The sequence below is a fragment of the Halorientalis sp. LT38 genome, assembly GCF_037031225.1.
GTDB lineage: Archaea > Halobacteriota > Halobacteria > Halobacteriales > Haloarculaceae > Halorientalis > Halorientalis halophila.
In genome coordinates this window covers 2384528-2439155 of record NZ_JAYEZN010000001.1, presented here as the reverse complement: position 1 = coordinate 2439155, position 54628 = coordinate 2384528, and the positions used below count along the sequence as shown (strand labels likewise).

The following is a 54628-nucleotide window of genomic DNA, read 5'->3' as shown; positions in this document are numbered from 1 at the left end:
TCCGACCACCTCGTCGTCGGCCTCGGCGACGAACAGTCCGGTGTCCGGATCCGCCGCCAGAGTCTCGAGGGCGGTCGCGGAGTACCCGCCCTCGAGCATCGCCTCGGTGACTGCCTCGGCGAGGATCCCCTCGTAGGCACCTTCCCACGATGCCCGGGCGACGCGCTGGATCGCCGGTGCGTCCGCGGCCGCTGCCTCCCTCGTGGTAACGGTGTCTCCCGCCATACCGCGACGGTACGTGCTCCGCAACGATCAGACTGTGGGAACGGCTCGCACAGGGGAGAGGTCTGTCGGCCGAGGGGTGGCGCAAAGCGAAAAGTTATACAGGCGACGGGGCGAAGCCACGCCCATGGGCCTGATGTCGTCGGTAGTACGTTAGCGAGGCCGACAGTCGCACGTATTCTGTACCCGTACGGCCGACCCATCAGCGCAATCTAAATCATGAGTGAGCTACCGGACAACTACGAACCCGACCAGGTCGAGCCGAAGTGGCGCGAGCAGTGGCAGGAGATGGACGTGTACGAGTACGCCGGCGACGCAGATACGGACTACGTCGTCGACACCCCGCCGCCGTACCCGACGGGCAACCTCCACATCGGCAACGCGCTGGGCTGGTGTTACATGGACTTCGCCGCCCGCTATCACCGGCTCGTGGGCGACGACGTGCTCTTCCCGCAGGGCTGGGACTGCCACGGCCTCCCGACGGAAGTGAAGGTCGAGGAGAACGAGGGGATCCACCGGACGGAGGTCCCCCGCGACGAGTTCCGGCAGATGTGCATCGAGCACACCGAGGACCAGATCGACGCGATGAAGGAGACGATGGGGACGCTCGGGTTCTCCCAGGACTGGAACCACGAGTACCGGACCATGGACCCCGAGTACTGGGGCACGACCCAGCGCTCCTTCGTCGAGATGGCCGACGACGACCTCGTCTACCGCGACGAGCACCCCGTCAACTGGTGTCCCCGCTGTGAGACCGCCATCGCAGACGCCGAGGTCGAGACCGAGGAGGGCGTCGACGGGACCCTCTACTACGTCACCTTCGAGGGCGCCGACGAGGACACCGAGGACATCGAGATCGCGACGACCCGCCCCGAGTTGCTGGCGGCCTGCGTCTCGATGGCGGTCCACCCCGACGACGAGCGCTACGCGGACCGCCTCGGCGACCGCTTCGAGGTCCCACTCTTTGGTCACGAGGTCGAACTCATCGCCGACGAGGAGTCCGATCCCGACTTCGGGACCGGCGCGGTGATGATCTGTACCTTCGGGGACAAACAGGACGTCACCTGGTGGGCCGAACACGACCTCGACCTGCGGATGGTCTTCACCGAGGACGGCCACCTGAACGACGAGGCCGACGAGTATTCCGGACTCGGCATCGACGAGGCCAAGGAAGCCATCGCCGACGACCTCGACGACGAGGGCTACCTCACCGACACCGAACCGACCGAGCAGGCGGTCGGGCAGTGCTGGCGGTGTGACACGCCCATCGAGATCCTCTCGAAGGAGCAGTGGTTCGTCGAGGTCGACCAGGACGCCATCCTCGAGACCGCCCGGGAAGTCGACTGGATCCCCGAGCACATGTACGACCGCCTGGAGGACTGGACCGAGGGGATGGAGTGGGACTGGGTCATCTCCCGCCAGCGCGTGTTCGCCACGCCGATCCCCGCCTGGTTCTGCGAGGGCGAGGACTGCGACCACATCCACGTCGCCACGGCAGACGAACTGCCGGCGAATCCGACCGAGGAGGGGCCCGACATCTCGGAGTGCCCGGAGTGTGGGGGCACCGAGTGGACCGGCGAGACCGACGTGATGGACACCTGGATGGACTCCTCGATCACGCCGCTCTACGTCAGAGGGTGGCCCGAGGAGGAGTTCGAGCCGACTTCGCTCCGCGAGCAGGGCCACGACATCATCCGCACGTGGGCGTTCTACACGCTCCTCAGGACCGACGCCATCGCCGACGAGAAGCCGTGGGACGAGGCGCTCATCAACGGCATGGTGTTCGGCGAGGACGGCAACAAGATGTCCAAATCCCGGGGCAACTTCGTCCAGCCCGAGGAGGCCGTCGAGGAGTACTCCGCCGACGCCTTCCGCCAGGCGATGGCCCTCGGCGGCCAGCCCGGCTCCGACATCCAGTTCCAGTGGAAGGAGGTCAAGTCCGCCTCCAAGTTCGGCACGAAGATCTGGAACATCACGAAGTTCGCCGAAGGCCACCTGAGCGAGGACGACCTCGACCGACCGGACCCGGCCTACCGCGACGCCGACAAGTGGATCCTCTCGCGGACCTCCGAGGTCGCCGAATCGGTGGCCGAGCACATGGACGCGTACCGGTTCGACGCCGCGTTGCGCGAGCTCCGCGAGTTCGTCTGGCACGACCTCGCCGACGACTACCTCGAACTCATCAAGGGCCGGCTCTACGAGGGCCGCCCCGGTGAGGCCAACGCCGCGAAGCAGGCGCTCGCGACGGCGCTCTCGGCCTCGCTCCGGATGGTCTCGCCCTTCGCCCCTTTCCTGACCGAGGAGGCCTACCAGGGACTCCCCCACACCGAGGGGAGCGTCCACGCCGCCGACTGGCCCGACGTCGACATGCGCGACGAGGACGCCGAGATCGCCGGCGAACTCATCGCCGACGTGGCCGCCACAGTGAGAAGCTGGAAGTCCGACGCCGGCATGGCGCTGAACGCCGAACTCGGGAAGATCGAGGTCTACCCCGAGGAGACGCCCGAGCGCGCCGTCGACACCTACGACCTGAGCGAGGCGGTCAACGCCCCCGTCCACGTCCGCGAGGGTGTGCCCGCGGTCGAACTCGTCCCGGTCGAGGTCGACCCCGACCACGCGACCATCGGGCCGGAGTTCCGCGATCAGGCCGGCCAGGTCGTCGCAGCGCTGGAGGACGCCGACCCCGAGGACGTGAAGCAACAGAAACAGCTCGACGGTGAGATCGAGGTGGATCTGGGCGGAGAGGTCGCCGTGGTTCCGGGCGACGCCGTCGAGATCCGCGAGGAGCACCGGGCGGAATCCGGTGAGGAGGTCGAGGTCATCGAGAGCGACCTGGCGACGATCCTCGTCTACCCCTAAATTTTTACTTCGGGGGGGTGGCGGCACCGCCGCCACCCCCCTCGCAAAAATTTAGTACAAAAACTTCCTTCACGCTCGGCTCTACGAGCCTCGCGTGAAGTGAACCGCGCGCCTCCGGTGCGCGGATGCTGGTGCTAACCGCCAGCGGGTGGATGGTTCACCCCCCGGTGTCACAGCTACCGGCCGCTTTTCCCGGCACGCTATCGGTTATCACGGGGAACGTGGAACGGACCCGCGCATGGCCACCCCAGACCACGAGTACAAACACGACTACGACCGCGTCCACGAGGCCGTCGACGAGCGGGTCCAGCGACGCGAGGACTGGGCCAGGCGGCGCCGCGAGGGGATCCCGACCGACGAGAACCTGCTGGTGATCGCCTGCATGGACGAGCGCATCCCCGTCGAGGACGCCCTGGGACTCAGCCTGGGCGACGCCCAGATCTACCGCAACGCGGGCGGGAAGGTGACCGACGACGTGATCCGATCGGCGGCGCTGACGACCAACTTCTTCGACACCGATGAGATCATCGTGATCAACCACACCGACTGTGGGATGATGAGCGCGAGCGACGAGGCCGTCGTCTCCGGCCTCCAGACCCAGGCGGGCGACCTCGGCGGCGTCGACCTCGATCCGTCCCTGCCCGAGTTGACCATCGGCGGCGCCGGGATCGAGGAGTGGGTGAAGATGACCGACGATATCGACGAGGCCTGCGCGGCGCAGGTGGAGCACCTCCGGAGCCATCCCCTGATTCCCGACGACGTGACGATCACGGGCTACGTCTACGAGGTCGAAAGCGGCGAGTTGCGCCGCCCCGGCGAGCGCGTCGCGGCGGGGGTCAACACCCGGGTGGAGTAGTCAGCCTGCGACGAACAGGCGGAGCCAGCCGCGGAAACAGTCGTCGCCACAGTAGACGTGGCGCTGTCTCGCGTCGCCGGCCCGGTCGAGGACCGTCGCCACGAGATGCCACTCGTCGTCGAAGACGTGCCCGCCACAGCTGGGACAGTCGCGCACGGTCTCGCTCTCGGTATCCCGGCCGACGGAGACGGCCTCGACGTAGTAGCGGCCGCCGAGGTGGTAGGGGGTTGGCAACTGCATCAGCCCGGGTTGGATCTGCAGCGGTATGAACCCGACGCGGCGATCGGCGACTCCCGGGTCGCCCGACCGAAGGTCGATACCTGTCCGGCCCGTACGGTAGCCATGGACCGCAGGCAGGTCAGGGAGTCCTGGGAGGCACTCTCGAAGAGGTACGCGCAGACGCGACCGACCGACGGCAACGACGTGGCGCTGCTGGTGGAACTCGTCGAACTGCTCCCCGACGACGCGCGGGTGCTGGACGTGGGCTGTGGCGACGGCCGGCGGACGCTGGCGAATCTCGACGGCACCGAGCGCGTCGGCCTGGATTTCGCACGGTCGGGCCTCGATCTGGCCGCGCGTGCGGTGCCAGACGCCCGGCTCGTCCAGGGCGATATGACCCGGCTCCCGCTCCGGGAGGAGACCGTCGACGCGGTCACCGCCTACCACGCCGTCTTCCACGTCCCACAGACTGACCACCCAGAGGTATACCGGGAGTTCGCGCGAGTCCTCCGCCCCGGTGGGTTCGTCCTCACGACCGTCGGTGGTGCGCGCTACGAGACGGTTCGCCGCGGCTGGCTCGGCGGCGACGAGCGGATGTTCTTCAGCACGCCCGGCCGGGACCGCACCCGCGAGCAACTGCAGGCGGCCGGGTTCGAGATCCGCTGGGAGCGCCAGGTCGACGACCCACTCGGCAGTTCCGCGCTCTTTTTCCTCGCAGAACTGCCGGCGTGACGGGACCACCGCCGTTTTGCCCGTGCCGCGCGACCTCCGGGGTATGGACCCACGCGTCGACGACCACGCCGAGACGCTGGTGGACTGGAGCGCACGCATCGAGGCCGGCGACGACGTCGTCCTCCGCGTGGCGGAGGGGGCACACGACCTGGCCGTCGCCGTCGCCGAGAAACTGGGCGCACGCGGCGCGAACCTCGTCTCCGTCTACGGTTCCGACGAGATCTCGCGGGCGTACCTCCAGGGCCACGACGGCGAGTTCGACGAGGACCCCGAGCACGAACTGGCCCTCTACGAGCGCGCGGATAGCGTCCTCTCGCTGGGCGGCGGGCGCAACACGACAGCGCTCGCGGACGTGCCCAGTGACCGTCGACAATCAGCCGCCCGTGCCCACGAGGGAATCCGGGAAGCCCGCCTCGCGACCGACTGGGTGTCCACCGTCCACCCCACCCGGTCGCTCGCCCAGCAGGCCGGAATGGCCTACGAGGAGTACCAGGACTTCGTCTACGACGCCGTCCTCCGGGACTGGGAGGCGCTGGCCGAGGAGATGGCGCAGTTGAAAGACCTGCTCGATTCCGGTACGGAGGTCCGGATCGTCGGCGACGGCACCGACCTGTCGATGTCCATCGCAAACCGCATCGCCGTCAACAGCGCCGCTTCGGTGGCCTACGACTCGCACAATCTCCCCAGCGGCGAGGTGTTCACCGCCCCTGTAGCCGATTCCGTCGAGGGCTCCGTGACCTTCGACGTGCCGATGACCGTCTCGGACCGGCGGGTCCGGGACGTCGAGTTGACCTTCGAGGACGGCGAGGTCGTCGACTTCACAGCCGCGCAGGGCGAGGCCGCCATCGCGGAGACCCTGGAGACCGACGCGGGGGCCCGGCAGCTGGGCGAACTCGGGATCGGGATGAACCGCGGGATCGACCAGCCAACCGATCGGATCCTCTTCGACGAGAAGATGGGCGGGACGGTCCACCTGGCGCTCGGGCGGGCCTACGCGTCGAACTTCCCGGAGGGGTACGAGGACGAGCGCAACGAGTCGGCGGTGCACGTGGACCTGATTCGGTGGATGGACGAGGGGTCGCGGCTGGAGGTGGACGGCGAGGTGGTGCAGGAGGATGGGTTGTTTGCGTGGGAGTAGGGGGCTCGAACGGAGTGAGAGCCCCGGAAAAGCGAACGGCGACCGTCGGGAGCCGTGAGCAGGGAGGACGAGCGCAGCGAGTCCTCCGAACAACGAGCGGGGAACGGAGTGACCCGTGAGCAGCGGGATGCGACCGAAGGGAGCATCCCGGGACTAACGAGCGGTGAGCGGAGCGAACCGCGAGCAGGCGAAACGCCAGAACCCCTTGCTCGTCCGAGAGCTTCTTGCGACCCCCAGGTATCGAATCGAAAAATGCGGGTATGGTACTTTTCACCACGAATCGCCTACTTTCGGGAGATGGTCGCGGAGGCGGTCCTGAAGGGGGCGCTGTTCGTCAGCGGGCTGGGAGCCGTGCTCGGCGTCTACGGGCTCTGGCTGTGGGGCCGGTCCCAGCGGACGAAGGTGTCGCTGGCGGCGACCGCGAGAGCGGCGTGGGACGACTGCGCCCCCGAATCCGCTCGACTGCTCGTCGAGATCGACGACGACCTGGCGGTGTCGGCGGACCCGGAGAAACTCGAGGGCCTGTTCGAGGCGATGTTCGAAAACTCGATCGAGTACGCCGGGCGGGACGTCACGGTTCGACTCTCCCGGACGGCGGACGGCTTCGCCGTGGACGACGACGGGCCGGGCGTCCCCGCGGGCGAACGCGAGCGGATCTTCGACCCCGGTTACAGCACCCGGGCCGACCGCGCGGGGATGGGGCTGGTCCTGGTCCGGACGCTCTGTCAGGCCTACGGCTGGGACGTCGCGGTGACCGACGGCGAGGAGGGTGCCCGCTTCGTCGTCTCGAACGTGCGCTTTTACTCTTCCTGGGAGGGCGGGACCGACGCCGCCGGCGAGCCTGCAGGCGGGGCGAGCGCCTGACGAGTGCTGAAGAATCGGGGCGGGTTAGCGCCACCACTCGCTCCGGCGCTCTTCGTAGGAGGCGTCGCGGAACGGCGGCGCGAGGTCGGACGTCTCGTCGGCCCCGAGCGCGTCGCCCAGCCAGCGGCCGACGTGCCAGCCGACCGCGTCGGGGTCGATGTCGGAGAGGTAGACGTCCGCGCGGGTGTACCGTTCGCTCACGCCGTCGCGGTCCGGGTCGACCCCCGTCAGTTGCCGGCAGGAGGCGCTGGACTCCTCGACCCCGTCGCAGGGGAGCGGATCCGGGAAGGAGACCAGGACGTCGGCCGACTCGCGGTCGTCGACCAGCCGGAGGGTGACGTTTTCGGGCACCATTCCGTCGGCGCCGCGCTCGTAGTAGTCGAGGGCGTGGCCCACCTGGTCGCGCACCTGCTCGCGGTCGGCGGCCGAGACGTTGCGGTCGTCGAGGAAGACGGTCAGCTCCGGATCGGCCCAGGGGACCGGCCGCTCGGTCGCGTCGGGCCGGGGTTCGGTGGCCAGCTGGCTCTCCGCGGCCATGGCCGACGCCGGCGGGTCGTCGTGGCCCTGGCCGAGGATGTGGCCGAACTCGTGGGTGAGGACCTGCCGTATCGACTCGCGGTCGAAGCCGCGCTTGACCCGCACGTCGACGGGTTTCTCCTGCCGGCGGAGGTCGTCGGCCAGCGGCGCACACCCGGCGACGTGTTCCTCCGTCCCGCAGTCCTCGACGTCGGCGACGACGCTGACGACCACGTCCGGATCGCTGGCGTTCGGTTCGACGCGGAAGTGCACGGGGTGACCGAGGTGTTCCTCGGCGGTTCGCTCCCAGAACGCGACCGCCTCGCGCGTGTCGGCGACGAACGCGCCGTGATCGTCCTGCGCGTCGGTGTCGACGGCGACGACGAACTCCGTCTCGTCCCACGGCTCGACGTCCGAACCGAGCACGTCGCTCGGTAGCGTACAGCCGGCGAGGACGACGGCGGCGAACACGGTCAGCAGGGCGACCACGCGACGCTCCATCTACCGGATCCTCACGGTGAAGCGTCTTGTCAATTGCGGCCGGGGAGCGCCGTGGCTCGGGATATCGATCGGCTGAGGGGAGTAAGCCCCCTTCTGTTCGGTCCGGCATTCGGCTACGCACCCGCACCAGGTCCCGTCTCCGGGCTACCTTGACGGCGCGGGCTTGCACCGGTGAGGGTTCGCCGTTCCATCCGTTCTCCGCGATGGCGTGGCGACGGAGTCGCCACGTTAGGGCGAGCGGCTACGCCGCTCGCCTATGGAGGTCAGAGACCTCCCAACGCTCGGCGGGTTAACTCCCCGTCCCTTGCGGTCCGGGTTCGCACGCCTCATCGCTGCCGCGGAGGGGTCTCGTTTCTGTTCCAGAGCCAGCGGTCTCCCGCTCCGGGCTTGCGCCCGGTCACCTGCCCGGACGGTGGGGGGACTTTCCTCATGCCCCTCGCGCGTGTGCGGGCCGGGGCACGGGAGCCGGACTCCCTCTGCCACCGAGAAGTAGACGACCCCCGGGATTAAGGCGTTCGGTCGGGCCGGCCCCCGGTTCGGGCGGAACGATGATGTAGGAATCTTCAAGGAGTTGGTGTCCATAAGAATACCAATGTCAAAGGCAGCGGTCGATCTCTCCCAGACGGACGGCGTGCGCGCGGTGGAACTGGTCCGAAACGCCGTCGAGTCCTTCGTCGAGAACGGCCAGCGCGAACAACTCGGGAGCATGCGGGAGGCCTTCTACAACCGGACCGGCGCGTTCGTCCGGCTCGAGAACACCCACGGCCGAGGCCGCCTGCGCGGTTGCGCCGGCAGCTACGAGTGGGACGACCACCTCGGCGAGGCGCTCGTCGACGCGGCCATCGACGCCGCGAGCGAGAGCTCCTGCGGGTCGGCCGTCGACGCCGCCGAACTCTCCTCGCTCTGTGTCTCCGTCTGCATCGTCGGCAACGTCGTCCTCACCGACGACCCGCTCGCGGACCTCCAACTCGGCCGCCACGGCGTCGCCGTCGAACGCGGCTCCGAGAGCGGCTGGCTCTACCCGACGGTCCCCATGGAGAACGGTTGGAGCGAGGCCGAGTACCTCGACCGCGCCTGCCGCACGAGCGGCCTCGGGGCGACCGCCTGGGAGGACGAGGACACCCTCGTCTCGCTGTTCGAGGGCCGCGTCTTCCGCGAGCGCGAGCCGGAAGGCTCGATCCAGGAACTGCAGTTCTGAGCGCGACGGGCGCCCGTTCCGGTATTTAGAGCGTATTCCCCGACTACTCTTCGCCGAATCCAACGAGCGCCGCGTCCTCGCGGGCGCGTGTCGCCGCCGCGTCTATGTCGAACGACCGCACGATCTCGCCGTCCTCGATGAGCGGTTCCATGAGGGCCTCGCCATCGGCCGGCCCCTCGCGGTCGGCGAGGCCGACGTGGTGGCCGCCGTCCGCGGTCCGGTAGACCTCCTTGGTACCGGAGAGTTTGCCGCGCTTGGCGGCCGGTTCGCCCTCGACCTCGACGATGTCGAGCGCGAAGTCCACCGGATCGGCGTTGCTGACGTAGCTGCCGACGCCGAAGCCGTCGGCCACGTCCCGCAGGTCCCGGATGGCCGCCGGCCCGAGCCCGCCGCTGGCGAAGATGTCGACGTCCGCGTGGCCCCGGGCGTCCAGCTCCCAGCGGACCTCCCTGAGGATGTGGCGGAAGTCGCCCCGCCGCGAACCGGTGGTGTCGATCCGCACGCCGTCGAGGTCCGGAATCGTCTCGGCCGCGCGGATGCTCTCCTGGACCTCGTCCTCGTAGGTGTCACAGAGCGCGATCCGGGGGACGTCGGGCGCGACCGCCTCGTCGAAGGCCCGCCAGGCTTCGGCCTGCTCGCCTCTGCCGAAGGCGATCATCATTGCGTGTGGCATCGTCCCGCCCGCTTCTCGGCCGATCACCTCGCCGCCGGCGACGTTCGAGATGCCGTCCATCCCGCCGATCAGGGCGCTGCGCTCGACCATCGCGGCGATCGAGGGGTGGACGTGTCGGGTGCCGAAGCTGAGTACCTGCGAGTCGGGGGCCGCCAGCTTGGCCTCCAGCGCCTTCGTCGCGACCGCCGAGGCGTGCGAGAGGAATCCGAGGAGGGCCGTCTCGTAGACGGCGAAGTCGAGATAGCGCCCCTCGATCCGGCAGACGGGACCCCCGTCGAACAGCTGGCCTTCCGGGAGGGCGGCGACGTCGACGTCCAGCCCTTCGAGGAGGTGGGCGGCGTCTTTCAGCCCCGCGAGGACCTCGAACTCGCCGGTCGGGAACTGGTCGGCCGTCACCTCGGCGACGACGTGGGGGTTGCGGCCGGCGTGGGAGAGCGACTCGACGGTCCGGTCGAAGTAAGCGTCCGTCGCGCGCCCCTCGGCGATGGCCTCGGGCGAAACGACGTCGAACGCGGTCATACCCATCGCTACCCGCTGGCGAACGAAAAACCTACGCTTCGCCGCCGATCCGGGCGAGCGACCCGACCGTCGGCCCGTTGACGATCCGGACGCCCCGGCCGTCGCGGGTCACCCGGAAGGCGTCGCCGAACGGGTCCGACTCGGGGAGGACGTAGGTGTCCGAACCCCGTCGCTCGCTCGCCCGCGAGGAGAGGATCGCCCGGTAGGCCCGCTCGAACTCGCGGGCGTCGTCGTCCGTGTCCCACCGGGTCGCCCAGACGTAGCCGTCCCGGTCGCCGTTCCTGTAGGGGACGACGCGGTCGCCGGCCCACCCCGCCGAGAACCGGTGGTCGTACTCGTAGACCGCCGGCCCCTGCACGTTTATCGCCCCGTTGGCCCACAGCATCGCGTAGATGGCAACCTCGCCGGCCGTGTCGCCGTCGGGGGTCCGATCGTAGCGCTCCCAGTCGGCGCTCGACCGGTCGGCGACGGTCACCGTCTCGGGCGACTCACCGGGATACGTTTCGGGGTGGATCACCTGCTCGGTGCTCGTCGGAAAGTCGCGGTAGAGGGCGTCGACCGCCCGCCAGCCGCCGCGGTCGCGGACCGTCTCGACGAACTCCGGCCCGACGGCGTAGGGCGCGTAGATGGTCAGGAACAGGCCGACGTTGAAGTCGGGGTCGCTCCCGCCGCCGCTCCCCTGGCGAGGCGGCCGTTCGATACAGGACCAGTCGGCCCCGCAGCGTTCGGCGTACTGCGACTGGAGGTAGTTGGCCTCGCCCTCGACGACGCCCAGTTGCGCGCGGCGGGCGTCCGACGTTTCCGTCCGACCCCCGAGCGAGAGCCGCTGGTCCTGGAGCGCGTGGACGAGTTCGTGGACCAGCGTCACCCGGTCGACGGTCGGCGTGGGCGAGTCGCTGACGAGGACGACCTCGCCGGTTCGCGACGAATAGAATCCCTGGACGGAGGCGTCGAGGGCCTGACCTCTGTCGGCGGCGGTCGACTCGTTCTCGCCGACCAAAAGGAGCGCCTCGGAGACCTGATCGGTGAAGCGATCCGGACCGCCACCGCCCACACTGCCACCGTAACGTTCGCGGTACTCCTCGCGCGAGACGACCGCGACCGATACCGACCGCCGGAACTCCTTGCCCCGGATGTGCTCGAGCCGGGCCATCGCCCGCGCGGTCACGGCCTCGCGCTCGCTCTGGTTCAGGCCGTCCTCGGTGGTGACCGACACCGGATCGTCGTGCCAGTGGCCGTCCTCCCAGCCGATCCGGTCGAAGAGCGGGTCGGGGCGGCCGGCGTCGTCGATAGGGGCGTTACAGCCCGCCAGCGCGACGAGCGCGAGCAGGAGGATGGCGCCGGTCGTGCGCCGGTTCACGGCTGGTGGACCGCGTCCAGGTCTTCGACCGTCGGGGCGTTGACGACCGTCACCGTCTCGCCGTCGGTCCGGACGGCGAAGGCGTCGCCGAAGGACCGGTCGTCCGGGATGCGGAAGACGTTCTCGTTGCCCTCGACCCGGCTGGCCCCGTTGTAGCGCAGGAGCGCCCGGTAGCCGTCGGCGAACTCGGCGGCCTCGGCCGGGGAGTCCCAGGTCAGCCGCCAGACGTAGGCGGTCTCGTCCGCGCCGGCGTCGGCGTTCTCGTAGACGTGGAGCCGGTCACCCTCCCAGCCGCGCGTGACCGAGAGGTCGTACTCGAACTGGACCGACGGGTCAGCGTCCAGCACCGCGCTCCGGGGGAGGACCGACTCCCCCGACCCGTCCAGCGCCGGGTAGGCGAACATGGCGCTCAGCCCCGACTGGCCGACTCGGCCGTAGTCGGCGCGTTCGGTGGCGGCGGAGGTGGCCTCCGGTCGCACCCGCGTCCAGCCGTCCGAGGTATCGTCGGCAATCGTCACCGACTCGACGTCGTCCCGCGGCGGCGTGTACCGGTCGGGGTAGATGACCTGCTCCGCGCTCTCGGGCGGGTCCTCGAACGCGTCGTCGACGGCGCCCCAGTCGCCCTGGTCGCGGAGGGCGGCGACCAGCCCGGGGCCGTCGTCGTAGGGGAAGTAGTTCAACATGTAGATGCCCAGGTGGAGATCCGAGGGCGGCGACCGGGGGGCGCTGACGCAGTCCCACTCGCTGCCACAGCGGTTCCCGTAGGCGGCCCCGACGGTCCGGGCCTCGCCCTCGATCAGGGCGGTCTGGCCGTTGCGCTCGTCGCGCGTCTCGGCGGTGATCGCGGAGAGGTTGTGCGACTGGTCCTGCATCGCGTGGACGAGTTCGTGGCCCAGCGTGCGCTCGCTCGCGAGGGTCGGTTGCCCGCCGTCGGCGACGAGTTTGATCGTGTCGTTGCGGGGGTCGTAGTAGCCGAGGACGTTCTCGCCCCGGTTCGCCCGCTGGACCGCGATGGAGTCGCGGTCCTCGCCGACGAAGAAGAGCGCCTCGAACTTCGCGTTGTCGAAGGTCCGCAGTGACTCGGTGTAGTCCGGGCGGCTCTCGGCGAGGAACTCCTCGCGGGAGATGATCTCGACGGGAACCGACGACTCGAACTCCTGGTCCCGGATGACCTCGACGCGGGCCATCGACCGCGCGACGACGGCCGCCCGTTCGCTCTCGTTCAGCCCGTCGGCGTTCGTCACCGACAGCGACTCGTTGGCCCAGTACCCGTCTTCCCAGCCGATCCTGTCCGTGCCAGGGTCGGCCAGTGCGTTCGTCGATCGGTCAGGACTGCCGTCCGTGTCGTCACCGGTGGTCCGATCCCCAGCGCCGTCGGTCTCGGCGATGGTCGTTCCCGGCGCGTCGGTGCCGGATCCCGGGAGCCCGCTACAGCCCGCCAGCACGACGAGAGCGACGAGTATCAGTCCGTGGACGGCTCGCATGCCCTGAGGCTGGGGCCGGGGCGTCAAAAGTGGTGCGCACCGGTCGCTCGGGAAACGGTTTTTCCGAATCCCGCCGTAGCCACGGCCATGCCATTCGACGCCGACGCGACGGCGCTGGTGGTGGTGGACGTACAGAACGGCTTCTGCCATCCCGACGGGAGCCTGTACGCGCCCGAGAGCGAAGCGGTCGTCGAACCCGTCACGGAACTGGTCGAGCGCGCCCGTGAGGCCGGCGTCCGGATCGTCTACACCCGGGACGTGCACCCGCCCGAGCAGTTCGAGGACGCTCACTACTACGACGAGTTCGAGCGCTGGGGGGAACACGTCGTGGAGGGGTCCTGGGAGGCCGAACTCGTCGCGGAACTGGACGTCCGCCCCGAGGACCACGTCGTCGAGAAACACACCTACGACGCCTTCCACGAGACGGAACTGGACGGCTGGCTCTCCGCGCACGGGATCGACGACCTGCTCTTCTGCGGGACGCTCGCGAACGTCTGCGTCCTCCACACCGCGGGTAGCGCCGGCCTGCGCGACTACCGGCCGGTGCTGATCGAGGACGCCATCGGCTACATCGACGAGGCCCACCACGAGTACGCGCTGGACCACGCGGACTGGCTGTTCGGGGAGGTCGAACCGCGCGAGGAGATCGGGTTCGCCTGATCAGCTCTCGACGCGGAAGATCGCCTGCCCGGTGGCGACGGCCCCAGGCGTGCCGTCGGTGTCGCGGCTCTCCACCGTCACCTCGGCGACCGCGGAGCCACCGCCGCTCTCGACGACGCTGGCGGTCGCCTCGAGGTCGTGGGCGGCGTCGCCGACGAAGTTGACGGTCGTGCTGAGTAGGTCGACCCGGTCGTTGACGGGGTCGGGCATCGTCGTCCGGACCGCCAGTTCCGTGGTCTGTTCGACCAGCGTCGTGACGATGCCGTCGTGGACCGTGGGCGGATCGGCCTCCTCGTCGGTGAATCGCTCGTCGAAAGGGATCGAGAGACTGGCCTCGCCGAACTCGATGTCGTCCATCTGGACGCCCAGCCAGGAGAGATAGCCGTTCTCCCGCTCGACGGACATCCGGAGCATCACCGGTGCGCCTTCCGGAAGGTCGTTGGCCATGTGAGCAAACGGTGTGCACCGGCCATCTTTTACCCACCGGTTCTTTCGGCTGGCGAAGGTGTTAAGTTTCTTACACGGGCTCCACGGCCACTGACACCGCGTCGCCGACAGCGAACGACCGGTCGGGACAGACGAGTTTCACCGCCAGCGCGTCCCGGGCGCAAAACAGCGAGAGCCCCGTGATCGGGTCCCCGTTCGCCCGGACTGTCACGTCGTCCCAGGCGACGGTGCGGCCGTCGCCCCCACCGGTACCGATCCGCCGTCCGAGGAAGGTGACTGGACCCTCGAAGGTGCCGGCCTCCTCGTCCGCGCCGAGGGCGCCGCCGCCGTCGTAGTGGGGAACCCCGCCGTCGAGGACGCGGTCGGTGCCGGCGACGTCGGCAGCGAGGCCGGCGAAGCACTCGCCGGGCGCGGGGTGGGCGGGGCCGTCGAGGACGGCGTAGGTCTCGCCCGTCGCGACGACCCTGCCAGTTCCGTCCCAGGGCACGGGGGCCACGTCGACGCCCGGATCGAGTTCGAGCGACCCCGACGCCCGGTAGTGGTTCGCCCCCTGGTTCCGGAACCCGAGATGAATGTGGTCGTCGACCCAGGGGGCGAAGAAGCCAGAGCGGATCAGTCGCCCCAGCGAGTCGCCGGGTTCGACCCGATCGCCCGCCGAGACGGCGGGGTCGACGTGGAGGACGCGGACGACGTGTGAGCCGGTGTCGATCAGGACGAGGTGGTCGCTGTCGGTGGCGTACGGTTTCGGCGGCGCGTCGACGGTCCGGACGTCGAGCACGTCGCCCGCGACCGGGGACGGGGCCACGCCGCCGCGACCCGGGTCGGGATCGCCGGTCTCGGGATAGAGGTCGACGGCGGCCCCGCGGTCGTGGGCGGCGTAGGGGGAGTTGTACAGGGAGAATCGGGGGTAGCGGTCGAGCAGTGCGGGCCCGAGCGTGACGACCATCGCCCGAACGTCGGGCGGGACGGGCTTTCAACCCGTCGGGCGCGTCGAGCCGTCAGGTCCTTATTCGGCGGTCCCTCTCTCTCACTCATGCGAGTAGTCCGGGGCTGCGGGGACGACGCCGAGGCCGACCGGGCGGTCACCCGGCTACTGATCGACCACGCCGGGACCGCCGGGGAGCCTGCGGTCCGGGTGTGGCGACCCCACCGCCAGGTCGCCTTCGGGCCCCGGGACGCGAACGCCGACGGGTACGAGGCCGCGGTCGAAGCCGCGGGGGAGCACGGGTATCCCGTCACGGAGCGCCGGGTCGGTGGTCGGCCTGTCGCCTACACCGGCGACACCATCGCCTTCGCCAGGATCGAACCCGTCGAGGACGAGCGCGCGAATTTAGAAGAACGCTACGCCGCCGTCCGCGTCGACGTCCGGGACGCGCTCCGGGAGATCGGCGTCGACGCCGAGCGGGGCGAACCCGACGACGCGTTCTGTCCTGGAAATTTCTCCCTGCAGGCCGCGGGCGGCAAACTGGTCGGTATCGCCCAGCGCGTGACAGGCGACGCGGCGCTCGTCGCGGGGATCCTGGTCGTCGACGGCCACGAGGAGATCGGTGCGGTGCTCGACCCCGTCTACGAGGCCCTGGACGTGCCCTTCGACCCCGACACCGTGGGGAGCGTCGAGCGGGCCGGCGGCGAGGTCGATCCGGTCGCGATCATCATGCGGCTAGAAGACGCCCTCGTCGGCGACCACCTCGGCAGCGTCGAGTGGGTGGACGACCTGCCGGCGGTCGAGTGGGCCGGCGAGTGACGGCGCCGGCCACGGTTGCGGCGTGTGCCGTCCGCGAGTTTTAGGACCCACCCGCCCGGAGGGTGGGTATGCTCATCCGGAACGCGACCCTCCCGGACGGTCGACAGCGCGACGTCCTGGTCGAGGGCGAAGAGATAGCGGCCGTCGGCGAGGACCTCCCGATGCCCGAGGACGCCGACGAGCGGTTCGTCGACGCCAGCGGCAAGCGTCTCATGCCCGGGATGATCGACGCGCACGTTCACTTCCGCGAGCCGGGCTTTTCCCACAAGGAGACCTGGGAGACCGGCAGCCGCTCGGCCGCGGCCGGCGGCGTCACCTGCGCCGTCGACCAGCCCAACACCGACCCGCCGACGATCGACGGCGCTTCCTTCGACGAGAAACAGGACAGAGCGAGCGAGGGCTCGCTCGTCGACTTCGGCATCAACGGCGGCGTCACCGAACACTGGGTCCCCAGCGCGCTCTTCCAGCGGCCCATGTTCGCCCTCGGCGAGGTCTTCCTCGCCGACTCGACCGGCGAGATGGGGATCGACGTGGAACTGTTTGCAAGCGCGGTCAAGACCGCGACCCGGCAGGACACCGTCGTCACCGTCCACGCCGAGGACGCCACGGAGTTCGAGCCCGGTGCCCAGGAGCGCGAGGACGCCGACGCCTGGAGCGCCTACCGCACCGCCCGCGCGGAGGCCGCCGCCGTCCGCGCCGCCGCAGAAGTTGGCGACCGGTTCGACGCCGACCTGCACGTCGCGCACGCCTCGACGCCCGAGGGCATCGACGCCGCCGCCGAGCACGGCATGACGACGGAGGTGACGCCCCACCACATGTTCCTCTCGCGGAAGGACAGCCGCGACCTGGAGACCCTGGGCCGGATGAACCCGCCGCTGCGCCGGGAGCGTCTCCGCAGCAAGGTCTGGGAACGGGTCGTCGACGGCACCGTCGACATCGTCGCCACCGACCACGCGCCCCACACCCGCGAGGAGAAAGACGCGAGCATCTGGGACGCCCCGTCGGGCGTGCCCGGCGTCGAGACCGCCCTGCCGCTCCTGCTCGAACGGGCCCGCGAGGGCGACATCTCCTACGAGCGCGTCCGCGACCTCACGGCCAAAAACGTCGCCGACCTGTTCGACCTGCCGACGAAGGGCGAGATCGCCGAGGGGATGGACGCTGACCTCGTCCTCGTCGACCCCGAAGCGAGCCGGGAGATCCGCGGCGAGGACCTCCACTCGAAGTGCGGGTGGACCCCGTTCGAGGGGAAACGGGGGGTGTTCCCCGAACTCACGCTGGTCCGCGGCGAGGTCGTCTACGAGCGATTCGGCCCGGACTCTGCCATCGAGGCCGCAGAGTCAGGGGAGGGCGAGGCGCGAAGCGCCTCGGAACAAGCGAGCGGGCGAAGCCCGCGAGCAGAGAACGAGCGCTTCGGCGATCCGGTGGGCGTCAACGTCCGCACCATCGACCGATCGTCGCCGGCGACGGCCACGGGGGAAGACGCCGAGCCGGGGAGCGAGACGGACACCGCTGGCGAATCGGGTGCCGATCCGGCAGACCCGGATCCCTCCGACGAGTAGCGCCGACCCTCCCGACCGCGGGATCGCGCCTATGGACGGCTTACCGCGCCGGGACCGGGACGGGGCGCTCCATAACTAACCCTCGCGAGTCGCGATTCCGGAGAGATGGTGCGACACCTCCCGGAAACGCTCTGGTGTAGCGCGAAACACTACGCCATCATGCAGCGCGACGAGCCGACGGGGCCCGTCGACGAGGCCGTCTTCGAGGAGATCCTGGACGGCTACGACGAGAGCGAGGTCTTCGTCCACGTCGGTCTCAGCGACGTGAACGCCGCCTTCGAGGGCGACCCCTACGAGTTCGTCACCGACGCGCTGGCCGACCACTTCGACTCGATCCTCACCCCCGCGTTCACCAAGTCCTTCCGCGAGACCGGGACCTTCCACCGGGCGGACTCCGAGCCGGAACTGGGTGCGTTCGCGGGCCTCTTCTTCGAGGACGCCGACCACCGGACCGCCGACCCGCTCCACTCGGTCCAGGTGCAGGGCGACTACCGCTTCGACGGCTGCGACCTCCGGGACACCTTCTCACCGGACGGCTGTTACGCCCAGCTGGAAGAGGACGACGTGCGGATCCTCAACGTCGGGACTGAGTGGCTCGTCAGCACGCAACTGCACTACGTCGAGCGCGTGACCGACGTGCCCTACAGCGAGACGACCGAGGTCGAGGGCACCGTCCGGTACGCCGACGGGAGCGAGGAGGCGGTCACCCAGAAGAACTACGACAAGAACAACTACGTTTACTTCTGGGACCGGCTGGGTCTCCAGCGCGATCTGGTGGCCGAGGGCGTCATGGACCACCACGGCCTCAACGGGCTGAACGTCATCTCGGTGAACGCCAGGGACCTCAGGGAGGCCCTCGAACCGCGCATCGAGGAGGACCCGTACTATCTGGTGCGGTAGCGGGCCAGCATCCGCGCGCCGGAGGCGCGCGGTTCACCGGAAGACGGTTCTGCTCGCACCTGCGGTGCTGCGCGGACTGCGACTTCCGAGTGCTCACGAGACCGCCGCTCTCGTGGCATCCCGAAAATCTCCGATTTTCGAGGACTCCCGTTCGTTCCCTGCGGTCACTCACGGGAACCCTCCGAGCGAGCGCATGCGCTCGCTCGGAGCAGTTTTTCCCCAAGTTTTTGCTTCGGGGGGTGCGCTCCGCGCACCCCCCGACGTAAAAAGTGGGGGTCTAGTCGTCGGCTTCCGCCGTCGTGTTACTCCCGTCGTGCTCGCCGCCGTCGAGGTCGCCGCCGCAGTGGGGGCACTCGTCGTGGCGCAGCGCGGCGGAGTGCTCGCGCACGTCGCGCATGACCTCGGAGATGCGGTCTTCGGCCTCCAGTTCCTCCTCGACGGAGAGTTCGACGCCCTCGACCTCCAGCAGGAACTTCGCGACCTCGGTGGCCTCGTACATCACGTCGTCCAGTTCCTCGGCGGTGAAGAAGTCACACATCGCGCCGTAGAGGAAGGTCGCGCCGGCTTTCCGGACCTTCTCCTCGAAGGAGTGGCGGGCCTGGTTGACCGCCTGGGGCGTGTAGGTGTCGGTCATGAAGGGGACCAGTTCGGGCAGGTTCTCGCCGATCTTGGTCATCTCGACGCCGGTTTCGGTCCGGAAGTCGGCGCAGAGGCGGGCGATGGCCCACTCGCGGGCGGTGACGTAGGTCCGGTCGCGGAGGAACTCGTTGGCCCGGTCGTAGGTCCCGCCCTCGATCTTCTTGAACCGGTCGTACTTCTGGACGTCGGCGGGCACGTCGGGGTCGGACTGGGGGCCCTCGGGGCCGACGCCGTCCGTCGGTGCGGCCGGTTCGGCCGGTTCGGCGGGGACGTCGGCACCGTCACCCGACGGGTCGGCGGGCGGGTCGACGAATTCCGGCAGCACGGCGTCGTCGGCGTCAGCGGCGGGAGAATCGGGCATACCGGTTCTGGGGCCCCCGGGTGAAAAAGCGTATCGGCGCCGTCGGCCGCGCGTCAGACGGCCTGCGCGCCGCAGTGCGCCCTGCCACTGCTCTGTCACCCCCGTCGGACTGGGCCGAACGGAGTTGAGGGTTTTTGACCCGTGAGTGCGAGGACACCTGCATGAAGGTACTGCTGGGCGTGGGCGGAAGCGACGGATCCTTCGCCGCGCTCGCCGACACCGTCGACCGGGCCGCGGAGGCCGGCGACGAGGTGACGGTGGCCGTCGTCGACCGCGAAGACATCGCCCTGACCCCCGAGGACGTCGAGACCGAAGTTCGCGAGCGACTGGCCGACGCCGGGCTGGACCCGGAGATCCGGCGGCTCTCCGGCCATCCCGGGAGCAAACTGGTCGAACTCGCCGAGCGCGAGGGATTCGACCGGCTCGTCCTGGCCGGCGGCGAACGCAGCCCGCTCGGGAAGATCCAGTTCGACGAGACCCTGGAGTTCGTCCTCCTCAACTCCGAAACGACGGTGACCCTCGTCAGATGACCCGGAAGTACCCCGAGGGATCCGCCGACGAGTTCCCACGCCCGCCGGCGACCGTCACCGACGCCGACGACCGGTCGATCGACCTCCGGTCCGGTGACGCCGCCGACACCGAAGCCCTGGTCGAGATGTATCTCGACTTCGATCCGGAGGACCGCGCGCAGGGCATCCCCCCGGTCCGGGAGGGCCAGATCCGCGACTGGCTCGACGTCCTGCTCGGCGAGGACTGCCTCAACGTCGTCGCCGTCCACGAGGATCCGGTCGGGCACGCGACGCTCGTCCCCGACGAGGACGGGAGCTACGAACTGGCGATCTTCGTCCTCCGGGAGTACCAGGGGGCCGGCATCGGCACTCACCTGCTCGAACACCTGCTCGGGGTGGCCCAGGAGGCGGGCATCGAGCGCGTGTGGCTCACCGTCGAGCGCTGGAACGACCCCGCGGTCTCGCTCTACGAGAAGGTCGGGTTCACGATGACCAGCTCCGAGAGCTTCGAGCTGGAGATGACGATCCGCCTAGAATAGGTCCACGTCGTCGGCCGACGGTTCGTCCTCGTCGTCCTCGTCGAGCCAGTGCGGGGTCCCGTCGAGATCGGTCGCCGAGGTCGGTTCGGTGTGGTTCTCGTCCAGGCCGGGGTCGAACGGATCGGCCGCCGGTTCGGTCCCGATGCTCGCGTCCCCGTCCGGGTTCCGGGCGTCGCCGTCGGACGCCGCGGTCGACCCGGACCGCGCAGCGCCCGCGTCACCCGTCGACTCGGCGTCGGCGGACGGCCCGGCGTCGGGCTCCACGGGTTCCGGTTCCGGCGGTTCGAGCGTGAACGCCGCGTCGGTGTCCTGGCCCTTGCCGTCCGTGACCGGTTCGGCGTCTGCGGGTTTCGAGTCGACCAGCGGGACGCTCGGGTCGACCGTGATCTCGCCGTCGACGATGATGCCGTCCTCGACCGCGCCCCAGTGGCGCTGGACGTACTCGCGGAAGTCCCCGTGTTCCCGCGGCGTGTAGTTGTACACCAGGTCCTCGAACGGCGACGCCTCGACGTAGGTCGGGAACCAGCCCTCGTAGTCCTCGAAGTAGGTCAGCGACTCCGAGTAGCCGTGTCCGGCCTTCCCGGGCGTCGCCTCCTCGCGGATCCAGTCGATCTGCTGGCGATTGAGGCCGAACTGGGCCAGCGTGTCGGGATCGACCCGGGGCGTCCGGAAGAACTGGATCGTCGAACACTGGTCGACGATGGTGCGGCGCTCGTTCTCCTGGCCCACGTCCCGGTCGGCGGACTGCTGGATGAACTCCCGGGGCGACTGGCTGATGAACCACAGCGCCGCGTCGTAGCGCGCCCACTCCCGGGCGGCCTTCTGGAGCCAGCTGGTCATCTCCTCGGAGTGGAAGAGGACGTGGGCCTCGTCGATCATGAAGACGAGCTTCCCTCGTGTGCGTTTGGCCTTCTGGGCCACCTGCCCGAGCATGAGCTGGAGCATGATCGACTTCTCGGCGTCGCTTGCGTCCCGGAGCTGCTGGAGGTCGAGGTAGGCCATGTCCACGTCGGGGTTCATGATCCCCGCGCCGGTCTCCAGGTGGTGGTACTTCCCGCCCTCCTTGAACCCGGAGAGCTTGTCCAGCAGGTCACTGACACGCTCGACCTTCTGTTCGATCTCCGCGGCGTGTTCGGTGTGGGTGTACGTGTTCGGGTTCTCCAGCATGTCCCCGAGGGTGTCGATGAAGTCCTCGATGGTCGGGCTCTCGCGAGCGTGACTGTCCAGGTCGTCCTGGTAGATGCCCGCGCGGTTGTACGTGCCCTCGAGGCCCTCCTCGATGGTGGCGACGTAGTTGCCGGGGTCGATCCCCTGCGAGCGGAGGATGCCGGCGAAGAACTGCGTCGCCTCCTCGATCTTCATGCGGTAGGGGTCGACCCGACCGCCCGAAGACTCCCGGATGTGGTCGGGGAGGGGCTGGATGTCCAGCGGGTTGATCGTCTGGGTGCCGTCGACGACGATGTGCTCGCCGCCCAGCAGCTTCGTGATGCCGTCGAAGCCGCTCTGGGTGTCACAGAGGATCAGCGTGTGGTCGTCGCTCTGGAGGTACCAGCGCGCGGCGGCCTTCGTCGAGGCGTAGGTCTTCCCGCTGCGTGACTTCCCGATGGTCAGGAGGTGCGGTGCGCTCTCGCGCTCGAAGGGGTCGGCCTTGAGCATCGCCCCGTTCTGCTTGTTGCGCCCCCAGTCCATCCCCGTCGGTTCGCGCACGTCGGTCGCGCAGAACGGGAAGGTCGCGCCGATGGCCCCGCCCGGCACCGACGTGGTCTTCTCGATCGTCGACGTCTCGGTGAACTCGTCGTGGCCGGTCGGCGCACAGGACTTGAACGCCTCCAGCTGGCGGCTCGCCGGGACGACCGTGTAACAGTCCGCCGGCGAGGACTCGAGGGTGTTCCGGACCAGTTCGGCGTCGTCGTCCAGCACCGACCGCTTCGCGTACTCGACGTGGTCGAACTCCTCGATGGCGCTCTCGGCGCGCCGGAGCGCCGCCTCCGTGTCGGCGCGGACGGTGACGTAGCCCGCGAGGTCCCACGGCTGGGTCCGCGTCGTCCGCAGCAGTTCCCGGTAGGTCAGGTACGCGTCCACGTCCCGATCGATGTCGGCCGCCGACACGTCCGAGTGTTCGCGGCGCTCGTGGCCCTCGGACTCGATGTCGGCGATGATCCGCTCCAGTTCCGCGGTCTTGGCCCGCTTGTCGGCGGCGCCGACGTGGAAGCAGACGTCGACCTCCACACCCCGGAGGGTGAACAGGTCCCGGAGGAACAGCGACTGCGGTTCGACCGGCCACTCGGCGATCCAGAAGGTCCGGCAGAACTCGTCGCCCACTTCGACGTGGTCGCGGGTGGCGTCGAGTTCCGCCGGCGCGAACAGTTCGTCCATGCGCGCCTGCTGGGCCTCGGAGAGTTCCTCCTCCTCGATGGCCCGGATCAGGTTCTCGCTCGGGACGGCGTCCTCGCCGGTCCAGTACTCGCTCAACAGTTCGATGTGCTCGCGCACGCCGATCCGGCTCGCCTGGAGGCCGGTGATCCCGTCGATCGCGCCCTCGACCGTCGCGAGGCGGTCCAAAAGGGTCGCGAACTGGCGCTTGTCGGCCGCCTCCGGGTCCGCACTCGCGAGCGGGTTGAGGATGTCCCAGACGCTCACGTCGGCCGGCGACTGGACGTCACCCGGCGCGACCTCCACGACGACGTAGTAGCGCCAGTCGTTGGCCGCCCACTGGGGGACGTCGGTCTCGCGGTACCAGTCGGCCACGTCCTCGAGCAGTTCCCGCTTGTACATCGCCGCCTGGAAGTCGTCGTCCAGGCCGTCGGCGCCCGCGGCACGGCGCTCGTACTGGCCGACGATCTCGTCGGCGTCGAAGTCGCCGGTCGTCGCGAACAGCTTGAAGTCGAAGTCCTTGATCTGCTCGTCGACCACGGTACTCAGCTGGGCGGCCAGACCGTCGATATCCCGGTCCGAGCCCAGCGCGGCGTTGGTGGGATCCACGCGGACCACGCCGACGTAGCGTCCGTCGTCCATCTTGGCGGTCCCCTCCGGCTGGAACCCGCGGACGCCCGGAATCGACCGGCCGACGGCCTCCTCGTGGTCCCAGGGGAGCGTCCGCGACCGCCACAGGTACGCGAACCATCCCTTGATCCGGCCCCGGGGCGAGGCGTACCAGTCGGTCGTGATCTTGGCCGCCGTCGCGACGAACACGAGGACGCCCGCCGCCAGTAGCGCCGGGAAGAACACACCGAAGGAACCCCCCATCAGCGCGAACAGGGCCACGAGCGCCACCAGGCCGGCCGGCACGTAGAGCAGCAGGTCCGACGTCGTCAGTGGTCCGAGCACCTCGATCGAGGTGTCGATGTACGGCGGGATCAGCTGACTGGGATCCCGCGTCCGGCGCTGTTCGCGTCTGTCGTCGGTCGTCCGTGGTAGGTCGTTCGACATCCGTGCTCACCTCGTGTTCGGTCCGTCGCCGTCAGGTCCCTCGGCCGGCTGCCCGCGCGGGAGGCCCCGCCCGCCGTCCGAGCGCGCGGAGTTCAGCTCCCGCGGCTGTCCGCTCGGCAGTCCTTTCGAGCCCCGGTTCGCCGGCCCGACCTGATCCACTCCCCCGTCCGGACCGCGTCGGAGCGACTGGTTGAACTTCCGGCGGACGTTGCCTATCCGCTGCTGGTAGCGCCGGTCCTCGTGGCCCTTCTCGCGCAGTTCGTGCAGCCCGAAGATGAGCAGCGTCCGCGGCATCATCTTCGCCAGGACCGTGTACGGTAACAGCATGAAGGCGAGGGTAATCCCGACAGTGTACGCGGTCTCTCTCACCACCGGTGATTCGAACTCGAAGGCGACGAGGAAGTGGAAGATCGTCGCCTGCAAGAGCTTGATGACGATCAGCGCGCCCATGAAGGTCAGCGCGATCTTCCCGGCCGAGCGGGCGATCGTCGATCGGTAGGCCATCAGCACCCACATCACCGGCCAGATCGCTGCGCAGACGAACGCGAGGACGTACTGAATGTACAGCACGCCCAGCGCCGTGGTCAGTAACATCCCCTTCGCGCCGCCGATGACCGCACCGAGGTGGCCCTCTAGGTTCGCCGCCTGCAACACGTCAACGTATCCGCGAACACCTTGTTCCGTTCCCGCCGGTGGCGCGACGATCTGCGTGACCGCGTCCGCCAGGTGGTAACACAGCGCGATGACAATCCAGCCGAGGAGGATCATCACGAACCCGCGGACGAACCGTTTGGCCGTCCCTCTGTCGGGTTTGCGATTGCCTTTGCCCATCGCAAGCATCAACGCCGGCAGGAGGCCGGCGAACCCGAGGAAGCCGAACACCCAGTGGTACGTGAAGGTGCCTTGCCACCGCTCGCCCTCGGTCGTGCCGCTCCACGCGTCCGGGTTCACCCACGACGGCGGGTCGCCGGGGTCGCCCGGGGCCGGGAAGTCGAAAACGACCCCGCTTTCGTCGAATTCTCTCGCTACTTCTTCCGAGTCCTCGGCGATGCCGTTCAGGAAGCCGATCATCGCCTGCTCGATGGCGTTCGCCGCGAGGCCCGTGAAGAAGCCGCCGTCTCCGCCGTCTTCGCTGTCTCCGCCGAACCCGAAGAAATCCCGGATAACTTCGGCGTCCTCTTCATCGAACTCCTCACCGTCGGTTTCGTTCTGGGTCTCGTTCTGGGTCTCGTTGGTGTCCTGGATCGCGAAATCGGCGCTACCGACGACCGCCGTTCCCGCGTCAGCGGTGACGGGAGCTCCCGCGTGGGAACTGGTCGTCGCTGACGCAGGGGCTGCGAACGCCGTGGCCAGCACCAGCACCAGCAACAGGTTGTGATATTGCATGTGAAACTACGCTCCTGATTTCGCGATCGGTGATGTGTCTGTTCGACAGTCGGAGGCGGATCCCCCGGACGCAAGACGCCGGCTCGTCGGGGAGCGTCGCAGGTCCCCGATCGGGGCGGTGATCACGCTGCTGCCGTCCTCAGAACGGCAGGGTCGCGACCACTGCGAAGATGTTTCCGTCCTGAAGGCCTGCGAAGATGCAGTTCTGGAGTTGGAGCCCCAGCACGCTGTTCAGGATCGCGACGAACACTGGCGGTACGATTGCACCGGCAGCGGTCTTGCCTGCGCCAGCAAGTGCCTGTTTCCCCTCGAACTGTTGCTGTGCCCGTGAGGAGCCGAGTTTGTTGAACGCGACCGTCCCCTGGATCACGGCCTTGGCCAAGAGGAAAATTGACAGTGCAGCCACGGCGAAGGCGATTAGCTCACCAATCGGTGGCGTGTCCGGGCCACACAGGACGCTCGAAACGTCAGAGGCACCACTTCCGCTTTGCGCGACCGCCGGCATCACGAACAACGCCGACGCCGCCCTGAGCATCAGCAGGCCGAGCAGCGCCGACGCCGCCATGACGAGTACCGCGAGCAGTCGGCTGGCTCGCGGCGAGAGCGCGAACAGCTCGCGGTCGAAGCGCATCCAGAGGTTCGCCACCGGTTCACCGAGCCGGGTCCGAACCTGTTCGAGTGACATCTCAGACACCCCCCACGGTGGCCGAGTGCGATTGTCGATCCGTACTACTGACTAACGTCTGTGCTATGTGTTGCGTTGCTTTCTTCCCCATATGCTAAACCCCCCTTAGCATACCCGGATACCACTCCGGTATGTATCACTTACTTACCGAGGGTTCCCAATAAACATTTGGGTTGTTTGCGACACGTTCACGTACTGAGGCGTCGGGACCGGGGGATAGGGGGTCGCTACCCGGTCACCTCGCCGACGTGTTACACCGAGAGAACTGGCTGGCCGGCGTACTGGAGGACGTACTCGGCGGCCTTCCCGAGGACCTCGTCGGGGTTGCTGGAGAGGGGTTCCCGGGGGACGACGAGGAAGTCCGCCCCGATCGCCTCGGCGGTGTCCAGGATGACGCTCCCGGGGTGGTGGGTGAGTTGCGTGGGGACGAACGCCCGCGCGGTCGAGTGGCCCATGGAGACGACGCGGTCGGCCGCGAGTCGTTCGACGGCGTCCATGAACTCCGTGGTGTCCTCGGCGACGGCGTCGCCCGGGAGGTCGCCGGACTCCATGCTCCGGACGACGGACTCCTCGAGCAGGTAGAGGGCGTGGACGGCGGCCCCGTACTGCTCGGCGATAGCGACGGCGTACTCGGCGGCGTCCAGTGACTCTTCGCTCCCGTCGAGGGGCACGAGGACCTGGTCGAACGCGACGGCTACCATACCCAACTCTGCACCCGGCAGCGGCAAAAAGCCACCGAGGGGCCACCCCCACGCCCCGTCGTTTTATCAGGGCGCGGCCGGTACCGACCGGTAATGTTCGAGACCGTGGTGATCGCGACGGACGGCTCCGAGAGCGTCGAGCGAGCCGTCGCCGTGGCGCTGGACCTGGCCGCCCGGTTCGACGCCACGGTCCACGCGCTCTACGTGATCGACGGCAGCGACGTCGAGGGGTCACCCGAGCAGGTCCGGGACGACCTCAGGGACGCGCTCGAAACCGCCGGCGAGGAGGCGCTCGAGGCCGTCGTCGAGCACGCCGATCGCGACGTGGCCACCGCAGTCCGCGAGGGGAAGCCGGCGACCGAGATCTGCGAGTTCGTCGACGACGTCGACGCCGACGTAGTCGCGATGGGGACGCGCGGCCGCCACGGCGAACACTCCTTCCTGCTCGGGAGCGTCGCCGAGGCGGTCGTCCGCCGCTGTCCCACGCCCGTGCTGACCGTCCGCCAGCTCGAAGCCGACGAGGAACCGCCGACGGGACGCCCCTGAGCCCGTCGGACCGTGCCCTTCTTCACTCGCGGCGCGCTCTGAGCGGTATGGACGACTGGCTCATCGACGACGACCGGCTCTCTATCGGCCGGAAATCGCTGTTGCCCGGCGAAGGCTTCTTCCACCCGGACTCGTTCGAGGAGGCCGAACAGGAGCGGGAAGCGCGTGAGGCCCTCGACGGGGAATCGACCGTGGTCGTGGCCGACCCGGACGCCGACGGCCTGGCCTGTACGGCGCTGATACGGGAGGTCGTCGGCCCGGCCGCCCTGATTCCGGCCGGCCCGCGCGACCTCGCGACCGCCCTCGAGTACGTCGCCGAGTTCGGCGAACCCGACGTGACCGTCTTCGTCTGCGACCTCTGTCCCGACGGCGAGACCGACCTCGAACACCTCGACGCAGTGGCCGATCGGGCCGCCGACGTGTACTGGTACGACCACCACCAGTGGGACGCTGACGTCGGCGCCCGCGTCGACGAGGTCGTCACCGAGCGCGTCGTCGGCGAGTCCGAGGAGGAGTGTTCGGCCGACGTGGTCGCCCGCTCGCTCGCCGGGACGGTCCCCGAGTACCTCGAGGAACTGGCGCTGGTGACCCGCGATCACGACCTCTGGCTCCGGGAGGACCCCCGCAGCGACGACCTCGCCGATTACGCCTACTGGGCCGACCCCGAGGAGTACATCGAGGTCGTCCGCGAACACGGCGCGGACCTGCCCCCCGAGGTCGAGGAGTTCCTCGCCGAGCAGCGCGTCGAGAAGGAGGCGCTGATCGAGAAGGCGGTCGACCGCGCGGAGATCTACGAGATCGGCGACTGGACCGTCGGCGTGACCTACGGCCGCTGTTCGCAAAACGAGGTGGCAGAAGCGCTCCGCGAGCAGGGCACCGACGCCGCGGTGATCGTCAAACCCGCCGGCAGCGCCTCGATCCGCGGGACCGACGGGTTCGAGCGCGCCCACGAGGTCGCCGCGAAGGTCAACGGCGGCGGCCACCCGAAGGCCGCCGGCTGCAAGCCCGACATCTACGACGACATGCTCGACTACGCGAACCACTGGACGACCCGCGGCGCGGTCGCCCGGCAGGTCATCGTCGAGGCCTTCCACGACGTGAAGCGGGAGGCCGAAGCCGAAGACGACGAAGGCGTCGAGACCGAGCGGTAAATCATCAGTCACTTTCCGGTTATTTGCCACTCTCTATACGCTTCCCCTCCTGCGGTTTCGGTCCCGAAACTGACTTTACCACCAGGCCGACAGGGTAGGCATGGCTTTCCCCTCAATGACGCGCGTGCTGTCGAAGAACCCCAAGCTGTTCCTCGCGCTGATCGGCGTCGTGGCCCTCTCTAGCGCCGGGATCATCGCGTTGCAGGAGGCGGTGCCGGACAGCGGGTCAGCGCAGGCGGCGCTCGTGGTCGCGATGTTCCTGGTCTCGGCGGTCTACGTCGGGTCGACCCACGAGGACCTCGGCGGAGAAGACGCGGAGAACTAGACCTCGGCGACCCACTTTTCCGAGTACGTCGTCCCGCACTCGCACTGCGCGTAGGCGTGTACGACGTCGCCCTCGGCGTAGAGGCCGCCGACGTCCTCGTTCTCGGCCTCGGCGAAGGCGAAGACGAAGCGGGCGTAGTGGTCGCCGCCTTCCGCAGCGTCCGGGCAGTTACCACCGGTACACCCGTCGGTGATTTCGCCCTCGTTGCCCATCGCGGACTGGGCGAGGGTCATCGGGTCGACGCCGGTGGCGCGCTGGAAAGCGGTTCGCCCTTCCTCGCCGTCGAGGACCAGCACGACGCCGTCGTCTGTGCTCTCGCCGACCTTCGCGAGGCGGTCCATCCCGTCGACGGCGCGCTCGTCGAAGTACAGCAAGACGTCGTCGGGGCGCTCGCCCGCGAGGAACTGCTCGCGTGTCTCGTCCATGCCCGCTTTCGCGCACGTGGACACAAAAGGAGCGCGAAGGACGAGCGAGGGCGAGGCCCGAGCGAATCGGCTGGGGAGGCCGTAGTCGGCGGTAGCGGTGCGGTTGCGGCGCGGTGCGGGAGCCACGAGCATCCGCGAGCGAAGCGAGCGGTTCACCGGACGCGAGCCAGCGGCTCGCGTCCGGGACGTTTTTATACTAAATTTTTGCGAGTCGAGCGGGACCAGAGGTCCCGCTGACCGTGCGAACGGGCGCTACGCGCCCGTGAGCAGATGGGGATGCGCCTGCGGCGCACCCCCCGAAGTAAAAATTTAGATGGTCAGGAACGAGCTCACCATCCGCTTCGTGAAGATGGCGATGAGCGAGCCCAGCCAGGTGAGGACCACGAAGTGCAGGTAGGCGTTGAGCTTGTGGCCGCCGTCGGTCTCGCGGATCATCAGCGAGGACAGGAGGGCGTTGAAGACGATGATGACGATCAGCAGGAACTCGATGAGGGGGATGTTGTAGACGCCGGTGTTGATGAGCGAGCCGACGTTGAACTGCGCGGAGGAGGTCAGGTCGAGGCTCATGTTCGCGAGGATGTTGACGACCTGCAGGCCGATGAAGAAGGCGAAGGTCGCGGCCGCCGAAATACCGTAGAGCAGGCCGATCAGCGTGGTCGCGGCCTGCGAGCGGCGCTGGCGCAACTGGAGGACGACGTTCATGTTCTCGGAGATGAGCTCACCCAGTTGCTTTGGCGAGCCACCCATCTCCCGGCCGATCAGGTACATCTCGGAGAACTTCTGGATCAGGTAGGAGCGACAGTCGGCGGTGAAGTACCGCCAGGCCGAGGTGGGCTCGATGCGCATGTTCAGTCGCTTGTAGAGGTCGTCGATGTTCCCGGTGAGCGCCCCGAAGTCCTTCTTCCGGAGCGAGGAGAGCACCATGGAGGTGGTCGACTGCTTGGCGCCCTCCGCGGCGCCGAGCGCGCGGATGAAGGATGGGTACTCGTCGTCGCGGGCGGCGATGTCCTTCTCGACGCGGCGGACGTACAGCCCGGGGATCAGCAGGGGCGTGGCGGGGATGGCCACGTACATGGGCAGCGGGACGGGGTCCATCGGGAGCAGGGCCGCGATCGGGAGGGGACTGGCACCGAACAGGCCGCCGAGGGTGAGGAAGGCGAGGACGACCGTCAGCGAGACGCCGGTGGCGAAGACGGCGATCATCTTGGTGTCCAGGTCGGTCGTGATCTCCTCGGGGTTGTACCAGAGCGGGTCGTGGGGCGCCATCGTGCGGATGGTGAGGTAAAAGCCCGACTGGACGAAGATGAAAAGCAAGATGACGGCGCTGACGGTCATCGTCGGATTCGTGCCGGTCAGGATGGGGAGGACGACCGCAAAGACCAGCGCGAAGGTCATCGAGAGGATCATCGACATGTAGAGGTCTTTCATGACCTCCAGGTTCTCCAGCGCGCCGGTGTAGACGGTCTCGTAGTTCTGCATCACCTGCTCCTGTTCCGAGAGGAGGAAGTCCTCGAGGGGCTGGCCGGCGCCCAGGGTGTAGGCGAGCCGGTCGAAGAAGTCGGAGAGGGCGTCGCTGGGGACCTGTTTCGCGCGCCGACGCAGCGCGTCGTCGAGGCTCTGGTTCCAGGTGTCGACGAGCTGGACGACCCGCCGCATCTCCATGGCGAGCGCGCCGTACTCGTCTTCTTCCGCCAGGGCGCGGAACACCTCCATGCGGTCGATCCGGGTCGTCGACAGCACGGTCATGTGCGTGATCAGCAGGTGCAGGCGGTTGTTGAGGGCCTTCTTCTCCTGGGAGAGCTGGATCTTCGGGAACAAGAGGGCGGCGCCGAACAGCAGGAGGCCGAGCATGGGGATCGGGCCCCGGATGAAAAGCGGCGCGTCGATCAGGAGGGCGCCGACGAGGGTCACCAGCAGGAACCCGGTCGCCGGCAGGAGGATGACCAGGGCGTACCGGCGCATCGGGAAGGGCATCCGCTGGTAGGACTCGAGCAGGTCGTCGACGAAACTGGCGAGCGAGAGTTTGAGTTCCTGGGCGGTACTCGTCGGTTCTTTCGAGGCCATCGTCAGGTCTCGCGGTGGATGTCGAACGGGAGGCCCTCGACGCCGTCGCGCTGATAGTCGGCGATCAGTTCGTTGACCTCGTGGTAGCCCAGGATGTCCTCCTGGATGGCGCGCTCGATGATGCTGGCACGGAAGTCGAGGTCGTTGTAGATCTCGCGGGTGTCCTCGTAGCCAAGCAGGGTCGCGATCTGCTCTTCGAGGACGTAGGAGTTGTTCATCCCCTGGAAGACGATCTCGTCGTCGACGGGGTCCCAGTAGAACGCCTGCCGGGTGACGACACCGTCCATCTCCTTCGAGTAGCCCTCGATCTCCTGGACGGAGGTCACGCGACGGAGGACCTCGTCACCCTGCTTGACGCGGTTCTGGAACAGTGCGACGTCGGCGACGTCCATGAACGTCTCGGGGACGTTGATCGGGTCGCTGGTGAACCGCTGGATCATCGAGACGATGTCGGAGGCGTGGAACGTCAGCATGACCGGGTGGCCCGTCTGGGCGGCCTGGAACGCCATCCGACCCTCGGCACCACGGACCTCGCCGAGGATGATGTAGTCGGGTCGGGAACGCAGCGCGGCGGCGACCAGGTCGAACATGTCGACGCCGGTTCCTTCCTCTTCGCCCTCGCGGGTGAGCAGTTGCTGCCAGGTATCGTGTGGCGGGATGACCTCGGCGGTGTCCTCCGCGGTGTAGATCTTCGCGTCCCGGGGGATGAAGGCGAAGGCCGCGTTCAGCGTCGTGGTCTTCCCGGACGCGGTCTCCCCGACGACGAACACCGTCTGTTCGTTCTCCAGACAGAGCCAGAGATACGCCGCCAGGCGCGGGGAGAGGGTACCCCACTTGGTGATCTGGAACATCGACAGGGGGATCTCCTGGCCCTGCCGGATCGTCAGCGAGGGACCCTTGAGGCTCACGTCGTCGGAGTAGATCAGGTTGAGACGGGACCCGTCGGGCAGGGTGGAGTCGACGATCGGGTCGGAGTCGGAGACGGGGTCACCGATCCGCTCGCCCATGTTCCGGAGCCACTGGTCGAACTCCTCGGGTTCGCCGAAGTCGACCGTGGTCTCCAGCATGCCGTAGACCTCGTGGTCGACGTAACACTCGTGGGGCCCGATGACGTGGATGTCCTCGTTGGCCGGGTCCCGCATGATCGGTTCCAGGGGGCCCAGACCGACGATGTCGCGGTTGAGGATGTAGCGGATGTCCTCGTAGGTCTCCTTGGAGACGTTGACCTTGCCCAGGTCGACCACGGAGGAGAGCCTGTTCATCACGCCGGTGTCCTCGTCGTCCGTGATCCGACAGCTCTCCTGGAGTAGCTGTTCGATCTGGTCGTCGTACTCGGACTCGTTCGAGGGCGCGGGTTTCGATACCGACTTCTGGAGGAGTTTGTCGCGGACCCGCTGGTAGACGCCCGCCTCGGTGTCGTCCAGTTCCGGCTCGATGGCGTAGTACTTCATGTCCTGGCCCACGTCGCCGTAGATGTGGACGAAGATGGGGCCGCCGACGGGGTAGAGGACGTTCGGGCGGTCGGTCTCGTACTCGCCGCTGGCCTCGTCGATGAACATCGGGAACTCGCCGGTGATCTGCTTGAACTTCTTGAGGTGGTCCTGCAGGTGCCGGCGCCTGGCCGCGTGCTGTCTGAGTTCGTCCGACGGCTGTGCGGTTCCGTGTTCGGTCATTGTCAGGCCACGCTCCGGCTCTCGATCACGATGCCCGTCCCCGAGCGGACGGAGTACCCGATCGAGTCACCGACCTGTTCGCCCATCCCGGCGAAGCGTTTCACCGAGATCTGCCGGCGCACGTCGTTGCCGACCTCGACCATCTCCAGTTCGAGGAAGACGTCGGCGATCGACCGGAAGGGACCGATGGCCTCTTCCTCGAGGGTCGAGGGGTCGACGGTCAGCACGATCACCTTCCCCCGGGAGATGACGTCCCGGAAGAAGCCGATGATCTCGAGGGCGGCCTGGCGCTCCTCGTTCTGGCGGACCAGCGCCTCGAACTTGGGGTCGTTGCGGAGGATGGAGTCGAACGTGTCGATGATTATCACGTCGGTGCCCCACATCACTTCGGCCTCCATCAGACGTTTGAGGAGTTCCTTGCGGTCGCCCTCCTCGCCGCCGCCGGTCAGCGTGTTCGTGTCGCCGATGTCGGCGTGGAGGAACAGGCAGTTCTCCTGCAGGAGGTGATCGACCATGTCGTAGGACAGCGAGTGCATCTGGTCGAGGAAGCTCCCGACCGTCAGCTCCGTCGAGAGCATCGTCACGGTGTGGCCCTCCTCGCAGAGGCCGTAGGTGAGCCGCTGGCTCATGGCGCTTTTCCCGGCCCCGTAGTCGCCCTCGACGAGGACGATGCTGCCGGGCGGGATGCCGCCGCCGAGTTCCTTGTTGAGTCGGTCGTGATCCGTCAGGCCGAGCGAATAGAGATCTCGTGTTGCGATACTCATATGCGGAATCTGAACACCTCCTCGTCCTCGTTGACGATGACCTTCACGCGGTGGTCACCGGTCCCGAGACCGGAGCCGTCGTTGGGCGAGATGTCGAGCCGCACGACCTCGCCCGGACCCCAGCTCTCGGCGCCGTCGAGCAGCGTCACCGTCACGTCGGTCTCGTACCGCCCGTCGACCAGTACGTCGATGAATCTGGCCTCGGCTACTAACCGCTGGGAGCCCGTGTTCTTGACGTGGATCGTGACGTTGTTCGTCGTCTCGTCGTAGACGGCGTCCGACCCGCTGTCGCTGATCACCTCGATGTCCGTGCGGACGTTCTCACTGACCGAGAGCCCGCGGTCGTCGATGGCCTGGCTCACCTGGCTGATGCTGTCGGTGAACACGCCCGCGACGCTCGCGGCGATCACGATCGAGGCGATAAAGAGGATCATGTGGGAGACGGAGACGCTCGCCATCAGGCACGCACCTCCCTCAGCATGTGAGACCCTCCGTTACCGGTCCGGTGGCCGCGACACCGGTGCCAGAGACGACCTTCACGCGGCCGGGCGTCTGGTCCACGGTGACGTTCAGCGTCAGCCGCTCCGCGGGGAGCCACACGTCCGTGTCCTCGTCCCCGTCGACGCTGGTGTCGTTGTCCCAGTCCGTCGCGTACTCGCCGTCGACGAGCACGTCCGTCTCCGCGACCGACAGCCGCGATTCGCCGCGGTTGGTGACGTTGACCTGGAGGATGCAGTCCGGTACCGTGGCGACGATCGACGCGTGGGTGACGTCGATCGACGTCCCCTGCACCCGGTCGAAGCGCTCGTTCTGGGCGCCGGTCGCGTCGGAGACGCGCTCGAAGGAGTTGGTGGCCGCGGTGGTGAACACGCCGAACGCGATGAACCCGCCGATGAGCACGACCGCCAGCGACGTCGAGACGCTCACGCCCATCTCAGTTCACCTCCCTCGATTCGGTGACGCCGTTGCCCGTGACGACGGTCACCCGCGCGGGCACGTCCGACGTGTAGACGGTGACGTTCAGTTGTTCGCCCGGGAGCCAGAGTTCGGTCTCGGCGTCGCCGTCGACCGTCGCGGGCCCGCGCCAGCCCGTCTGGTACTCGTTTTCGATCAGGAAGTCCGTCGCGTTGAGCCCGATCGGCGCCGCGCCGGTGTTGTCGACCAGCACCGTGAGGCGGTCGCCGCTGTACTCGGCTGACGTGACGTTGATGTCGGTGTTCCGGGTGTCGAGGACGTCTTCGGATCGCCCGTCCTGGGCGTCGGAGACGCGCTCGAACCCGTTCGCGGCGGCGCCGTAGAGGATGCCGAAGCCGATGAACATCCCCGCGAAGACGATGGCCGCCGCCCCGCTAACGCTGAAGCCCATCACCACCACCTCCGCTGGCCAACAGTCGCTGTGCCGCGCCGTCCGCGGCGCCCCCGTCGAGTCGACTGATGTACCGAAGACTCCGGGTGTGATGATCGATCGTCAGCGATGCACCCGACCCGCCGCCGTCGAAGCCCGACAGGTACGATCGCAGGTCCGCGGCGGCCGCGTCGCCGAGCCAGTCGATCCGCTCGTAGTAGTCGATGGCCGCCGCCGTCTCGCGCGCGTCCGACTCCTCGACGAGGAACTCGAGCCACTCCATGACGAGCAACTCGGCCGCGTACCCGTCCGGCAGCGTCCGCAGGTAGGGCTTGCCCGGGCCGTCGTCGGCCCCGGCCGTCCCGTCGGCGTCCGTGTCGGCGGTCGTTGCCGTCTCGGCGGTCGTCGCCGTCTCGGCGGTCCCCGCGGCCGTCGCGGTCTCGGTGTCGGTCTCCTGTGCGACCGTCTCCGCGTCCGCGTCAGAGTCGCCATCGCCGGCCACCTCGTCGGCCGTCTCCTCGCCCGCCGAGGGGAGGACGTCGTCGACGTCCGTCGACTCGACCACGTCCTCGTCGGCGAAATCGTCGCCCTCGTCCCCGAGTTCGTCCTCGTCCGCGAAGTCGTCGGCCCCGTCCTCGAGTTCGTCCAGTTCGTCGAGGCCGTCGTCGGTCTCGGCGTCCGCAGCCGGTTCCGACAGGTCGTCCTCCGGGGACTCCGCATCGTCCGGGTCGTCCTCGCCCAGGAGGTCCTCCGCCTCGTCCTCGGCCGGGGGTTCCTCGCCCTCGGCCCAGTCGGCGTCGCCGGACTCGTACTCCTGTTTGAGCTCCTGGAAGGACTTCCCGTCGGCGTCGTCGCCGCCGTCGTCCCCGCCGGAGTCGTCGAGGCCGTCATCGGCCGGCCCGTCGTCGAACTCATCGAAGTCTTCGTCGAACTCGCCGCCGTCGTCGTCGAGCGGGTCGCCGAGCGCGTCGTCGTCCTCGAGCGGGTCGCCGCCGCCGAGGTCGTCGACGTCTTCCTCCTCGTCCTCGACGAGATCCTCGTCGAAGAAGCCCTCTGCGTCGGCGCTGGCGATCTCGTCGTCGATCTCCTCTTCTTCCTCCTCGTCGTCGCCGTCGTCGAAGAGGCCGAAGCTCCCCTCGTCGAGGCCGCCGCCTCCGCCGCCGGCCCCCATGTCGTCGGCGAAGGGGTTGACGCCGCGAGTGACCATCTCGTAGATGTCGAGCAGCTTCCGGATGTTCTCGTCCAGGTCCTGGACCTGCTCGCCGATCTGTTCGTTCTCGTTGCGAACGGTGTTGACCGTCGACTGGAGGCCCCCGACCTCGTTTTCGAGTTCGTCCAGCCGGTTCTCGAGTTCGCCGGTCCCCGCGCCGCCACCGCCGCCGCCGTCGTCCATGTCGCCGAACCCGTCCTCGCCGTCGTCGAAGCCGCCGAGATCGTCGTCGCCGCCGAGCCCGCCGAGGTCGTCGAGTTCGTCGTCGTCCCCGTCTTCCGCCATCAGTCCGCCGTCGCTCCCGAGGTCGTCGTCGGCGATGTCCCCCTCGCTTTCCTCGTCCGAGAGGATCGAATCGAAGACGTTCTTGATACTCATCCCGACGACGCCGCTCGCCGCGAGCGCGACCAGCGGCGCTACCCCTTCGGGCAGCCCACCGGCAGCCAGGGCGAGTCCGACCGGGCCCGCGGCGAAACTACTCATCACTGTCAGTATTCACACCTTACGACCTTCAACCTGTCGGCAATAGTATCACGGCTGATACTCGTCAGACGCTTCGACTGGAGATTTCGGCAGGTACGGCGGATTCGTCGTTCTCGTGGGCGCAGATCGAGCTCGGTTCGCGACCGCGGTCGGACGGGTCGTTATCACTGGTAGAAACAGCCGGATCGCGGCCCGTAATCCAGCGGTCAGATCGTCTCGCTGCCCTTGTTCGCGCTCTTGACGAGCAGGTCGCCCGAGGAGCCCTCGAGGCGGAGGGACCGGCCGTGGTCACCGCCGACGTCCTCGCTGACGATCGGGATCCCGAACGCGTCGAGGGTAGCCTCTACCTGTTCCATGTTGCGGACGCCGATGCCCGAGCCGTTCTCCGAGAAGTCGAGCATGTCGCTGCCGCCGGCGACCTTCGCGCGGACGCGGTCGCGCGCCGCGCCCGCCCGCTCCATCTCCACGAGTAACGTCTCGATCCCCGTGTCGGCGTACTTGGCGGCGGTGGGGTTCTCGACGCCCTCGGCCGACGGCAACATGACGTGGACGAGGCCGGCGACGCCGGCGGCCTCGTCGTACAGCGCGACGCCGAGACAGGAGCCGAGGCCGCTCGTCGTCAGCGTCGCTTCGGCGGTCGTCACCTCGTACTCGGCGATGCCGACCTTCACCCGCTCGCGTTCGGGCTCGTCCTGCCGACCCGGCTCGCTGTCGTATACCTTCATTTGAAGATCCGTTCCGCGTCGGGTTCGGTCTCGTCTTTCCTGGCGACGTCCAGATCCTCGAGGGCCCGACGGAGATCCGCCTCGTCCGGGAGGGCGAGGATCTCACACTCGAACTCCAGGTCGGCGGTCCGCATCCGGGACTCGATGACGAACGCGTGTTGCTGGTGCTGGCCGACCCGGGCCGCCAGCGGGTCGACGATCGCCCGCCCCATGTCGTGGACGACGCGGGGCGGCGAGTGATCGACCGAGGTCTGGAGCACGTTCGCCCAGCCGTCGATGAACCCGCTTGTCATCACGTTCCCGAGCTCCTCGATCGCGCTCTCGTGTGCGTCGGTCAGGCCCTCGCCGCCGGGATCGGTCGGCAACAGTGCCTCCGCGACGGTCATCGCCGACGCCTCGTCGAACAGGATCGCGAGGGTGCCGCTCGGCGTCCCCGTGAACTCGACGACGGTGCCCACGGTGGGCTCGCACCCGACCTGTTTCGGCACGTCCTCGATCTTTGCGAAGCTGATCTGGGTCACCTCCGCCTCGGTCTCGATGCCGGTCATCGCCGTGACGTGCTCGGCGGCCGTCGCCGTCCCGGCGCGAGTCATCTCGTCGAAGACCGACAGCTTGTCGACCGGGATGGCGTCCCCGCCCTCCGCGCCGTCGGCCATCAGCTCGATCAGCCGCTCGGAACCCGGCAGCATGTAGATGTAAAAGCCCAGGTCCGCGCCCGGCCAGTCGATCCGGCTCTTGAACACGAAGACAGGCTGGTCGTCGTCCGTCGGCTCCGGGAGCACGTCCGGACCGGTCGCCTCCAGATACCGCGGCGGCGAGTGTTCGATCGTCGTCCCGAGGTGGTCGGCCCAGCCGTCGATGAAACCGCTCATCATGATGTTGCCGATCTCCGCCACGCTCTCCTCGACCATCCCCTCGCCGTCCCCGGCGCCGGGGAGCGCCTCGACGATCGATCCGGTACAGGCCTCGTCGAACACCAGCGTCGTGTCGCCCACGAGGCCACCCTCGAAGTCGAACGCGACGCCGACGAACGGTCGATCGCCGAGTTCCTCGCCCAGGTCGGCCCGGTCCAAAAGTGTGATCTTCGTCACCTCCACGTCGGCCTCGATGCCAGTCATCTGGGCCAGCATCGCCGTCGCCCGCGTCGCTCCCTCGTCGGCCAGTCGGTTGAACGTCGACAGCGACTGGATGTCGACCTCCATCGCCTACGCCCCGACAGCGTCCTCGATCGCCTCGATGACGCTCGGCTTCTGGAAGGGCTTGGTGATGTAGCCGTCCGCACCGGCCTTGACCGCCTCCTTCATCTTCTCCTCCTGGCCGACGCTGGTGCACATGATCACCGTCGCCTCCGGGTCGCCGTTCTTGATCTCGTCGGTCGCCTCGATCCCGTCCCGGATCGGCATGACGATGTCCATCATCACCAGATCCGGCCGCTCCTCCTTGTACACCTCCACCGCCTCGACGCCGTTCTCGACCTCCCCGACGATCTGATGGTCCTCCTCCAGAATCTCGCGCAGCAGGTTCCGCATGAACTCCGAATCGTCCGCGATCAGTACCTCTGACATTGTTACCGATTCGTACCGCGAATATCCAGATAAACCCTTCCACCAGATTATCGTGAATGATAGGGTCCGCGTGGGTGAGGGAGAGACCACCACCCGAGAGCCGATTTGGAGAGAGTTTTCGTGAAAACCAGTTATCAATTATTTCTGGAGTGGGTCGCCCTCATCGGTGCACCGGGACGGAGGCGTTCTCCCGATATATCCTGCGGGTCGCCTCGAAGCTCTGGACGCTGATCGTGATCGTCGCCCGGTAGCTGTCGTTCCGGATCCGTTCCCGCGGGAAGGCCCGCGGGTCCATCCGCAGGGTCACTCGCTCGTCGTCGCCACTGACAGTGTGGGTCACCGAGCGCTCGAAGCCGAGCCCGGGGACGGCGACGTGATACAGGAGGCGGGATCGGCCCTCGACGGCCGCCAGGTCGACGGTCGCCGGCGGGATCCGGAGGTAGGAGACGTTCGTCCCGAACCGGCCCTCGTCGATCACCAGGTCGGCGCCAGGGTCGCCCGCGACGGTGGCGTTCGCCGTCCCGTCACCGAGCGCGGCCGCGCCGCGGGTCTCCGGCGTGAGGTCGACGACGCCCACGAGCGGGCCCGAAAAGACGAGCACTGCCAGCATCACGGCGACGGTGGCCCACTGGGTTCGCCGGACTCGGTCCATGCGGTCAGTCCTGGGCGGGCCCGACACCTAAAGGACCGCTTCGGCTCACAACTGGACTCCCTCCTTCTCCCGGACGGCCTCGAGCAGGTCGGCGATCGAGTCCTCCGGCGAGAGGGCGGTCGACTCCACTGCCCGAACCACCGCCTCCGGCGGGTACTTCACCGGAGCGTTGGCCTCCATCAGGAGGATGCCCAGCACCTCCTCGACGGGCGTGTTGCGGTCGATCTGCTGGGCGTACCACATCACGAGGCTCTCGAAGATGGTGACGACGTCGTTCGAGACCATCCGCTGCTGTGAGATGCCGCCGTCGAAGGCCGCGGTGATGTCGAACCCGTACCGGGAATCGGAGGCCGACAGGTCCTCGCTGAGCCACTCGTGGACCGTTTCGGCTGTGAGTTCGGGCTCCGGGTCCGGTTCGGGGTCGGCATCGGCCGCCGGCTCCGGCTCTGGGGGAGCCGGTGCGCTCGTCGATTCGGTCTCCCCGTCGAGTTCGGGCGTGGTATCGTCGTCGGCCGTGCCGCCCTCGATCTGCCCGGCCGGCTCGGACCCCGTGTCGGCGATGGGTTCCGACGAAGAGACCACGTAGCGCCCGTCCTCGAGTTCCCTGACGTGTTCGTCGTCGGCGATGTCGAGCTCCTCGGGCGAGAGGACCGGTCCCTCCTCGGGCTCGCCGCCGGTCGCTTCCTCGTCTGGACCCGCCATGGTGTGGGACTCTGTGGCGAACCGATATAAATCGTTGGTCGTCACTACCCGGTCGGTCGCGTGTCGAAGAAAAAGGAAAGTGCGCTCGGTTACAGGTTGGCCGCGGACTTGCCACTGAGCGACGACGGGACCTGGATGCGGACCGTCGACGTGGCACCGGACGAGGTGGTAATGCGGATCGTCGCGGTCTCGCTCTCGGCGAGGCCCTGGTTCCGGAAGGTGTGCTCGCCGTCGGGGCTCTCGTCGAAGAACTCGTTCAGCGAGTTGTCGCCAGCATCGCCAGTTCCGTCGTCGGCGTTACCCAGGTCGAACACCAGGCGTGCGCGATCGTCGGGGCTATTGACGACGGGCGCTGCGCCGCCGGACGGGCTCAGCGAGCCGTCCTCGTCCTTCACCGACGTGTGGTCGAACGACCCGTCCTGGTTGTCGAGGACGTTGTCGTGGACGATGTCGTAAGTCCCGGAGTTGTCGACCCACTGGATGGAAATACCCTCGAGGTCGATGTCCTCGGCACCGGGGGCCTTGGTGGCGATCATCTCGATCGCACCGATTCGGTTGCTGCCGTCTCCGGAGGTCACCAGCCCGGAGCTCGTCTGGATCTGCAGCCTGTTGGTCACCTGTTGACTGCTCTGTTCACCGGTCTCTTCTGACTGACTCTGCAGGAAGCCGGCCGTGTTGATCAGGACGCCCGCCGCGATCGCCGCGACGAGAACCATCGCGATGAACACGATGAGGGTCCCGATACCGACCTGACCCCGGTCTTCGTCTGCTTTGAATGTCTCGAACATGGTCTTGTACCTGTGCCCGAGCGACCGTCACGGCCGACCCGGACTCTACCCGAACCAAATCAAGTCTTGGTAATAAACCTGACCTGCCAATTATCTCATCTGAAAACCGCTGCGTAGGTGGCTATTACAAGGATTTGAAACGGTGGTTTCCGAAAATAGGATTCGATAACGGAGAAACAGTGTAGATTTCGGCGATGATAACGGCCCGATTTCGGGCGGTTTCAGCGGCTCGGCCGACGTCACTCGTAGGTGACGAGACTGTACATCACGAACAGGTACCCGAAGGTGGTGAGCCCGCTGTTGACGAGCAGGAGCCACCGGGTCCCCTCGAAGTCGTTGATGAACGCGCTGATCATCGTCGCGGCGGCGCCGGCGACGGCCAGGGAAAAGCCCAGCGAGAGGTGCAACATCGCCTGTCGGGAGGTTTGTACGTACGCGCGGATGGCCATGCCGACCATGGTCAGCCCGGCCACGACGAAGACCAGGGTGGAGGCGGCATAGAGGATTTCTACGGTCATCACGATAACTCTACGCGCAACTATCGGAACCACCCCCTTAAATCCACGCTCGAAAATATCTCCGTTGATAACTCCCCATTACAGCCCGCCGAGACCGCCTGAGGGCACCGGATTCGGCACCCGCTCGAAACTCGCGTGCAGAAATCAGCTCTCCGAAAGCGTCCGCCAGGCTTCGTCGAGTTTGTTGGTGACCTCCGAGCGCTCCTCGATGCTGACCGACAGCTCTCCCGAGAAGTCGACGGTGATCTCGTCGACGTTGCGGCGGTAGACCTTGATCCGCCGCCGGTCGTCGGAGAGGATGTTGTCGTGGAGTTCGAGCAGGTCGTGCTCCGTCAGCTCGTCGATCCGTCGGTAGCAGGTCGCGATCGGGATGTCGAGTTCCTCGCTCAAGCCCTGTGCCGACTGGGGCTCGTCGGTGGCCTCCAGGATCTCCGCGCTATACTTGTTTCCAAGCGTTCGTAGAACCTCGGCAGGTGGCATTGATTATCAGATAATGAATTTACCCCAGTATAAAATTGACGGGTCAAACGAACGATTGATCCGGGACGGCCCCGGTCACGAAACCGCTCGTTTCAGTACGTCGTAACCGAGTTGGCAGGCCGTTGCACCCGTTATCGGTGCGAATAACGGCCGTTAGGAGGTCTCAAATCGGTGAATCGTCTTCGCTCATCATCGAGAACGCGCTGGCGTTCTCGTGAACCGTGATGCCGCCGTGTTCGATCTCCATCGGGAAGATGTCGGTCTCGATGTTCTGCTTGCGCATCTTCGCGACCCAGACGTAGCGGTTGACGCCCGACTCGGTCGGCGTCTGGATCAGGTAGATGTTCCCGTCGGTGAGGTAGTTCTCCAGACCGATGTCCGTGTCCGGGAACACCGCCCCCTGTTCGTTGGTCATCAGGGTCGTCAGTTCGTTCTGCCGGAGGATGTCGGTGAACTTCAGCAGGTAGGTACGTTTCTCCTGTTCGTTCTCGAAGAACAGCTGGAACATCGTCAGCGAGTCGAGGACCAGTCGCTGGTAGTCCTCGCCCTGGATGTCGTCGAGCAACAGGTCCAGCGAGGAGGTGAAGTCGTTCTCCCGGAGCAGGACCTGCTTGTCGTACACCTTGATGTCGCCGCTGTCGACGAACGCCTGCCAGTCGTCGAAACCGATCGATTCGGCGGCCTCGCGGATGTCCTGTTCGTTCTCCTCGAAGGAGAGGTAGATGCCCTTCTCGTCGAACATTTTGACGCCGTTGTAGACGTACTGCAGGCCCAGAATGCTCTTGCCGGCCCCCGGATTCCCGCTGACCAGCGTCGTCGAGTTCGTGACGATCCCACCGTTGAGGATCTGATCCAGTCCGTCGATCCCCGTCTTCGTTAGCTCGATCATTTGCTGTTGCGGTGACGTTCTCGCCGCGAATTAAAAAAGGGTCCGTCGTGCGAGTAGAAAAATCTTGTTCTCCAACTGTTCGGGATCGAGTGCCCACCGGCGACTCGCCCCGGTTCGTGTCGGCCGGCCCGACGCGTCACTTGTGGACGGCCTGGGGGTCCACCCAGATCACGAACCCGTCCTCGTCGTCGTGTTTGATCACGCCGCGAACCGCCTCCCGGCCGCTGTCGGGTGCGCTTTCGACGGTCTCGGGGTCGAGTTTCACGACCTGGCGCACCTCGTCGACGAGCCACCCGGCTGCCTTCCGGTCGCCGATGATCGCCGGGTCGAACACGACGATCCGTCTGACGTCGACGTCGGCACCGTCGACGTCGAAGATGGCCTTCGGGTCGACGATCGCCGTCGTGCGCCCGCGGAGATCCATCACGCCCTCGACGTAGTCCGGGGCGTTTGGCAGCCCCGTTAGCTTCCCCACGTCGACGATCTCCGTGACGTAGTCGATGTCGACGCAGTAGGTTTCGGTGCCGAGTTCGAATTCCAATACCTGGTCGGTCGCCTCGGCCGCGTCCGTCGGTGTCGCCTGTGACATGGGTTCGGTCGACCTTCTGCGGTGGTCTCGATCGTAACTGCGCGCCGAATCGGCCTTAAGATTGCCCCCTGGGCTATCACATTTGATTACGGGGGCGGTGTCTTTATTGGCGGCTCGCGGCTAGGCCCGCAACAGAACTCACGGATGCCGGAACGCCCGCGGCGGACGGATCGTCGAACGCACCCAGCGCGAACCGGCGGCGACGCGACCGGCTGTCGCTGCCGGCCGTCACACCTGGACAGGGTGGCGTGATGGCGGGGGCGACGCGGGCCGTCGTCACCGACGACTCCCACTTCATGCGCAGCGTCATCTCCGACATGCTCGAAGCGGGCGGCGTCGACGTCGTCGCGGAGGCCCGCGACGGTCGCGAGGCGGTCGCCGCCGTCAGCGAGCACGAACCGGACGTCGTGACGATGGACGTCGAGATGCCCGAGATGAACGGGATCGAGGCCGTCGAGCGGATCATGGCCCGGTCACCGACGCCCGTCCTCATGCTGTCGGCCCACACCGACGAGAACGCCGACGTCACCTTCCAGGCCATCGAGAAGGGGGCCGTCGACTTCTTCACGAAACCCGGCGGCGAGGTCTCGATGGAGATGTCCCGGCTCGAAGACCAGCTCGTTGACATGGTCCTGTCGGTCGCCGAGGTCGACGTCTCGGACCGGGCCGAGCGCCCCAGGGCGTCGACGGCAGCGGCCACCACCGAGGCCGCAGAGACCGCCGACCCGGCGACGACCGAGTCCGCCGGCGGTGCCGATTCGAGCGGCGTCGTCGAACCCGAAGGGAGCTACGTCGAGAACCCGACGCTGTTGCTCGGGTCCTCGACCGGCGGGCCGACCGTCGTCGAGCGGATCATGGCGGAGTTGCCGCTCGACGCCGATCTGCGCGTGCTGATCGTCCAGCACATGCCCGATGGTTTCACCAGTCGGTTCGCCACGCGCCTGGACGACCGCAGCGACTACGACGTCCGGGAAGCCACCGACGGCGCGCGCATCGGCGGCGGCGAAGCGCTCGTGGCCGCCGGCGGCAAGCACATGGAAGTCACCAATTACGCGCGCGGGCGACTCCGCGTCGCGCTCACGGAGACGCCGCCGGAGAACAGCGTGCGCCCGGCCGTCGACGTGACGATGCGGACCGCCGCCGACCGCATCGCGGACCCGCTCGTGGCCGTCATCCTGACCGGCATGGGGACGGACGGCGCGGCGGGCGTCCGCGCGGTGGCGAACGCGGGCGGACACGTCGTCGCCCAGGACGAGGCGAGTTCTGCGGTCTACGGCATGCCCAAGCGAGCCGTCGAGACGGGCGTCGTCGACGACGTGCTCGCGCTGGAGTCGATCACCGACGCCGTTCTCGACGCGATCACGGAGGCCTAACTCATGGAGGACCAGTATCTCGACGCGTTCATCCGCGAAAGCGAGGAAGCGATCACCGAACTGAACAACTCCCTGCTCGCCCTGGAGTCCGATCCGGAAGACGAGCAGGCCATGGAGTCGATCTTCCGGAAGGCCCACACGCTCAAGGGCAACTTCGGGGCGATGGGCTTCGAGGACGCCAGCGACCTCGCACACGCCATCGAGGACCTCCTCGACGAGATGCGCGAGGACAACATGGAGGTCACCCCCGAGGTGATGGACCTGATCTTCGCCGGCGTCGACCAGATCGAGGTCATCGTCGGCGAGATCGAGGCCGAGGGCGAGTCCGCGACCGATACGAGCGAGACCGTCGCCGAGATCCGCGGTGTCCTCGAGAACGGCCCCGAAGCGGCCCTCGACGACGGGAGCGACGCCGACCCGGCGGCCACCGACGGGGACGCGGCCGACGACGAGGACGCGACGGCCGACGGGGACGAACCCGACGCGTCGGGAGCCGACACCGCCGACGCCGCGGTCGCGGTCGACGCGGACGTCTTCGCCGACGCGGCCGTCGACGTCGAGGAGGCCTTCCAGGTCCGGGTCGAGATCGGCGAGAGCGATATGCTGGGCGTCGACGGGATGCTCGCCGTCGAGGCGGTCGCCGACACCTTCCAGTTGCTGGCTGCCGAACCGGCCCGCGCCGAGATCGAGGACGGCGCGTACGACGGCGGTTTCGACCTGCTGGTCGACGCCCCGGACGTCGACGTGTTGCGCGGGAGCCTCGATCGCGTCTCGAAGATCGACGCCTTCGCCGTCGAACGGGTGACGGAGTTCGGTGACGGCGACGAATCGGGCGACGACGGCGGGACCGCGGCCACCGCGGACTCCTCGGTCGACGAGATCAAGTCCGTCAGAGTGGACGTCGACCGGCTGGACGAGCTCCACGGCCAGGTCGAGCAACTGGTGACCAGCCGCATCAAGCTCCGCCGGGCCGTCGAGGACGGCGACGTCGACGCCGCCGGGGAGAACCTCAACGAACTGGACAAGATCAGCGCCAACCTCCAGAACACGGTGATGGACATGCGCCTGATCCCGCTGAAGAAGGTCGTCGGCAAGTTCCCCCGGCTCGTGCGGGACCTCGCCCGGGAACTCGACAAGGAGGTGGACTTCCGGATCGAGGGCGAGGACATCGAGCTCGACCGGACGATCCTCACCGAGATCTCCGACCCGCTGATGCACATCCTCCGCAATTCGGTCGACCACGGGATCGAACCCCCCGAGGAGCGCGAACGGCGGGGCAAACCCCGGCAGGGGACCGTCGAACTCCGCGCGACGCGCGAACGCGACCACGTCATCATCGAGGTCGAGGACGACGGCGCTGGGCTGGACGTCGAATCGATCCGCGAGAAGGCGGTGGAGAAGGGCGTCCGCAGCGAGGCCGAACTCGAGCGCATGGAGGAGGGCGACATCTACGACCTGGTCTTCCACCCCGGGTTCTCGACGGCCGAGGAGGTCACCGACACCAGCGGCCGCGGCGTCGGCATGGACGTCGTCCACGACACCGTGACGCAACTGGACGGCTCCGTCAGCGTCGACAGCGAGATCGGCGAGGGGACGACCGTCTCGCTCCGCCTCCCCGTCACGATGGCCATCGTCAAGGTCCTGTTCGTGCAGGTCGGCGACGAGCAGTACGGCGTCCCGATCAAGAACATCGACGAGATCAGCCAGCGCAACGGCACGAAGGTCATCAACGGCGAGGATGTCGTCGAACACGACGGCGACATCTACCCCATCGTCGACATCGCCAAGGCCTTCGACGTCCCCGACGCGAAGCGAAACGGCGACGGCATGCTCGTGCGCATCCGCGAGTCCGAGCGCCAGGTCGCCCTGCAGTGCGACGCCGTCACCCAGCAGGAGGAAGTCGTCGTCAAACCCCTCGAGGGTATCCTCTCCGGCACCCCCGGGCTCTCCGGGACCGCCGTCCTCGGCGACGGCAACATCGTCCACATCCTCGACGTGGTGACGCTGTGACCGACCCGTCGCCGGGCCGTCTCGACCCCGACTGTACCCCCGTTCCCCACAATGACCGACAGTAGACAGGATTCGCAGGACGCGTTCGATGAGCTCCTCCAGTACGTGCAGCGCGAGGTCGGCTTCGAGACTGGCTTCTACAACGACGCCTACCTCGACCGCCGGATCACCGCGCGGATGCGCCGGACCGGCGCCGAGACCTACCCGGAGTACCAGCGACAGTTGCGCGACGACGACGGCGAAAAAGACCGGCTGCTCGACTCGCTGTCGATCAACGTCACCGGCTTCTTCCGGAACCCCGAGGCCTGGGACGGCATCAGGAGCGTGTTGCGACGGCTGACCGAGGAGCGCCGTGACGTCCGGATCTGGAGCGCGCCCTGTGCCGACGGCCGGGAGCCGTACTCGCTGGCGATGCTCGCACTGGACGATCCCGAGGTCGAGACCCGGCGGCTGTCGATCCTCGGTACCGACATCAGCGAGGACTCCCTGAACGTGGCCCGCGAGGGCGTCTACGAGACCTCCCAGACCACCGATATCGGCGAGGAACTCGAACCGCTCGCGGAGTCGGAAAGCTACGTCGAGCGCGAGGGCGACCGGTTCCGGGTCCGCGACCGGGTGAAGGACCTCGTCGAGTTCGAGCGCCACGACCTCATCCGCGGGGAGGCAAAGCACGACTTCGACCTGGTACTGTGCCGGAACCTGCTGATCTACATCGACGCCGCGTTCAAGGTCCCCATCTTCGAGACCATCGAGGGGTCGCTGCGCGGCGACGGGTTCCTCGTGATCGGGATGACCGAGACGCTCCCACACGAGTGTCGCGACACCTTCGAACCGTTCGACAAGTCCCACCGCATCTACCGCAAGGCATAATGTCCCTCTACCAACTCGAACGCGACGGCGACGTGGAGCAACTCAAGTCCGTGATCCGGACCAGCGACAGCGACGAGATCCGCGCCCGGGCCGCGGAGATCCTCGGCGAGTTCGACGAGGAGACGCTCGAAGACCACGACGTGGTGACGCCGCTCGTCGACCTGGCCCAGTCCGCCGACGACGAGCGCGTGACCGCCGCCGCCATCGACGCGCTGAATCGCCTGGGCACCGGCGCCATCCAGGAACTGATCGCCGAGATGGCCGGCCTCGAACTCGGCGAGGACCAGCAGGCCGACTGGGCGAAGGCGAAAGCGTTCTCGCAGGCGCTGTCGGCCGACGTGCCCGAACTCCGGATGGCCGCGGCCAACGCGCTGGGCGAACTCGGGAAGACCGACGTGTTGCCCGACCTGCTCGAGCGACTGGACGACCCCGACCCTCGCGTCCGGGCCCGGGTCGCCCGCGCGTGCGGTCGCCTCGAGGACGCCAGAGCCACCGACGCGCTGACCGCCCGGCTCTCGGACCCGAACGGCGACGTCCGCCGGGAGGTCGCGGAGGCGCTGGGCGTCATCGGTAACCGGCAGGCGCTGACGGCCCTGCTCGAGATGTTCGACGACGACCGGGGCCCGATCCGCCGGATCGCGGTCGGCGCGATGGGCAACTTCGGGAACGCCCGCCCGGTCGAAGGGCTGGTCGCGGCGCTGTCCGACGAGGACCCCTCGGTCCGCCGGACCGCGGTGTACTCGATCATCGAACTCCTCTCGAACGTGCCGACCGACCAGAGCCACGAGATCCGCGAGACGGTCGTCGAGCGGCTCACCCGGACCGACGACCGCAGCGTGCTGGTGCCGATGCTAGACATCCTGGAGGAGAGCACGCAGAACCGCCAGCGGCGCAACACCGCCTGGTTGCTGGGCCGGGTCGCAGACCAGGACAGCGCCGGCTACGGCCGGATCGTCGACGCGCTGGTCGACGCCATGGACGACGACGACCAGCTGACCGCCCAGTTCGCGGCCACCAGCCTCGCCCAGATCGGCGGCGAGCGCGTCGAGACGCGCTTGCTCGAGGTGCTCGACGACACGGGCCGGCCCGATGACGTCCGCGCGCAGGCCGTCTTCACCCTCGGGAAGGTCGGCGGCGAGCGGGCCCGGGCGCGACTGGACGACCTCATCGACAACACCGAGAGCGAACAGCTCAGACAGAAGGCCTTCTCGGCTATCTCGAAACTCGGCGGGAGGGGAGTCCAGTGAGCCGGCTATCGGCGGGTCACACGGCAGGAAGGTTCATAGCGACCGGGAGTGAACCCGGGAGACGGACGGAGCGACACCCATGAGCGAGGGCGAGAGCAAGCTGGCGGACGCCCAGGGCAAGTTCGCCCGGGTCGTCAAGGACGGGCGGAAACTCAACGACATCGAGTGGCAGAGCGGCCGCATCATCCTCTCGAACAAGCGACTCGTCCTCGTCAGCAACGACGGCAAGCGGACCATCGCCCTCTCGAAGATCGACGGCCTCAAAGGACGCGTCGACGTCAACCAGGCCATCGCGCGGGTCTCGGGCTACGTCTCGCTCCAGGTCGGGAAGGACGTCACCCTCGTCGCCCCGAACGACACCGAGACGTTCAAGAACAAGCTCTACGGCGCCCTGCTGAACCAGGAGGTCATCCTGGCGAAACACCCCGCCGTCGAGGGCGGCGTCGTCCAGGATACCAAGTGGAAGAAGGGGCGCCTGAAGGTCGCCGAGGAGGGCGTCGAACTCGCCGTCTCCGACGGCCAGTTCGTCGAGATTCCCCTCGACGACATCGGCGGCATCGACGAGGGCACCCGGACCGTCATGGGCAACGAACGACTCGTCCTCGAGGTCGAACACACCGAGGACGGGGACACGAGCGTCCAGACCCACATCTCCGGCACGCGCCGGCACACCGTCTTCCTCCGGAGCCTCCTCCGCGAGGGCGAACAGCGCGCCGAGGTCAACGCCGACCTCTCCGAGCGCGAACACGAGGTGCTCATGGCGCTGTACTCGGGCGTCTCGCCCTTCGAGATCCCCAGCTTCGTCGACATGGACGTCGACAGGGTCGAGGAGGTGTACGAACGGCTGATCGAACTCGACATCCTGGAGGAGGTCCGCACCCGCAAGGAGGTTCGCCTGAAAGCGCGGGGGCGACACATCGCCGGCGACGTGATGGACGATCGCTGAGAAGGGGGCTCAGAGCAGGCCTTCGGCCTGTGCCAGCAAGACGCCCTCCATGGTCGCGTCGTTGGTCGGCTCCCGGCGAGCCACCGCCAGCGCCTCCTCGACGGGGACGCTGGTCACGCACAGGAACTCGTTGTCGTCCAGGTCGTGGCCGACCGGTTCCAGCCCCTCGGCGAAGACGATTCCCCGCCTGTGTCTGAGTACGCCGGTCGAACACCAGAATTCCTCGAGCAGCGAGACGCCGGCGGCCTCGAACCCAGTCTCCTCGCGGAGTTCTCGCCGCCCGGCGTCGGTGAAGCTCTCGCCGTCCTCGACGATGCCCGCGGGGAGTTCGAGACACTGCTCGCGGATCGTCGGCCGGTACTGGTCGACCAGCACGAGGCGGTCGCCGCCCCCGTCCCCGTCGTCGAGCACCGATCCGTCGACTACGGCCACCACGACTGCCGCCGCGGGCAGGTCCGCCCAGTAGTAGCGCTTCTCCGAGCCGTCGGGCTGGCCGACGCGGTCGTATCCACCGGTGTACCAGCCGGTCTCGTACTCGGCTTCCGACTCGCGCACCGGCCAGTCGAACTCGGTCGGCGGACGTGCGGGCTCGCGATTCGGGTCGAACCGCCGGGTACTCGAAAAGTCGGTCATGGTTCCCGTGCCACCTCCAGGCGGTAAACGGTGCCGTTCCAGCGGACGAAGACGGCCTGCTCGGTCGCCGCAGCGGCGTTGCGCTGGCGGATCGCGTCCACCTCGTCGAACGGCGAGTGGGTGAACGCCCCCTTGATTCCGATCGGTCCCTCCCAGTAGGGGCCCGACCGACCGGTCGCGTTCCCGGCCTCGTTCCCTGACCCGCCGGTCGCGTTGGCGGACGCGTTGTCGAGGGCCGCCGTCGCGTACGGGTAGCGGTTCGCTGGGAGCGAGTCGCCCGGCACCGCCGTCCGGTTCTCCGTCTCGGTGGCGGTGAGATAGTAGGGGTCGCCACTCTTGAGGTAACTCGGCAGGGCCCCGAGCGCCAGCAGCAAGACGACCGCGAGGAGGATGGCCAGCGTCACCCGGCGCGTCACCTGTCGCATACCGCCCCTGGGCGCGCCGGTGGAAAAACGGTAGCGGATCGGCCCGGTCAGGCGCCGCGCACGACGTCGCGGTAGACGCTGCCGAAGGCCTGCCGGCGGAGGGTGCCGACGGCCGCGTCCTCGCGTTCCTGGAAGGTGGCGGCGACGACCGTCTCGGCGAAGGGCACGGCGTGCCAGACGACGCGGTCGACGTTCTCGTTGCCGATGACCTCGCGCTCGTAGTCCGGATGATCGTCACACCACGCTTCGAACTCCGCGTCGGTGCCGACGGTCACCGACAAAAGCGAGGCGAAGATGGCCTCGCGGGCGGTCTCGACGACCGCACCGGTGACCCGCTCGTCGTACTCCTCGCCGTCGAAGTCCATCGCCTTCGCGACTTCGCGGACGCTCGTCTGGGCCGCGGGGCCGACGGCCGCGTAGCGCTCGCGGGCCTCGTCGGCGGTCGCCGGCGAGAACACTCCCTCGGTGTGCATGTCCACTCGTGAACGCCCCGCCCGTTACTCGCTTTCGGAGTCGGACGCGTCGGCGTCACCCTCGTCGGCGTCCTCGTCACCCTCGCCGCCTTCGCGCATCTGCCGGGTCAGTTCCCGGGCCTCCTCGAGGACCTCGTCGTCGACGGCGTCCTGACCGCCGACCTGTCCGGCCCGTTCGCGAGCGCATTCGACCGCGGGCGACTCGTCGTCGAACAGCGCGCCCGAGCGCTCGTGGTCGTGGGCGTGCTGGTGGTCGTGACCCGTCGTATCCTCGAAGACCTGCGGGAACTCCGTCTCCTCGGCGTGGTCGGTGACCGTCGCGGCCAGGGCGTCGGCGTCAGCCTGGTCCCAGTCGGGGGCGTGTTCGTCGAGCCAGGCCTCGTGGTCGTCGTCGCCCAGCAGGGCGGTGAAGGCGAGGTGGTTCGCGAGGTGTTCGGCGTCGGCCTGCGGGTCACCGCATACCGGACAGGCGTATCCCATACGGGAGCCAACGGCCGCGGACGGATAGGCGTTAAGAGTCGGTGAGGTCGGCGACCAGCAGGAGGGCGTTCTCGCCGTCGTCGTAGTACCGGGGGATGGTCCGCCGGAGTTCGAAGCCGTGGGACTCGTAGAGGCGGCGCGCCACCTCGTTGCCCTCGCGCACTTCGAGTTTGACCTCGGCGACGCCCTCGGCGCGCATGATCCCGAGCGCCCGGCGGAGCAGCGTCGACCCGACGCCCTGCCCGCGCTGGTCGGGGTGGACGGCCAGGTCCTTGACGTGGCCCAGCGGCTGCCCGTGGTTGGGGACCGTGTCCGCGACCACGTAGCCGGCCACGCCCGGGCCGATCTCGGCGACGAGGAAGGCCGGCTCGTCGAGGTACCGCTGGAAGGCCGCGAAGGGCCACGGCTGTGGGAACGAGGCCTTCTCGATCCGGTAGACCGCGAGCAGGTCGGCGCGGACCGCCTCGCGGACGGTGGGTGTCGAGCGTTCCGAGTCTCCCGCTGGCGTCGTCACACCGACCCGTTTACCGCGCGCGTACTAAGCCCTTTCACCGCCCCACTGAGGCCGCCCCGGGGGGCGACGGCGACGCCGCCACGCCGTCGCCCTCTGCGTGTTCGTCGATTGTCACGCGTTTCGCCAGTCGGAAGGTTCATTATTATCAGGCTCTAAGCTCGGATTGCACCCAATTTTCCGGGTGCCACCCCCCAACATCCCCCCTCTACCCCCCGTTTTCTACTGTCCACACCTGAGCCGCCGGTTTACTGTTCGCGTCGGAGCGACTGATTTCACGATTCTCGCCGCCGTCCCGTTATTCACAATCGATAATCCGTCGAAATAAACGTATCAGAAGAAGGTAAAGAGGTCGTCGCGCTGCTGTTCGTGGAGGTGGTGGCGGACGGCCTCGGTCAGGGGGTCGATGCTCCCCCGTTTGGCGGTGATCGGGGCGATCGTCTCCTGCCACTGCTGCCACGGGGGGAGCAGGCCCAGTCGGTCGCAGAGGTCGTTCAGCCGCTCGTCGCGGTCGTCGACCTTGTCCATCTTGTTGACCGCGACGACGACCGGAATCCCCAGGTCCCGGAGGAAGTGGAACATCTCGACGTCGTGGGGAATCTCGTCGGGGCCGGAGTGGCGATCGATGATGTCGATGACGGCCTTGCCGTCGACGACGAGCACGGCGGCGAGGATCTCCTCGGCGTAGGTCTCGAGGTAGGCGACGATGTCGTCTTTGATCTGTTCGCGGACCTCGTCGGGGACGCCGTCCATGAACCCGAAGCCCGGCAGGTCGGTGATGACGAAGTCCTGGGCGTTCCAGTCGTAGTGGTTGGGCCGTCGCGTCACGCCCGGGCGCTGGCCGGTATCGAACGTGTGGCCGGTCAGCTCCCGCATCAGGGTCGATTTCCCGACGTTGGAGCGCCCCACGAGGACGACCTCCGCGCTGCGGTCGGGCCGCGAGTCGAACATGGGCGAGCCTTGACGCGGGACGGGGATAAGGGCCGCCGTTTCGGCCCGTCGGGGTGGCCGCACCCGCCACGTATTTGCCCCCGCCGTCCGAGTCGCAGGTGTGCGACTGCTGCAGGTGACCATCCCGACGGGCAAACGCGAGACCGTCCTCGACGCCCTGGACGAGGAGGGCGTCGACTACGTCGTCACCGACGAGACCAGCGGTCGGGAGTTCACCGCCATCCTCTACGCGCCCCTGCCCAACCCGGCGGTCGAGCCGGTCCTCGAGCGGCTCCGGGACGCCGGCCTCGACGACGAGGCCTACACCGTCGTCGTCGAGGCCAGCACCGTCGTCTCGCGGCGCTTCGAGGAGCTCGAAGAACGGTACGCCGAGGAGAACGACGAGGGCCGCATCGCCCGCGAGGAGCTCCAGAGCCGAGCCGAGGAGCTCGCGCCGTCGTTGCGGACCTACGCGGTGATGACTGTCATCAGCGCCGTCATCGCCACCGCCGGCCTGCTACTCGACTCCCCGGCGGTCGTCGTCGGGTCGATGGTCATCGCGCCGCTGATCGGGCCCGCCATGGCCGCCAGCGTCGGCACCGTGCTCGACGATCAGGAGCTGTTCGTCCGCGGCGTCAAACTCCAGATCCTCGGGATGGGGCTCGCCGTCGCCAGCGCGGCCGCCTTCGCCGTCGTGGTCAGGTACGCCCACCTCGTCCCGCCGGGCATCGAGATCACCGAGGTCCCGGAGATACAGGAGCGACTCGCGCCCGGCTTTCTGACGCTCGCGGTCGCGCTCGGGGCCGGCGTGGCCGGCGCCCTGAGCCTCGCCTCGGGCGTCTCCGCGGCCATCGTCGGCGTGATGATCGCCGTCGCGCTGATCCCGCCCGCGGCCACCGTCGGCATCGGCATCGCCTGGGGCATGCCGATGGTCAGCGTCGGCTCGGGCGTGCTCGCCCTCGTCAACGGGCTCTCGATCAACGCCGCCGCCATCGGCGTCTTCTGGTTCAACGGCTACCGACCCCAGCGGTGGTTCCGACTCGACGACGCCCGTAGCGCGGTTCTGAAACGCATCGCCGTCCTCGTCGTCGCCATCGCCGTCCTGTCGGTCTTCCTGGGCGGCGTCACCTACAACT

The 54628-nt window shown here is 68.0% G+C and carries 58 protein-coding genes and 1 other RNA gene (2 of these 59 cut by a window edge); 21 read left to right on the top strand and 38 right to left on the bottom strand.

Annotation, left to right across the window (positions count from 1 at the left end):
• A protein-coding gene (locus tag U5918_RS12555) for a GNAT family N-acetyltransferase (protein ID WP_336001697.1) crosses the window boundary here: on the bottom strand, positions 1–225 show its beginning. The gene continues 288 nt to the left of window position 1, outside the view; the window shows 225 of its 513 coding nt (coding positions 1–225); the start codon lies at positions 223–225; its stop codon lies beyond the left edge, outside the window.
• Between the two features lie 216 nt (positions 226–441).
• Here U5918_RS12555 and U5918_RS12550 point away from each other — a divergent pair, with 216 nt between their 5' ends.
• Together U5918_RS12550 and U5918_RS12545 are read left to right on the top strand one after the other, a co-directional pair.
• Positions 442–3081 (top strand): valine--tRNA ligase, encoded by a 2640-nt coding sequence (locus tag U5918_RS12550; protein WP_336001696.1) that lies wholly within the window; start codon positions 442–444, stop codon positions 3079–3081.
• A 238-nt stretch (positions 3082–3319) separates the two neighbouring features.
• Entirely contained in the window at positions 3320–3937 is a 618-nt protein-coding gene (locus U5918_RS12545; protein WP_336001695.1) for a beta-class carbonic anhydrase, read from the top strand.
• Here the strand turns inward: U5918_RS12545 and U5918_RS12540 are convergent, their stop codons facing one another.
• Positions 3938–4177, bottom strand: a complete 240-nt coding sequence (locus tag U5918_RS12540; protein WP_336001694.1) for a DUF7576 family protein — start codon at positions 4175–4177, stop codon at positions 3938–3940.
• Between the two features lie 102 nt (positions 4178–4279).
• On the opposite strand from U5918_RS12540, the gene U5918_RS12535 reads away from it, so the two are divergent.
• The 3 genes from U5918_RS12535 (at position 4280) to U5918_RS12525 (ending at position 6890) form a co-directional block, all read left to right on the top strand.
• Complete coding sequence (locus U5918_RS12535; protein ID WP_336001693.1) at positions 4280–4888, top strand: class I SAM-dependent methyltransferase; 609 nt, start codon at positions 4280–4282, stop codon at positions 4886–4888.
• Positions 4889–4931: 43 nt separating this feature from the next.
• Complete coding sequence (locus U5918_RS12530) at positions 4932–6026, top strand: aminopeptidase (RefSeq protein ID WP_336001692.1); 1095 nt, start codon at positions 4932–4934, stop codon at positions 6024–6026.
• Between the two features lie 297 nt (positions 6027–6323).
• Positions 6324–6890: a sensor histidine kinase gene (locus U5918_RS12525; RefSeq protein ID WP_336001691.1), complete on the top strand. Its 567-nt coding sequence runs from the start codon at positions 6324–6326 to the stop codon at positions 6888–6890.
• A gap of 24 nt (positions 6891–6914) precedes the next feature.
• Here the strand turns inward: U5918_RS12525 and U5918_RS12520 are convergent, their stop codons facing one another.
• Both U5918_RS12520 and rnpB read right to left on the bottom strand, forming a co-directional pair.
• Positions 6915–7907: a M10 family metallopeptidase domain-containing protein gene (locus tag U5918_RS12520; protein ID WP_336001690.1), complete on the bottom strand. Its 993-nt coding sequence runs from the start codon at positions 7905–7907 to the stop codon at positions 6915–6917.
• A 70-nt stretch (positions 7908–7977) separates the two neighbouring features.
• Positions 7978–8388, bottom strand: an RNA gene (gene rnpB / locus U5918_RS12515) — RNase P RNA component.
• 111 nt (positions 8389–8499) lie between these two features.
• Here rnpB and U5918_RS12510 point away from each other — a divergent pair.
• Entirely contained in the window at positions 8500–9105 is a 606-nt protein-coding gene (locus tag U5918_RS12510; protein WP_336001689.1) for a TIGR00296 family protein, read from the top strand.
• 43 nt (positions 9106–9148) lie between these two features.
• On the opposite strand, the gene U5918_RS12505 is transcribed toward U5918_RS12510, so the two are convergent.
• Genes U5918_RS12505 through U5918_RS12495 form a run of 3 tightly spaced genes read right to left on the bottom strand, consistent with a single transcriptional unit; the run spans position 9149 to position 13141 of the window.
• Positions 9149–10297 carry a nicotinate phosphoribosyltransferase gene (locus tag U5918_RS12505; protein ID WP_336001688.1) on the bottom strand — a complete coding sequence of 383 codons (1149 nt, stop codon included), beginning with the start codon at positions 10295–10297 and terminating at the stop codon, positions 9149–9151.
• A 31-nt stretch (positions 10298–10328) separates the two neighbouring features.
• Positions 10329–11657 carry an Hvo_1808 family surface protein gene (locus tag U5918_RS12500; RefSeq protein WP_336001687.1) on the bottom strand — a complete coding sequence of 443 codons (1329 nt, stop codon included), beginning with the start codon at positions 11655–11657 and terminating at the stop codon, positions 10329–10331.
• Entirely contained in the window at positions 11654–13141 is a 1488-nt protein-coding gene (locus tag U5918_RS12495; RefSeq protein WP_336001686.1) for an Hvo_1808 family surface protein, read from the bottom strand. The genes U5918_RS12500 and U5918_RS12495 overlap by 4 nt, the downstream gene beginning before the upstream one ends.
• 87 nt (positions 13142–13228) lie before the next feature.
• Here U5918_RS12495 and U5918_RS12490 point away from each other — a divergent pair, with 87 nt between their 5' ends.
• On the top strand, positions 13229–13801 hold the full coding sequence (locus U5918_RS12490) for a cysteine hydrolase family protein (protein ID WP_336001685.1): 573 nt from the start codon (positions 13229–13231) through the stop codon (positions 13799–13801).
• Here the strand turns inward: U5918_RS12490 and U5918_RS12485 are convergent, their stop codons facing one another.
• Positions 13802–14248, bottom strand: a complete 447-nt coding sequence (locus U5918_RS12485; RefSeq protein ID WP_336001684.1) for a PaaI family thioesterase — start codon at positions 14246–14248, stop codon at positions 13802–13804.
• Between the two features lie 70 nt (positions 14249–14318).
• Positions 14319–15194: a DUF8155 domain-containing protein gene (locus tag U5918_RS12480; protein ID WP_336001683.1), complete on the bottom strand. Its 876-nt coding sequence runs from the start codon at positions 15192–15194 to the stop codon at positions 14319–14321.
• Positions 15195–15281: 87 nt separating this feature from the next.
• Here U5918_RS12480 and U5918_RS12475 point away from each other — a divergent pair, with 87 nt between their 5' ends.
• The 3 genes from U5918_RS12475 (at position 15282) to U5918_RS12465 (ending at position 18451) form a co-directional block, all read left to right on the top strand.
• Positions 15282–15992, top strand: coding sequence for a lipoate--protein ligase family protein (locus U5918_RS12475; RefSeq protein ID WP_336001682.1), 711 nt, complete (start codon positions 15282–15284; stop codon positions 15990–15992).
• A 68-nt stretch (positions 15993–16060) separates the two neighbouring features.
• Positions 16061–17551 (top strand): dihydroorotase, encoded by a 1491-nt coding sequence (locus U5918_RS12470; protein ID WP_336001681.1) that lies wholly within the window; start codon positions 16061–16063, stop codon positions 17549–17551.
• Positions 17552–17656: 105 nt separating this feature from the next.
• Complete coding sequence (locus U5918_RS12465) at positions 17657–18451, top strand: AAC(3) family N-acetyltransferase (RefSeq protein WP_336001680.1); 795 nt, start codon at positions 17657–17659, stop codon at positions 18449–18451.
• A gap of 277 nt (positions 18452–18728) precedes the next feature.
• Here U5918_RS12465 and U5918_RS12460 read toward each other — a convergent pair whose 3' ends face one another.
• Entirely contained in the window at positions 18729–19451 is a 723-nt protein-coding gene (locus tag U5918_RS12460) for a DUF5806 family protein (protein WP_336001679.1), read from the bottom strand.
• Between the two features lie 161 nt (positions 19452–19612).
• On the opposite strand from U5918_RS12460, the gene U5918_RS12455 reads away from it, so the two are divergent.
• Complete coding sequence (locus U5918_RS12455) at positions 19613–19981, top strand: universal stress protein (protein ID WP_336001678.1); 369 nt, start codon at positions 19613–19615, stop codon at positions 19979–19981.
• Entirely contained in the window at positions 19978–20499 is a 522-nt protein-coding gene (locus U5918_RS12450) for a GNAT family N-acetyltransferase (RefSeq protein ID WP_336001677.1), read from the top strand. The genes U5918_RS12455 and U5918_RS12450 overlap by 4 nt, the downstream gene beginning before the upstream one ends.
• Here U5918_RS12450 and U5918_RS12445 read toward each other — a convergent pair.
• From U5918_RS12445 to U5918_RS12430, 4 genes are all read right to left on the bottom strand, one after another.
• A complete protein-coding gene (locus U5918_RS12445; RefSeq protein ID WP_336001676.1) occupies positions 20491–23928 on the bottom strand; it encodes a TraC-like domain-containing protein in 3438 nt (1145 codons plus the stop codon). The two genes, U5918_RS12450 and U5918_RS12445, sit on opposite strands and share 9 nt — an antisense overlap.
• 6 nt (positions 23929–23934) lie before the next feature.
• The gene (locus tag U5918_RS12440) at positions 23935–25314 is read right to left on the bottom strand and encodes a TrbL/VirB6 family protein (protein ID WP_336001675.1); all 1380 of its coding nucleotides are present in this window, start codon (positions 25312–25314) and stop codon (positions 23935–23937) included.
• 139 nt (positions 25315–25453) lie between these two features.
• On the bottom strand, positions 25454–25999 hold the full coding sequence (locus tag U5918_RS12435; protein WP_336001674.1) for a hypothetical protein: 546 nt from the start codon (positions 25997–25999) through the stop codon (positions 25454–25456).
• 251 nt (positions 26000–26250) lie between these two features.
• Entirely contained in the window at positions 26251–26700 is a 450-nt protein-coding gene (locus U5918_RS12430; RefSeq protein ID WP_336001673.1) for a universal stress protein, read from the bottom strand.
• A 93-nt stretch (positions 26701–26793) separates the two neighbouring features.
• On the opposite strand from U5918_RS12430, the gene U5918_RS12425 reads away from it, so the two are divergent.
• From U5918_RS12425 to U5918_RS12415, 3 genes are all read left to right on the top strand, one after another.
• Positions 26794–27246 carry a universal stress protein gene (locus U5918_RS12425; protein WP_336001672.1) on the top strand — a complete coding sequence of 151 codons (453 nt, stop codon included), beginning with the start codon at positions 26794–26796 and terminating at the stop codon, positions 27244–27246.
• 47 nt (positions 27247–27293) lie between these two features.
• Positions 27294–28397, top strand: a complete 1104-nt coding sequence (locus U5918_RS12420) for a DHH family phosphoesterase (protein WP_336001671.1) — start codon at positions 27294–27296, stop codon at positions 28395–28397.
• A 100-nt stretch (positions 28398–28497) separates the two neighbouring features.
• Entirely contained in the window at positions 28498–28722 is a 225-nt protein-coding gene (locus U5918_RS12415; RefSeq protein ID WP_336001670.1) for a hypothetical protein, read from the top strand.
• Here U5918_RS12415 and U5918_RS12410 read toward each other — a convergent pair.
• From U5918_RS12410 to U5918_RS12325, 18 genes are all read right to left on the bottom strand, one after another.
• Positions 28719–29147, bottom strand: coding sequence for a DUF5807 family protein (locus tag U5918_RS12410; RefSeq protein WP_336001669.1), 429 nt, complete (start codon positions 29145–29147; stop codon positions 28719–28721). The two genes, U5918_RS12415 and U5918_RS12410, sit on opposite strands and share 4 nt — an antisense overlap.
• Before the next feature lie 309 nt (positions 29148–29456).
• A complete protein-coding gene (gene flaJ / locus U5918_RS12405; protein ID WP_336001668.1) occupies positions 29457–31211 on the bottom strand; it encodes an archaellar assembly protein FlaJ in 1755 nt (584 codons plus the stop codon).
• Positions 31212–31213: 2 nt separating this feature from the next.
• Positions 31214–32884, bottom strand: coding sequence for a type II/IV secretion system ATPase subunit (locus U5918_RS12400; RefSeq protein ID WP_336001667.1), 1671 nt, complete (start codon positions 32882–32884; stop codon positions 31214–31216).
• 2 nt (positions 32885–32886) lie between these two features.
• A complete protein-coding gene (arlH, locus tag U5918_RS12395; RefSeq protein WP_336001666.1) occupies positions 32887–33648 on the bottom strand; it encodes an archaellum protein ArlH in 762 nt (253 codons plus the stop codon).
• Positions 33645–34106, bottom strand: coding sequence for an archaellum stator protein ArlG (gene arlG, locus U5918_RS12390; protein WP_336001665.1), 462 nt, complete (start codon positions 34104–34106; stop codon positions 33645–33647). Before arlG ends, arlH begins: the two co-directional genes overlap by 4 nt.
• Positions 34107–34122: 16 nt before the next feature.
• Positions 34123–34581: an archaellum stator protein ArlF gene (gene arlF, locus U5918_RS12385; protein ID WP_336001664.1), complete on the bottom strand. Its 459-nt coding sequence runs from the start codon at positions 34579–34581 to the stop codon at positions 34123–34125.
• Between the two features lies 1 nt (position 34582).
• Positions 34583–35014, bottom strand: a complete 432-nt coding sequence (gene arlF / locus U5918_RS12380) for an archaellum stator protein ArlF (protein WP_336001663.1) — start codon at positions 35012–35014, stop codon at positions 34583–34585.
• Positions 34998–36686, bottom strand: a complete 1689-nt coding sequence (locus tag U5918_RS12375; protein WP_336001662.1) for a FlaD/FlaE family flagellar protein — start codon at positions 36684–36686, stop codon at positions 34998–35000. The genes arlF (U5918_RS12380) and U5918_RS12375 overlap by 17 nt, the downstream gene beginning before the upstream one ends.
• A 206-nt stretch (positions 36687–36892) precedes the next feature.
• A complete protein-coding gene (locus tag U5918_RS12370; protein ID WP_336001661.1) occupies positions 36893–37411 on the bottom strand; it encodes a chemotaxis protein CheD in 519 nt (172 codons plus the stop codon).
• Positions 37408–38613, bottom strand: a complete 1206-nt coding sequence (locus U5918_RS12365) for a chemotaxis protein CheC (protein ID WP_336001660.1) — start codon at positions 38611–38613, stop codon at positions 37408–37410. Before U5918_RS12365 ends, U5918_RS12370 begins: the two co-directional genes overlap by 4 nt.
• Before the next feature lie 3 nt (positions 38614–38616).
• Positions 38617–38976: a chemotaxis protein CheY gene (gene cheY, locus U5918_RS12360; RefSeq protein WP_077206597.1), complete on the bottom strand. Its 360-nt coding sequence runs from the start codon at positions 38974–38976 to the stop codon at positions 38617–38619.
• A 160-nt stretch (positions 38977–39136) separates the two neighbouring features.
• Positions 39137–39628, bottom strand: a complete 492-nt coding sequence (locus U5918_RS12355; protein WP_336001659.1) for a hypothetical protein — start codon at positions 39626–39628, stop codon at positions 39137–39139.
• A gap of 45 nt (positions 39629–39673) precedes the next feature.
• Positions 39674–40330, bottom strand: coding sequence for a DUF7500 family protein (locus U5918_RS12350; RefSeq protein WP_336001658.1), 657 nt, complete (start codon positions 40328–40330; stop codon positions 39674–39676).
• Between the two features lie 89 nt (positions 40331–40419).
• Positions 40420–41118: an archaellin/type IV pilin N-terminal domain-containing protein gene (locus tag U5918_RS12345; protein WP_336001657.1), complete on the bottom strand. Its 699-nt coding sequence runs from the start codon at positions 41116–41118 to the stop codon at positions 40420–40422.
• A 239-nt stretch (positions 41119–41357) separates the two neighbouring features.
• A complete protein-coding gene (locus U5918_RS12340; protein WP_336001656.1) occupies positions 41358–41636 on the bottom strand; it encodes a DUF7521 family protein in 279 nt (92 codons plus the stop codon).
• 144 nt (positions 41637–41780) lie between these two features.
• Positions 41781–42116 carry an ArsR/SmtB family transcription factor gene (locus U5918_RS12335; protein WP_336001655.1) on the bottom strand — a complete coding sequence of 112 codons (336 nt, stop codon included), beginning with the start codon at positions 42114–42116 and terminating at the stop codon, positions 41781–41783.
• A 163-nt stretch (positions 42117–42279) separates the two neighbouring features.
• Entirely contained in the window at positions 42280–43005 is a 726-nt protein-coding gene (locus tag U5918_RS12330; RefSeq protein ID WP_336001654.1) for an RAD55 family ATPase, read from the bottom strand.
• A gap of 136 nt (positions 43006–43141) precedes the next feature.
• Positions 43142–43594 carry a chemotaxis protein CheW gene (locus U5918_RS12325; RefSeq protein ID WP_336001653.1) on the bottom strand — a complete coding sequence of 151 codons (453 nt, stop codon included), beginning with the start codon at positions 43592–43594 and terminating at the stop codon, positions 43142–43144.
• A gap of 251 nt (positions 43595–43845) precedes the next feature.
• Here U5918_RS12325 and cheB point away from each other — a divergent pair, with 251 nt between their 5' ends.
• The 5 genes from cheB to U5918_RS12300 all read left to right on the top strand — a co-directional run bounded on the left by cheB (position 43846) and on the right by U5918_RS12300 (position 50040).
• The gene (cheB, locus tag U5918_RS12320; protein WP_336001652.1) at positions 43846–44967 is read left to right on the top strand and encodes a chemotaxis-specific protein-glutamate methyltransferase CheB; all 1122 of its coding nucleotides are present in this window, start codon (positions 43846–43848) and stop codon (positions 44965–44967) included.
• A gap of 3 nt (positions 44968–44970) precedes the next feature.
• The gene (cheA, locus tag U5918_RS12315) at positions 44971–46977 is read left to right on the top strand and encodes a chemotaxis protein CheA (protein ID WP_336001651.1); all 2007 of its coding nucleotides are present in this window, start codon (positions 44971–44973) and stop codon (positions 46975–46977) included.
• A 51-nt stretch (positions 46978–47028) separates the two neighbouring features.
• Entirely contained in the window at positions 47029–47847 is an 819-nt protein-coding gene (locus tag U5918_RS12310; RefSeq protein ID WP_336001650.1) for a CheR family methyltransferase, read from the top strand.
• Complete coding sequence (locus tag U5918_RS12305; protein WP_336001649.1) at positions 47847–49094, top strand: HEAT repeat domain-containing protein; 1248 nt, start codon at positions 47847–47849, stop codon at positions 49092–49094. Before U5918_RS12310 ends, U5918_RS12305 begins: the two co-directional genes overlap by 1 nt.
• Before the next feature lie 79 nt (positions 49095–49173).
• Complete coding sequence (locus U5918_RS12300) at positions 49174–50040, top strand: CheF family chemotaxis protein (RefSeq protein WP_336001648.1); 867 nt, start codon at positions 49174–49176, stop codon at positions 50038–50040.
• A gap of 9 nt (positions 50041–50049) precedes the next feature.
• Here the strand turns inward: U5918_RS12300 and U5918_RS12295 are convergent, their stop codons facing one another.
• From U5918_RS12295 to engB, 6 genes are all read right to left on the bottom strand, one after another.
• Positions 50050–50673 carry an NUDIX hydrolase gene (locus tag U5918_RS12295; RefSeq protein WP_336001647.1) on the bottom strand — a complete coding sequence of 208 codons (624 nt, stop codon included), beginning with the start codon at positions 50671–50673 and terminating at the stop codon, positions 50050–50052.
• Entirely contained in the window at positions 50670–51098 is a 429-nt protein-coding gene (locus U5918_RS12290) for a hypothetical protein (protein ID WP_336001646.1), read from the bottom strand. Before U5918_RS12290 ends, U5918_RS12295 begins: the two co-directional genes overlap by 4 nt.
• Before the next feature lie 47 nt (positions 51099–51145).
• Complete coding sequence (locus tag U5918_RS12285) at positions 51146–51571, bottom strand: DUF5809 family protein (RefSeq protein WP_336001645.1); 426 nt, start codon at positions 51569–51571, stop codon at positions 51146–51148.
• A 24-nt stretch (positions 51572–51595) separates the two neighbouring features.
• Positions 51596–52051: a DUF5810 domain-containing protein gene (locus tag U5918_RS12280; RefSeq protein ID WP_336001644.1), complete on the bottom strand. Its 456-nt coding sequence runs from the start codon at positions 52049–52051 to the stop codon at positions 51596–51598.
• A 31-nt stretch (positions 52052–52082) separates the two neighbouring features.
• Positions 52083–52565: a ribosomal protein S18-alanine N-acetyltransferase gene (gene rimI, locus U5918_RS12275; protein WP_336001643.1), complete on the bottom strand. Its 483-nt coding sequence runs from the start codon at positions 52563–52565 to the stop codon at positions 52083–52085.
• Between the two features lie 330 nt (positions 52566–52895).
• Positions 52896–53513 (bottom strand): GTP-binding protein EngB, encoded by a 618-nt coding sequence (gene engB, locus U5918_RS12270; RefSeq protein ID WP_336001642.1) that lies wholly within the window; start codon positions 53511–53513, stop codon positions 52896–52898.
• Between the two features lie 100 nt (positions 53514–53613).
• On the opposite strand from engB, the gene U5918_RS12265 reads away from it, so the two are divergent.
• Positions 53614–54628, top strand: partial view of a TIGR00341 family protein gene (locus tag U5918_RS12265; RefSeq protein WP_336001641.1) — the 5' portion only. 275 nt of this gene lie beyond the right edge of the window; only the first 1015 of its 1290 coding nucleotides appear in the window; its start codon is at positions 53614–53616; its stop codon lies off the right edge, out of view.

Coding starts and splice junctions, on each gene's coding strand:
- arlG (WP_336001665.1), bottom strand. CDS start 34,106: ATGGCGAGCGTCTCCGTCTCCCACATGATCCTCTTTATCGCCTCGATC.
- U5918_RS12520 (WP_336001690.1), bottom strand. CDS start 7,907: ATGGAGCGTCGCGTGGTCGCCCTGCTGACCGTGTTCGCCGCCGTCGTC.
- arlF (WP_336001663.1), bottom strand. CDS start 35,014: ATGGGCTTCAGCGTTAGCGGGGCGGCGGCCATCGTCTTCGCGGGGATG.
- U5918_RS12430 (WP_336001673.1), bottom strand. CDS start 26,700: ATGGTAGCCGTCGCGTTCGACCAGGTCCTCGTGCCCCTCGACGGGAGC.
- U5918_RS12420 (WP_336001671.1), top strand. CDS start 27,294: ATGGACGACTGGCTCATCGACGACGACCGGCTCTCTATCGGCCGGAAA.
- U5918_RS12310 (WP_336001650.1), top strand. CDS start 47,029: ATGACCGACAGTAGACAGGATTCGCAGGACGCGTTCGATGAGCTCCTC.
- U5918_RS12545 (WP_336001695.1), top strand. CDS start 3,320: ATGGCCACCCCAGACCACGAGTACAAACACGACTACGACCGCGTCCAC.
- U5918_RS12435 (WP_336001674.1), bottom strand. CDS start 25,999: ATGTCACTCGAACAGGTTCGGACCCGGCTCGGTGAACCGGTGGCGAAC.
- cheY (WP_077206597.1), bottom strand. CDS start 38,976: ATGTCAGAGGTACTGATCGCGGACGATTCGGAGTTCATGCGGAACCTG.
- U5918_RS12480 (WP_336001683.1), bottom strand. CDS start 15,194: ATGGTCGTCACGCTCGGGCCCGCACTGCTCGACCGCTACCCCCGATTC.
- U5918_RS12350 (WP_336001658.1), bottom strand. CDS start 40,330: ATGGCGGGTCCAGACGAGGAAGCGACCGGCGGCGAGCCCGAGGAGGGA.
- U5918_RS12530 (WP_336001692.1), top strand. CDS start 4,932: ATGGACCCACGCGTCGACGACCACGCCGAGACGCTGGTGGACTGGAGC.
- engB (WP_336001642.1), bottom strand. CDS start 53,513: ATGTTCGACTCGCGGCCCGACCGCAGCGCGGAGGTCGTCCTCGTGGGG.
- U5918_RS12485 (WP_336001684.1), bottom strand. CDS start 14,248: ATGGCCAACGACCTTCCGGAAGGCGCACCGGTGATGCTCCGGATGTCC.
- U5918_RS12410 (WP_336001669.1), bottom strand. CDS start 29,147: ATGGACGAGACACGCGAGCAGTTCCTCGCGGGCGAGCGCCCCGACGAC.
- U5918_RS12475 (WP_336001682.1), top strand. CDS start 15,282: ATGCGAGTAGTCCGGGGCTGCGGGGACGACGCCGAGGCCGACCGGGCG.
- cheB (WP_336001652.1), top strand. CDS start 43,846: ATGGCGGGGGCGACGCGGGCCGTCGTCACCGACGACTCCCACTTCATG.
- U5918_RS12355 (WP_336001659.1), bottom strand. CDS start 39,628: ATGGACCGAGTCCGGCGAACCCAGTGGGCCACCGTCGCCGTGATGCTG.
- cheA (WP_336001651.1), top strand. CDS start 44,971: ATGGAGGACCAGTATCTCGACGCGTTCATCCGCGAAAGCGAGGAAGCG.
- U5918_RS12325 (WP_336001653.1), bottom strand. CDS start 43,594: ATGTCACAGGCGACACCGACGGACGCGGCCGAGGCGACCGACCAGGTA.
- U5918_RS12345 (WP_336001657.1), bottom strand. CDS start 41,118: ATGTTCGAGACATTCAAAGCAGACGAAGACCGGGGTCAGGTCGGTATC.
- U5918_RS12510 (WP_336001689.1), top strand. CDS start 8,500: ATGTCAAAGGCAGCGGTCGATCTCTCCCAGACGGACGGCGTGCGCGCG.
- U5918_RS12505 (WP_336001688.1), bottom strand. CDS start 10,297: ATGACCGCGTTCGACGTCGTTTCGCCCGAGGCCATCGCCGAGGGGCGC.
- U5918_RS12495 (WP_336001686.1), bottom strand. CDS start 13,141: ATGCGAGCCGTCCACGGACTGATACTCGTCGCTCTCGTCGTGCTGGCG.
- U5918_RS12305 (WP_336001649.1), top strand. CDS start 47,847: ATGTCCCTCTACCAACTCGAACGCGACGGCGACGTGGAGCAACTCAAG.
- U5918_RS12470 (WP_336001681.1), top strand. CDS start 16,061: ATGCTCATCCGGAACGCGACCCTCCCGGACGGTCGACAGCGCGACGTC.
- U5918_RS12490 (WP_336001685.1), top strand. CDS start 13,229: ATGCCATTCGACGCCGACGCGACGGCGCTGGTGGTGGTGGACGTACAG.
- U5918_RS12465 (WP_336001680.1), top strand. CDS start 17,657: ATGGTGCGACACCTCCCGGAAACGCTCTGGTGTAGCGCGAAACACTAC.
- U5918_RS12450 (WP_336001677.1), top strand. CDS start 19,978: ATGACCCGGAAGTACCCCGAGGGATCCGCCGACGAGTTCCCACGCCCG.
- U5918_RS12415 (WP_336001670.1), top strand. CDS start 28,498: ATGGCTTTCCCCTCAATGACGCGCGTGCTGTCGAAGAACCCCAAGCTG.
- U5918_RS12370 (WP_336001661.1), bottom strand. CDS start 37,411: ATGAAGGTATACGACAGCGAGCCGGGTCGGCAGGACGAGCCCGAACGC.
- U5918_RS12455 (WP_336001678.1), top strand. CDS start 19,613: ATGAAGGTACTGCTGGGCGTGGGCGGAAGCGACGGATCCTTCGCCGCG.
- U5918_RS12290 (WP_336001646.1), bottom strand. CDS start 51,098: ATGCGACAGGTGACGCGCCGGGTGACGCTGGCCATCCTCCTCGCGGTC.
- U5918_RS12295 (WP_336001647.1), bottom strand. CDS start 50,673: ATGACCGACTTTTCGAGTACCCGGCGGTTCGACCCGAATCGCGAGCCC.
- U5918_RS12340 (WP_336001656.1), bottom strand. CDS start 41,636: ATGACCGTAGAAATCCTCTATGCCGCCTCCACCCTGGTCTTCGTCGTG.
- U5918_RS12550 (WP_336001696.1), top strand. CDS start 442: ATGAGTGAGCTACCGGACAACTACGAACCCGACCAGGTCGAGCCGAAG.
- U5918_RS12425 (WP_336001672.1), top strand. CDS start 26,794: ATGTTCGAGACCGTGGTGATCGCGACGGACGGCTCCGAGAGCGTCGAG.
- U5918_RS12540 (WP_336001694.1), bottom strand. CDS start 4,177: ATGCAGTTGCCAACCCCCTACCACCTCGGCGGCCGCTACTACGTCGAG.
- U5918_RS12285 (WP_336001645.1), bottom strand. CDS start 51,571: ATGCACACCGAGGGAGTGTTCTCGCCGGCGACCGCCGACGAGGCCCGC.
- U5918_RS12300 (WP_336001648.1), top strand. CDS start 49,174: ATGAGCGAGGGCGAGAGCAAGCTGGCGGACGCCCAGGGCAAGTTCGCC.
- U5918_RS12400 (WP_336001667.1), bottom strand. CDS start 32,884: ATGACCGAACACGGAACCGCACAGCCGTCGGACGAACTCAGACAGCAC.
- arlH (WP_336001666.1), bottom strand. CDS start 33,648: ATGAGTATCGCAACACGAGATCTCTATTCGCTCGGCCTGACGGATCAC.
- U5918_RS12280 (WP_336001644.1), bottom strand. CDS start 52,051: ATGGGATACGCCTGTCCGGTATGCGGTGACCCGCAGGCCGACGCCGAA.
- arlF (WP_336001664.1), bottom strand. CDS start 34,581: ATGGGCGTGAGCGTCTCGACGTCGCTGGCGGTCGTGCTCATCGGCGGG.
- U5918_RS12525 (WP_336001691.1), top strand. CDS start 6,324: ATGGTCGCGGAGGCGGTCCTGAAGGGGGCGCTGTTCGTCAGCGGGCTG.
- U5918_RS12440 (WP_336001675.1), bottom strand. CDS start 25,314: ATGCAATATCACAACCTGTTGCTGGTGCTGGTGCTGGCCACGGCGTTC.
- U5918_RS12375 (WP_336001662.1), bottom strand. CDS start 36,686: ATGAGTAGTTTCGCCGCGGGCCCGGTCGGACTCGCCCTGGCTGCCGGT.
- flaJ (WP_336001668.1), bottom strand. CDS start 31,211: ATGGCCTCGAAAGAACCGACGAGTACCGCCCAGGAACTCAAACTCTCG.
- U5918_RS12460 (WP_336001679.1), bottom strand. CDS start 19,451: ATGCCCGATTCTCCCGCCGCTGACGCCGACGACGCCGTGCTGCCGGAA.
- U5918_RS12335 (WP_336001655.1), bottom strand. CDS start 42,116: ATGCCACCTGCCGAGGTTCTACGAACGCTTGGAAACAAGTATAGCGCG.
- U5918_RS12365 (WP_336001660.1), bottom strand. CDS start 38,613: ATGGAGGTCGACATCCAGTCGCTGTCGACGTTCAACCGACTGGCCGAC.
- U5918_RS12535 (WP_336001693.1), top strand. CDS start 4,280: ATGGACCGCAGGCAGGTCAGGGAGTCCTGGGAGGCACTCTCGAAGAGG.
- U5918_RS12445 (WP_336001676.1), bottom strand. CDS start 23,928: ATGTCGAACGACCTACCACGGACGACCGACGACAGACGCGAACAGCGC.
- U5918_RS12330 (WP_336001654.1), bottom strand. CDS start 43,005: ATGATCGAGCTAACGAAGACGGGGATCGACGGACTGGATCAGATCCTC.